This window comes from Microvirga roseola, assembly GCF_020866965.1.
In the GTDB taxonomy this organism is placed as follows: domain Bacteria; phylum Pseudomonadota; class Alphaproteobacteria; order Rhizobiales; family Beijerinckiaceae; genus Microvirga; species Microvirga roseola.
Genome location: NZ_JAJATX010000034.1, coordinates 1 through 40526, shown reverse-complemented (window position 1 = coordinate 40526; position 40526 = coordinate 1). Strand labels below are relative to the sequence as shown.

General features: G+C 61.4%; 27 protein-coding genes and 4 pseudogenes. 22 read left to right on the top strand and 9 right to left on the bottom strand.

Going from position 1 to position 40526, the window contains the following annotated elements:
• Window positions 1-228, top strand: a pseudogene (locus tag LG661_RS16990) (ATP-dependent zinc metalloprotease FtsH); the annotation flags it as partial.
• A 30-nt stretch (window positions 229-258) separates the two neighbouring features.
• Here LG661_RS16990 and LG661_RS16985 read toward each other — a convergent pair.
• Window positions 259-1191, bottom strand: a complete 933-nt coding sequence (locus LG661_RS16985) for a dihydrodipicolinate synthase family protein (RefSeq protein WP_230533067.1) — start codon at window positions 1189-1191, stop codon at window positions 259-261.
• Window positions 1192-1232: 41 nt separating this feature from the next.
• Window positions 1233-1670 (bottom strand): annotated as a pseudogene (locus LG661_RS16980) (dihydroxy-acid dehydratase); the annotation flags it as partial.
• 37 nt (window positions 1671-1707) lie between these two features.
• Between LG661_RS16980 and ytfQ the strand changes: the two are divergent.
• The 5 genes and pseudogenes from ytfQ to LG661_RS16955 all read left to right on the top strand — a co-directional run bounded on the left by ytfQ (window position 1708) and on the right by LG661_RS16955 (window position 7023).
• Window positions 1708-2670: a galactofuranose ABC transporter, galactofuranose-binding protein YtfQ gene (gene ytfQ, locus LG661_RS16975; protein ID WP_322098887.1), complete on the top strand. Its 963-nt coding sequence runs from the start codon at window positions 1708-1710 to the stop codon at window positions 2668-2670.
• Between the two features lie 92 nt (window positions 2671-2762).
• Window positions 2763-4271 carry a galactofuranose ABC transporter, ATP-binding protein YtfR gene (gene ytfR / locus LG661_RS16970; protein ID WP_230533064.1) on the top strand — a complete coding sequence of 503 codons (1509 nt, stop codon included), beginning with the start codon at window positions 2763-2765 and terminating at the stop codon, window positions 4269-4271.
• Window positions 4272-5276: pseudogene (locus tag LG661_RS16965) on the top strand (ABC transporter permease). It begins immediately after the preceding gene.
• A pseudogene (gene yjfF / locus LG661_RS16960) lies at window positions 5276-6239 on the top strand (galactofuranose ABC transporter, permease protein YjfF). Before LG661_RS16965 ends, yjfF begins: the two co-directional pseudogenes overlap by 1 nt.
• Window positions 6240-6273: 34 nt before the next feature.
• A complete protein-coding gene (locus LG661_RS16955) occupies window positions 6274-7023 on the top strand; it encodes a FadR/GntR family transcriptional regulator (RefSeq protein WP_230533063.1) in 750 nt (249 codons plus the stop codon).
• Window positions 7024-7060: 37 nt separating this feature from the next.
• Here LG661_RS16955 and LG661_RS16950 read toward each other — a convergent pair whose 3' ends face one another.
• Both LG661_RS16950 and LG661_RS16945 read right to left on the bottom strand, forming a co-directional pair.
• On the bottom strand, window positions 7061-8533 hold the full coding sequence (locus tag LG661_RS16950) for a Hint domain-containing protein (RefSeq protein WP_230533062.1): 1473 nt from the start codon (window positions 8531-8533) through the stop codon (window positions 7061-7063).
• A 218-nt stretch (window positions 8534-8751) separates the two neighbouring features.
• Complete coding sequence (locus LG661_RS16945) at window positions 8752-10962, bottom strand: CHASE2 domain-containing protein (protein WP_230533061.1); 2211 nt, start codon at window positions 10960-10962, stop codon at window positions 8752-8754.
• A 394-nt stretch (window positions 10963-11356) separates the two neighbouring features.
• Between LG661_RS16945 and LG661_RS16940 the strand changes: the two genes are divergently transcribed.
• Window positions 11357-12115 (top strand): SDR family NAD(P)-dependent oxidoreductase, encoded by a 759-nt coding sequence (locus LG661_RS16940; protein ID WP_230533060.1) that lies wholly within the window; start codon window positions 11357-11359, stop codon window positions 12113-12115.
• A gap of 10 nt (window positions 12116-12125) precedes the next feature.
• Here LG661_RS16940 and LG661_RS16935 read toward each other — a convergent pair whose 3' ends face one another.
• Window positions 12126-12965, bottom strand: coding sequence for an amidohydrolase family protein (locus LG661_RS16935; RefSeq protein WP_230533059.1), 840 nt, complete (start codon window positions 12963-12965; stop codon window positions 12126-12128).
• A gap of 233 nt (window positions 12966-13198) precedes the next feature.
• Here LG661_RS16935 and LG661_RS16930 point away from each other — a divergent pair, with 233 nt between their 5' ends.
• From LG661_RS16930 to LG661_RS25150, 4 genes are all read left to right on the top strand, one after another.
• Window positions 13199-13939, top strand: coding sequence for an ATP-binding cassette domain-containing protein (locus tag LG661_RS16930; RefSeq protein WP_230533058.1), 741 nt, complete (start codon window positions 13199-13201; stop codon window positions 13937-13939).
• 13 nt (window positions 13940-13952) lie between these two features.
• On the top strand, window positions 13953-14978 hold the full coding sequence (locus tag LG661_RS16925) for an ABC transporter permease (RefSeq protein WP_230533057.1): 1026 nt from the start codon (window positions 13953-13955) through the stop codon (window positions 14976-14978).
• 39 nt (window positions 14979-15017) lie between these two features.
• A complete protein-coding gene (locus LG661_RS25155) occupies window positions 15018-15716 on the top strand; it encodes a substrate-binding domain-containing protein (protein ID WP_268995483.1) in 699 nt (232 codons plus the stop codon).
• Window positions 15674-16150, top strand: coding sequence for a substrate-binding domain-containing protein (locus LG661_RS25150; protein WP_322098888.1), 477 nt, complete (start codon window positions 15674-15676; stop codon window positions 16148-16150). The genes LG661_RS25155 and LG661_RS25150 overlap by 43 nt, the downstream gene beginning before the upstream one ends.
• Before the next feature lie 57 nt (window positions 16151-16207).
• Here the strand turns inward: LG661_RS25150 and LG661_RS16915 are convergent, their stop codons facing one another.
• Together LG661_RS16915 and LG661_RS16910 are read right to left on the bottom strand one after the other, a co-directional pair.
• Window positions 16208-16642: an RbsD/FucU family protein gene (locus LG661_RS16915; RefSeq protein WP_230533056.1), complete on the bottom strand. Its 435-nt coding sequence runs from the start codon at window positions 16640-16642 to the stop codon at window positions 16208-16210.
• A gap of 20 nt (window positions 16643-16662) precedes the next feature.
• On the bottom strand, window positions 16663-17706 hold the full coding sequence (locus tag LG661_RS16910; RefSeq protein ID WP_230533055.1) for an aldo/keto reductase: 1044 nt from the start codon (window positions 17704-17706) through the stop codon (window positions 16663-16665).
• 320 nt (window positions 17707-18026) lie between these two features.
• Here LG661_RS16910 and LG661_RS16905 point away from each other — a divergent pair, with 320 nt between their 5' ends.
• The gene (locus LG661_RS16905) at window positions 18027-18299 is read left to right on the top strand and encodes a hypothetical protein (protein WP_230533054.1); all 273 of its coding nucleotides are present in this window, start codon (window positions 18027-18029) and stop codon (window positions 18297-18299) included.
• Between the two features lie 242 nt (window positions 18300-18541).
• Here LG661_RS16905 and LG661_RS16900 read toward each other — a convergent pair whose 3' ends face one another.
• Together LG661_RS16900 and LG661_RS16895 are read right to left on the bottom strand one after the other, a co-directional pair.
• Entirely contained in the window at window positions 18542-20992 is a 2451-nt protein-coding gene (locus tag LG661_RS16900) for a putative bifunctional diguanylate cyclase/phosphodiesterase (protein ID WP_230533053.1), read from the bottom strand.
• A gap of 488 nt (window positions 20993-21480) precedes the next feature.
• Window positions 21481-23970: a cellulase family glycosylhydrolase gene (locus LG661_RS16895; RefSeq protein ID WP_268995482.1), complete on the bottom strand. Its 2490-nt coding sequence runs from the start codon at window positions 23968-23970 to the stop codon at window positions 21481-21483.
• A gap of 296 nt (window positions 23971-24266) precedes the next feature.
• Here LG661_RS16895 and bcsA point away from each other — a divergent pair, with 296 nt between their 5' ends.
• From bcsA to LG661_RS16845, 10 genes are all read left to right on the top strand, one after another.
• Window positions 24267-26441: a UDP-forming cellulose synthase catalytic subunit gene (gene bcsA / locus LG661_RS16890; protein ID WP_268995481.1), complete on the top strand. Its 2175-nt coding sequence runs from the start codon at window positions 24267-24269 to the stop codon at window positions 26439-26441.
• 53 nt (window positions 26442-26494) lie between these two features.
• The gene (locus LG661_RS16885; protein ID WP_230533050.1) at window positions 26495-28909 is read left to right on the top strand and encodes a cellulose biosynthesis cyclic di-GMP-binding regulatory protein BcsB; all 2415 of its coding nucleotides are present in this window, start codon (window positions 26495-26497) and stop codon (window positions 28907-28909) included.
• The gene (locus tag LG661_RS16880) at window positions 28906-30003 is read left to right on the top strand and encodes a glycosyl hydrolase family 8 (protein WP_230533049.1); all 1098 of its coding nucleotides are present in this window, start codon (window positions 28906-28908) and stop codon (window positions 30001-30003) included. The genes LG661_RS16885 and LG661_RS16880 overlap by 4 nt, the downstream gene beginning before the upstream one ends.
• Complete coding sequence (locus LG661_RS16875; RefSeq protein WP_230533048.1) at window positions 29994-31847, top strand: hypothetical protein; 1854 nt, start codon at window positions 29994-29996, stop codon at window positions 31845-31847. Before LG661_RS16880 ends, LG661_RS16875 begins: the two co-directional genes overlap by 10 nt.
• A gap of 281 nt (window positions 31848-32128) precedes the next feature.
• The gene (locus LG661_RS16870; protein ID WP_230533047.1) at window positions 32129-32605 is read left to right on the top strand and encodes a formate dehydrogenase subunit gamma; all 477 of its coding nucleotides are present in this window, start codon (window positions 32129-32131) and stop codon (window positions 32603-32605) included.
• Window positions 32602-34158 (top strand): formate dehydrogenase beta subunit, encoded by a 1557-nt coding sequence (locus LG661_RS16865; protein ID WP_230533046.1) that lies wholly within the window; start codon window positions 32602-32604, stop codon window positions 34156-34158. The genes LG661_RS16870 and LG661_RS16865 overlap by 4 nt, the downstream gene beginning before the upstream one ends.
• 12 nt (window positions 34159-34170) lie before the next feature.
• Window positions 34171-37014, top strand: coding sequence for a formate dehydrogenase subunit alpha (gene fdhF / locus LG661_RS16860; RefSeq protein ID WP_230533045.1), 2844 nt, complete (start codon window positions 34171-34173; stop codon window positions 37012-37014).
• Entirely contained in the window at window positions 37001-37849 is an 849-nt protein-coding gene (gene fdhD / locus LG661_RS16855; protein WP_230533065.1) for a formate dehydrogenase accessory sulfurtransferase FdhD, read from the top strand. Before fdhF ends, fdhD begins: the two co-directional genes overlap by 14 nt.
• Window positions 37839-38117: a formate dehydrogenase subunit delta gene (locus LG661_RS16850; protein WP_230533044.1), complete on the top strand. Its 279-nt coding sequence runs from the start codon at window positions 37839-37841 to the stop codon at window positions 38115-38117. Before fdhD ends, LG661_RS16850 begins: the two co-directional genes overlap by 11 nt.
• 321 nt (window positions 38118-38438) lie before the next feature.
• A partial coding sequence (locus LG661_RS16845) for an FdhF/YdeP family oxidoreductase (RefSeq protein WP_230533043.1) occupies window positions 38439-40526 on the top strand: 2088 nt, incomplete at its 3' end.

The following is a 40526-nucleotide window of genomic DNA, read 5'->3' as shown; positions in this document are numbered from 1 at the left end:
AACGTGTCGGAAGCCACCGCCCAGAAGATCGACTCCGAGGTGCGGGACCTCGTCGAGCGAGGCCAGAAGGAGGCACGACAGATCCTCGAACAAAAGCGCCGGCAGCTGGAAGCCCTTGCTCAGGCCCTCATGGAACGCGAGACGCTAACCGGAACAGAAATCCGCACTCTCATTCTGGGGGAGGCGCCTGAACATGCCGGCGCCGCTAACAGCCAAAGAGCCGTTTGACGGGCACCCGATCTGCTCTTGCTGCGATCCTTAGCTGCCCCAGCGGAGCACAACCGGGTCGAGGCGGCGGGCGATTTCGACCAGGCCCTTGCGCGTCTCCGGATGTAGCGGTTGGAGGGGGTGACGGACGGCCTCCGACTTGATGACGCCACTTTCCTTCATCAGCGCCTTGGCCGCCAGAAGACCGCATTGCCGGTTTTCATAGTTGATGAGCGGCAGCCAGCGCTCATAGGCGGCGGCCGCCTCCTCCCGCCTGCCGGCCATGTACGGGTCGATGATCTGGCGGATGCCATCCGGGTAGCCACCTCCGGTCATGGACCCGGTTGCGCCTGCGTCGAGATCGGCCATCAGGGTGATCGCCTCCTCGCCGTCCCAAGGCCCCTCGACGGCATCTCCGCCCAGGGCAATGAGGTCACGCAGCTTGGATGCGGTGCCGGCGACCTCGATCTTGAAGTAGCTAACGTTGGGGATCTCCCGCGCCATGCGTGCGAGAAAGGCCGGCGACAGAGGCGTACCCGCCAAAGGAGCATCCTGAATCATAATCGGGATGCTGATGGCGTCCGAGACCGCCCGGAAGAAGTCGAAAATACCGGCCTCCGATACGCGCAGGGTCGCGCCGTAGAAGGGCGGCATGATCATCACCATCGCCGCGCCGCTCTCCTGCGCTCGTCGGCTGCGTTCTGCGCAGATGGCTGTCGAGAAATGGCTGGTGGTGACGATGATCGGGACTCGCCCGGCCACATGGTCGAGGACTGTGCGCATGACGGTCTCGCGCTCGTCGTCGCTCAGAAGGAACTGCTCGGAAAAGTTTGCGAGGATACAGATGCCATCCGAGCCCGCATCGATCATGAAGTCGATTGCGCGCTTCTGGCCTTCCAGATCGAGGCGCCCATCGTCACCGAAGATGGTCGGCGCAACGGGATACACGCCCCGATAAGGGCGGATGGAGGATCTTCCGGGCATGGTCATGGTCTCTCCCTTCAATGCTTCTCTTGAGGCTTGTTCTAATGGTTGTCCCGCGGGACAGGCGATCCTGTCCGCCCGACGAGGAAGTCCAGATCCGCCCCTTTGTCGGCCTGGAGCACATGGTCGATGTAGATCTTGGCGTAGCCACGCGTGGCGTGCGGCTCCGGTGGCGTCCAGGCAGCGCGCCTTCGGTCCAATTCTGCCGCATCGACATGAAGGTGCAGATTGCGGGCTGCCACGTCGAGGGTGATCAGGTCCCCGTTCTCCACCAGGGCCAGCGGTCCGCCGGCCGCCGCTTCCGGCGCGACGTGCAGGACGACGGTGCCATAGGCCGTGCCCGACATACGCGCATCGGAGATGCGGATCATGTCGCGGATCCCCTTCCTAAGCAGCTTCTGCGGAAGGGGCATGTTGCCCACCTCCGCCATGCCTGGATAACCCTTCGGGCCACAGTTCTTGAGCACCATTAAGGCCGCGATAGCCGAAAAGCAAAGATTTATAGGGAGAAGATGCATGAAGGCCCGTCAACTTCTGACGACGATCGGCATGGCTGCGCTGATGCTGACATCGGGCTCCGCCTACGCCCAAGACAAGATGGTGGTTGGCTTCTCGCAGGTCGGATCGGAATCCGGCTGGCGGGCCGCCGAGACCAAGGTTTCCAAGATCGAAGCTGAGAAGCGCGGGGTGGATCTGCGCATCTCCGATGCTCAGCAGAAGCAGGAAAACCAGATCCGCGCCGTTCGCTCTTTCATCGCGCAGGGCGTCGATGCCATTCTGCTCGCGCCCGTCGTGGCAACCGGCTGGGATGCCGTTCTGAAAGAGGCGAAGGCTGCCAAGATCCCGGTGGTTCTTCTCGACCGCTCCATCGAAACGAAAGATGACTCCCTTTATCTCACGGCTGTCACTTCGGACACGATCTCTGAGGGCAAGATAGCCGGCGAGTGGCTCGCCAAGGAAACGGGCAGCAAGTGCAATGTCGTCGAACTGCAGGGCACGGTCGGTTCCAGCCCGGCCACCAACCGTAAGAAGGGCTTCGACCAGGTCATTGCCGCCAATCCCGGCATGAAGATCATCCGCACCCAGTCCGGCGACTTCACTCGCACCAAGGGCAAAGAGGTGATGGAGAGCTTCATCAAGGCGGAAAACGGCGGAAAGAACATCTGCGCCGTCTATGCGCACAACGACGACATGGCGATCGGAGCGATCCAGGCCATCAAGGAAGCTGGCCTCAAGCCGGGCAAGGATATCAAGATCGTTTCCATCGATGCCGTGCCGGACATCTTCAAGGCCATGGCTGACGGGGAGGCCAACGTCACCGTCGAACTGACGCCGAATATGGCCGGACCGGCTCTCGACGCGCTCATCGCCTACAAGAAGGATGGCAAGCAGCCGCCGAAATGGATCCAGACGGAGTCGAAGGTCTATACGCCTGAAACGGCTGCGGCCGAGTACGAGCGGCGCAAGGACCTCTACTAAAATCTCTGCCATCGGGGCGGCGGGCGGACCAGCCTGCCGCCTTCCCAATCCCGCCGGATCCGGCGGCTTTGCTGAAGCTTGGCAGGAGACACATGGACGATCCGAGAGGACAGTCGCAGCTCCTTGAGATCAAGGGGCTAACGAAGAGATTTCCGGGCGTACTGGCGCTGGACCATGTCGATTTCACGCTTCGGGCGGGAGAGATCCATGGCCTGCTCGGAGAGAACGGCGCCGGAAAGTCGACGCTGATCAAGGTGCTCACCGGCGTCTTCCGGCGCGACGCGGGAACCATGGTGCTCGACGGGCAGGAAATCTCGCCGGGTGATCCAGCCGATGCGCTCTCCTTGGGAATTGGTACCGTCTATCAGGAAGTGAACCTGCTGCCCAATCTGTCGGTAGCCGAAAACCTCTTTATCGGCCGGCAGCCCCACCGTTTCGGTCTGGTCCGGACCGGCGAGATGCGCCGGAGGTCGGCAGAGATCCTGTCGGGGTACGGCCTCGACATCAACGTGGCCGATCCGTTGGGAGGTTTCTCCGTTGCCGTCCAGCAGATCATCGCAATCGCCCGCGCTGTCGATCTTTCGGCTAAGGTGCTCATCCTGGACGAACCAACCGCAAGCCTCGATGCCCATGAGGTCGAGACGCTTTTCGGTGTCCTGAACAATTTGAAAGGCCGTGGCATCGGCATCGTTTTCGTGACGCACTTCCTCGACCAGGTCTATGCAGTCTGCGACCGGATTACGGTCCTGTGCAACGGACGCCGCGTGGGCTCCCGACCGATCATCGATCTGCCGCGGATCGAGCTGGTCTCCATGATGCTGGGGCGTGAACTCTCCGAGGAAGCCCTGCACCGTACGCACCGCGGCTCCGTGACCGGAGATCCTGTCGTGGCGTTCCAGAATTGTGGGAAGCGCCATTTCATAGAGCCCTTCGACCTTTCCATCCGCCCCGGCGAGGTGGTGGGGGTGGCAGGGCTCCTCGGATCCGGCCGGACCGAGACGGCGAAACTGATCTTCGGGATCGAAAGAGCCGAGAGCGGCCAAGCCTTTGTCAATGGGCAGCCGGTCCGCATTGCCTCTCCTCGCGATGCCTCCCGGCTCGGCTTCGGGTTCTCTCCCGAGGATCGCAAGACCGAAGGCATCGTCGCAGAGCTTTCGATCCGCGAGAACATCATTCTGGCGCTCCAGGCGCAACGCGGCTGGCTCCACCAGCTGCCCAGGCGCAGTCAGGACGAGATCGCCGACAGGTTCATCAAGCTTCTCGACATCCGCACCCCCGATGCGGAAAAGCCGATCGGTCTCCTCTCCGGAGGCAACCAGCAGAAGGCCCTGCTGGCCCGCTGGCTGGCCACCGAGCCGCGCTTCCTGATCCTGGACGAGCCGACGAGAGGCATCGATGCCGGCGCTCATGCGGAGATCATCCGTCTGATCGAGCGCCTCTGCGACGACGGCCTCGCTCTTCTGGTCATTTCCTCGGAACTGGAGGAGATCGCCTCCTACAGTGACCGGGTCGTCGTGCTGCGCGACCGCCGGCATGTGCAGGAGCTGACCGGAGCGGAGGTGAATGCAGACACCATCATGAAAACCATCGCGAGCCACTGAATGAGCAGCGTAGTCCAGGCAGGTTCCTCCCGTACGCTTCCCAAAGGGTTGCCCCAGATTGCCGCCCTGTTGATCGTTTTCCTTGCCAACTGACTCGTCTTCCGCGACTTCTTTGCGGTGCGCCTGCAGGACGGGCGTCTGTTCGGCAGCCTCATCGATGTGCTGAACCGTGGTGCTCCGGTGGCGATCCTCGCATTGGGCATGACGCTTGTGATTGCAACGCGCGGCATCGACCTTTCCGTTGGCGCGGTCATGGCCATTGCCGGTGCAACAGCGGCCGCCCTTGTTGCTCAGGACTATCCGCTTCCCGTCGCGCTGGCTGCGGCCATCGGCGTAGGCCTAGCCTGCGGACTCTGGAACGGCATCCTTGTCGCCGTGCTGGAAATCCAGCCATTTGTCGCAACTCTCATTCTCATGGTGGCGGGGCGCGGCTTCGCACAGCTGATCACGGAAGGGCAGATCATCACGTTCGTCAGCGAGGGGTTTGCAGCCATCGGCAGTGGCTCCTTTCTGATGCTGCCGATGGCCGTGGTGATCGCGCTGGTGATGCTGGTCGTCACGCACCTCGTCGTCAGGCGTACCGCTCTCGGTCTCTTCATTGAGGCGATCGGCGCCAATGTTCGTTCGACGGCCTATGCAGGGGTCGGCACCAAGGCCGTGACAATTGCCGTTTACATGTGGTGCAGTCTTTGCGCCGCCATCGCAGGCCTGATCGTGACGGCCGACATTCGTGGAGCCGACGCCAACAATGCCGGGCTCTGGCTTGAACTCGATGCCATTCTGGCCGTGGTCATCGGCGGAACGTCCCTGTTCGGAGGGCGGTTCAGCCTGGGCCTTTCGATCATCGGCGCTCTCATCATTCAGGCGATGAATACCGGCATTTTGCTGAGCGGTTTCAGGCCCGAGTACAATCTTACCGTCAAGGCTGCCGTGGTGCTGGCGGTGCTTCTCGCCCAGTCGCCTGTCATCGCCGGCATTCGCGCCATCTGGAGAGGAAAGGCCTAATGCGTCGCCACCTGCCGGTTCTGATCACGCTTGCAGTCTTCGTCCTGGGGTACCTGATCTGCCTTGCCCAGTTTCCAAGCTTCGCCTCCACCCGGGTGATCGGCAACCTTCTCACGGATAATGCCTTCCTCGGCATCGCCGCGGTCGGCATGACCTTCGTGATTCTCTCGGGCGGGATCGATCTGTCGGTCGGATCAGTCATCGCATTTACCGGGGTCTTTCTTGCCGTCAGTATCGAGCAGTACGGCCTCAACCCCTACGTGGCCTTCGTCCTTATCCTCGGCATCGCGGCTTTGTTCGGGGCAGGCATGGGAGTCCTGATCCATGCCTTTCAGATTCCCGCCTTCATCGTGGCCCTAGCCGGAATGTTCCTGGCGCGCGGGATGTGCTTCGTGCTCACGGCGGACTCGATCCCCATCAACGCGCCGGTCTACAGCCAGATTGCGGAATTCGCGATACCTCTTCCCGGCGGGGGGCGTTTGACCCTCATCGCTCTGGCGATGCTGGCGACTTTTGGGATCGGGGTCGTAATGGCTCACTACACGCGCTTCGGAACCAATGTTTACGCCCTCGGCGGCAACAGAACCTCATCGGAGTTGATGGGCGTGCCAGTGGGGCGGACAACTGTCAGAATCTATATGCTGTCGAGCGTCCTGGCCGCGCTGGCCGGCATTGTCTTTTCCTTCTACACATCCGCCGGCTATTCATTGGCGGCCACCGGGGTCGAACTGGATACGATTGCGGCGGTAGTCATCGGAGGCACCCTTCTGACGGGGGGGCTACGGCACGATCATCGGCACCCTGATCGGGGTCCTGATCCAGGGATTGATCCAGACCTACATCATCTTCGATGGCACCTTGAGTTCCTGGTGGACCAAGATTGCCATTGGTGGGCTTCTTTTCGCATTTATAGTATTGCAGCGAGGCTTGGCCACGGCATCCCGCCGGCACGCCAGGGTTTGAAAATGTTATGATGGCTTCCGAAAATAGCTTCAAAATGGCCAGCAGGACGCGTTCGGCCCATGATCTGGTGACGCATGGGATCGGTCACAGCATCATGCAGGGGCGCTTCCCCATAGGAAGCATGCTGCCGGGCGATGCGGAGCTGATGGAATTCTTCGGCGTCTCGCGCACGGCTCTCCGTGAAGCTCTGAAGACCCTGGCCGCCAAGGGCCTGATCGAATCGAAGACGAAGGTCGGCACAAAGGTTCTGGAGCGGAACAACTGGAACATGTTCGATGCCGACATCATCGAGTGGCATCTCGAGCTGGGTGTCGACGCACAGTTCCTGGGTTGGCTCTTCGAGATCAGGCAGGCGCTCGAGCCCCTGGCCTGCGCCGCGGCTGCTATCCGACGGAGGCCCGAGCAACTCGATAGCATGAACAGAGCCCTGCGGGCCATGTACCAGTGCGAGACGAGCCGGCAGGGCTTTACCAAGGCCGACCTCGCGTTCCATCAAGCCATTCTGGAAGCTTCAGGAAACCCGTTCCTGCAGTCCATCGGATCTGTCATCGGCGCAGCCCTCGCAACCTCCTTCACGATCAGCTCTCCTGTTTCGAGCGATGAGCATTTCAATCGCGTGATGCGACAGCACCAAGCCGTTTTCGATGCAATCAGGGAAGGGGATTCTGCAGCTGCCAGCAATGCGATGTCGGAGCTGATCCTCCAGACCGCCGAGCGGGTTCGCATCAAGCCGGAACGAGGCGCCTTGGCGACAATGCAGGCCTATGCCGTCTCCCAGGCCTGATCCGGGACAAGAGGTCGAAATGCTTGGGTGATGTAGCCTATCGAAGCTGCTTGCCGGGCTGAGTGCCGACCTGCCGGAGTCTTGACTGCATAGCGATCCGGCTGCGAACAAGCTCCAATGTTTCGCGACGGTCAACAACAGCGCAAAGGATGTTTCGAACTTGTGCCTGAAGGATCCTTCGCCGCCCACCATGCAAAACCGGCGCAATCCGGCTAAAGGTACGGCGCTCTTCGCCAGGGTGCTTGCGGGAAAATTCCCAGAAGTTCGACCAATGCTCCCGCGCTCTCTCGTCTGGCGGATAGAACGTTTCGACGGCTGCTCCGTTCGCATAGATGATCTGGTGCTGCTCCAGCTCGATGTTGAAATACTCCAGCACCGTCCCCGAATAGTCGACACGGCGAATGCTCGTTCCATTCACCAGCAATCGTGCGGGAATAAGGATATTCTCAAGGAAGAGCGAGTGAGCTGGGGAGAGGATGAGCCTCCGGTTGGGGAAGCCTTCCCCAAGCGCGTCCTTCTCAATAGCGATTGGGGCAATCTCTGAACCCCATGCACGTCCGTGCTCTCGTCTGAAGACCTGCCTCGGAATCCATTTGATCCTCTGAAGGCCGGAGGACTTCGTAACGACCTGATCGCCGGGCTGCAGATCTTCTATTCTCTTCACTCCATCGGGGGTCAGAATAAGTGTGCCACGTACGAAGCAGATGGCGCCAACAGGGTTACGGCTGGATCCGGCTCCGATGCTGATGGAAGGAATGTCGGGAAGCACAGCACTTTGCAGCCCTCCAATCGGAACCTGTGTTTCTGGAGGCGCCGGCACGCCGGGCTGCGCAGACTCGATTCTTCTGACGCGGACCTTCTGGAGACGCTCTGCCGGGGAAAGGGATCCTCCACCGGAGGCCTGCCGCACACCAAGGTTGGGCGAGAACCGCCCCAGGTCGACCCTTCCATCATTCCAGAACTGCGCACCGTTATGTGCATCGGTAGCCTTCACAAGCCTGCAGATGTCGCTGATTCTGCTGCAGCCGCTGAAAGCTCCATGCAGCGCCTGCACGATGCTCGAGTTCTCGTCGGAGGAGACGTGGATAACGGTGCCGCGGATTCCGAAAATCACGTGAGGTGTTTGTAGCTTGTACTTCTCGGAAGTCCGCAGGCCGCCAGATGCCAGTCGGAACGCGCCTTGAAGCAGGCTGAATGCCACCTCTGAAACGGTCTTATCAGGGTTGTAGACGAAGCGATCAAGCGTGATGGACGAGTTCGGATAGACGGTAAGCGTCGTCTGGTCGAGGAAGCGTAAGCCCGCCGCACCGATCTTGTACGTTCTGATCGTGTCATCCTGGAAGATCACGGATCCCGGCTCGAGCTGGGACACCGTGCCGGCCGTGGCGCTGTCGACCGCCGGCACGACAGTCTCAGCATTTCCGATTTCCCTCGGCTGCGACAGGCAGGTCGTCGCTACGAGAGAGGCCGGCAGGCCAATCAAGCAGGCCAGGAAGGACTCGTGCTTCATGGCCATTCCTCCGCGGCCTGGCACCTCGCGCCCCCTAGCACTCCAGAAGCATACCAGAAGGCAGCCGAACTCAACAGATGCAGCTTAACGTGTGGGGAACCCCAATCACATGGATACGACCTATGAAAAGGTAGTACCCCATAGTATTTGCCGGCGCCCCGGCATGTGTATGCGATATCACCTTGGCGGCTGAAGTGCAGCGCGACTCTCGCATGGGGTCACGATGCCTTGGTGTCCTGCGCCCCGTGGTGGGCATCAGCTTCAGAGCCCGAGGCCAGCCTCTGCGCAACCCGCCTGAAATGCTCGAAGAGACCTCGAATGTGCGGATCTGCAGAGCGACAGCCCATCGCGGCAAGCATTTCGGCTTGCTCTGCGTTTCCGCTCTCAAGCGCCCCGAGCAGGCTTGCGTGGAGGTGAGCCGTCTCACGGAACTGCGGTGCACATGCAACAGCCTCGTCACCGGCGAGCGCGAACAGTTTCGTGGCTGTGGCCTTCCCCTTCAAACCGACCGTACCGATTTCAAGCAAGGCAAAGCCAACCACGGTCCGGGCGGTCTCCTCCGAGACTACTATGTCCACCGCATACTGCTTGGAGCAGGACTCGATGCGGGCTGCGACATTCACTGCATCGCCGACCGCAGAATAGTTGAAGCGGCTCTTCGAGCCCATGTTGCCGACGCAAGCCAGACCCGTATTGATCCCGATCCCGATCTTGACCTCGAGTCCGGAGCGCCCGGCCGCGCCGAAGCCGAAGGCATCCTTCATGTTGAGGTCATGAACGATGGCCTGCATCCGCAGCGCGGCCCGGCACGCCCGTTCCGCATGATCTGGAACGTCCAGCGGAGCATTCCAGAAAGCCATGATGGAGTCGCCGATATACTTGTCGATCGTCCCGCGTTCGGCATGAATAGCATCGGTGAGCGGCGATAGCAGAGTGTTCAGAAAGCGTACGAGATCGACCGCCGGCAAAGTCTCGGAAATCGGGGTGAAAGCTCGCACGTCCATGAACATGATGGTGAGCGGCCTGACCTCGCCTCCAAGCTGCATGCGGTGAGGCGCCTTCTCAAGCTCGTGGAGGAGTTGTGGGGCGAGATACTGCCCGAATGCGCGCCGCACGAACCGGCGCTCACGATCGGTAGTGGCATGCATGGCGCCGGTCACGACGAGATAGACAGCGAGCGCCCCAAGGGAGGGATAGACGGGATCGATCAGGTAACCGGTTCGGGAGAAGGCAAGCCAAGAGACTGCGATTGCCGTGGCTGCAATGGCGCCACCGGCGAGGAATGAGTACTGTGCCCCGAGGAGCATCAACAACACGACCATCAGGAGGCCCAGAAGAACCGTGGCGATCAGTTCCGCCCCGCTTGCCCAATCAGGCCGCGTGAGGAAGGTGCCGGCTAGGATCTGCTCTGCGATCTGAGCCTGAACAGATACGCCCGGAATGGTTTCGCCCAATGGGGTTGTACGATAGTCTGCCAGGCCCGGTGCCGTGGCGCCGATAAAGACGATATGCCCCTGGATCATCCGTCGAACGGCCTCTCGTCGCCCTGGTTCGAGGATGTCGGCCACGGAAACGTAGCTCTCGGGCCGGTCATGATCGAAATACACCCAGACTTCGCCGTTCCGGGTCAGCGGGATATAGAGCTGTCCCACCCGCATACCGGTCAGGGCCGAGGCGGCCTGCCCCTGGCTGGCGCCTTCGCTGCGAACGAGGATTGTAGAGGCCCCCTGTGCTACCCGGAACGCCTCAGTGATAAGGCTCGGGTAAATGCTGCTTCCGTCGCTGAAGAGAAGGGGCACGCGTCTCACGATCCCGGACACGTTCCCGTTGCCCAGGCTGAGACCGCCGATGCCCTGGGCCACTGCTTCAAGTCCCGGGAGGGAGGTTTGAGCGCCTTGGAAGGTCGGCAGAAACATCGCCGGATCCGCCCCCGTGAACGCAAAGCCGGACCGTATCTGCGGGCGGTCCGGACTTGCATCGGCAGTGCTCGCAAATCCCAGAACTGTCGGAACACGCTGGAGCGATGACGCGAAGATCTCGTCATGGTTCGGGAGGCCCGCAAGAGCATCCCTGATGATTGCCGCCCGCGCAGCGTCGCTATGGGCGAGCTGCTCGATGGCGCGGGCAGGGGATGTCCTGTCAGGTTCGGCAAAGAGCACGGAATAGGCAACAGTTGCCGCACCGAGTTCGGCAAGTCTCTCCGATAGTTCCGCCAGCCGTAGGCGCGGCCAGGGCCACTGCCCGAAGGCTGAAAGCGCGCGTTCGTCGATACTGACCACGCGGACCGGGTACTCTCCCGAGCGGCGCGGCGTCAGCCTTTGGTAGGAGTCGAACGTCTGGTCGCGAAGAGCCGCGATTATCACTGGGTCTGCAGCCCGCAGCGCTACGACGGCTGCCAGCGCCGCGACCGCCACGAGAAACAGGCCCAAGACCCGTCCATGTGCGCTACGTCTTCCCACAGGCGACATCCCGGAACAACGGAGATGACCGGATCCGTCGAGGGGATCACAGGCGGAGCCATCCTGCAAGCAGGTCTGTACGAATGGATTTTGTCTGCGCCCGCAGGTCAGCTCGCCAACCAGTTCGCATCTACCGATGGAGGGCCGGCAGGAAGTTCCCGGAACAATGTAGCGTATATTGCATAGAAAGCAGACATTGGGGGCGGTCGGACCGGGTGTCGGCCGGTCCTTCACTCCACATTCCTTGCTTGCAAGAATGCCCGTTTGGGCAAGGTCAATGATGGCTATGCTTGCTTGAACGGCTGGGAAACTCCGTCACAATGAGTGTCTGTCAAGGCATTGCTCAACGATAGGGAGGGAGAAGATGGCGGCAACGTACAGTGATTTGGAGGGGAAGGTAATTCTGGTCACGGGTGGCGGCTCTGGGATCGGCGAGGCCATCGTCCGCCGCTTCGCCGAGCAGAGATCCCGAGTTGCCTTCATCGACATTGCGCGTGAACCGTCGGAGGCTCTGGTGCATGAGCTGACCGGGCGCGGCTTCGACGTCCGCTTCGAGCACGCTGACCTGACCGAAATTTCTGCTCTGCGTGATGCCATTGCAAGGATCCGGGAGGCCCTCGGGCCGGTCCAGGTTCTCGTCAACAATGCCGCCCATGACGAGCGCCATCCCACACCCGAAGTCACGCCGGAATACTGGGATGACCGTATCGCCGTGAACTTAAAGCACCAGTTCTTCTCAGCCCAGGCCGTTCTGCCCGACATGCAGGCGGCGAAGGCGGGCGTGATCATCAATTTCGGCTCGGTCTCCTGGATGGTCGGCCAAGGTGGGATGGCTGCCTACACGGCCGCCAAATCGGCCGTTCTAGGCCTCACCCGCTCGCTCGCCCGCGATTACGGACCGGACAACATCCGTGTGAACGCCATTGCACCGGGCTGGATCATGACCCAGCGACAGATCGAGAAGTGGCTGACGCCCGAGGGCGAGCAGGAGCTCATGCAGCGCCAGTGCCTGAAGCGGAAGCTCGTACCGGACGAGATCGCGAACTTCACGGTTTTTCTGGCATCCGACGAGGCCTCGGCCTGCACCAATCAGCAGTACATTGTCGACGGGGGCTGGGTCTGACGGTCACTGATCAAAGCCGTCCTCGTTCCGAAAGGTAGATTCGAGCCGCATTGCCGCCAAGCACTGCGGCTTGCTCCGCCTCAGACAGGGATTCAAGCAGTTCAAGCGTCGTCGCCCTCCACCGGTCGTAGCCGCCGGAGAGGTTCACCACCGGCCAGTCGCTCCCCCACAGGAGGCGCTGTGGTCCAAAGGAATCCAGGAGATGCTCGACATAGGGGCGCAGGTCGTCCACCGTCCAATCCGGTCGCGCCTCCGTGACAAGGCCCGACAGCTTGCACACCGTGTTGGGACGAGCAGAAAGTGCAGCCATATCCGATCGCCACGGGTCGAGAGCACCGTCCCGGATCAGAGGTTTTGCCCCATGATCGACGACGATGGTGAGATCAGGGTGACGGTCCGCCACGATGAGCAGGTGCGACAGGTGCCGCGGGAGGACGAGTGCATCGAATACGAGCCGCCGTTCAACGACGGTGTGAAAAGCCGCCGCGAGCTCGGGACGCACGAGCCACGCGTCATCGGGGATGTCCTGAACCATCGGGCGGAAGCCGACGATGAGGGAGTTGGCCGCAAGGCTCCTCATGACATGCGGTGCAGCGGGATCCGTGAACTCGACCCAGCCCACCACTCCGGCCACGAATGGAGTAGTCTCAGCAATCCGCAGCATGAACTCGGTCTCGGCCACAGTTGGCGCTGCCTGGACGAGGATTGTCCGTTCGATGCCGTGATGTGAGAGCAGAGGCCGGAGGTCGTCGGGTCCGTAGTCGCGGTAAAGCGGTACAAGTTCGGGGCTCATCCAGAAATAATCGCCGCGATCCACGCGCCAGAAGTGCTGATGAGAGTCGATCAGCATTGAAGCTCCCTGAGACGACTGTGCAAAAGGATAACTTTCACGCAACCACGAAAACACACCTCAACGCGCCTCAGATTGGGAAAAAGGTATTAGAGTCCCAAAGATGCGTAGCGCAGGGCCATTTTCCGTAGAGAAAAGCACTTTACCGTCACCATTCGACCTGTAATTCTCTGCGCAAGAGATGCCCAACAAGGGCACTTCGGCTCGAGCCGAGAGCCGGTCAGGGAGGATGCATGGCGCTCCTGGAGCTTCAGGGCATAGCCAAGCATTTCGGCGCCATCGAGGCGCTGAAAGGCGTCGACCTGTCTATCGATGCCGGTGAGGTGGTAGGCCTCATGGGCGATAACGGTGCGGGCAAATCCACGCTGGTCCGCGTCATCGCCGGCAACTTCCGCCCCTCCGAGGGGCAGATCCGGATCGCGGGCAAGGCCAAGCATTTCCACAATCCCGTGGACGCCCGCAGCGAGGGAATCGAAGTCGTCTATCAGGACCTCGCCCTTTGCGACAATCTGACCGCCGCTGCCAATGTTTTCCTCGGCCGCGAGATCAAGCGCCAGGTCGGGCCGTTCAGAGTTCTCGACTATCCGGCCATGTACAGCCGCGTCGCCGAACTGTTCAACGAGCTGAAATCGGAAACACGCCCCCGCGATCTCGTCAAGCAGATGTCCGGCGGTCAGCGTCAGGCCGTCGCCATTGCCCGCACGCGCCTCTCGAACGCACGGATCGTTCTCATGGACGAGCCGACGGCGGCGATCAGCGTGCGACAGGTCGCCGAAGTGCTCGACCTTATCCGGCGGCTGAGGGACCAAGGCATCGCGGTGATGCTCATCAGCCACCGCATGCCTGATGTCTTCTCCGTCTGCGACAGGGTCGTTGTGATGCGCCGCGGCACGAAGGTCGCGGACAAGAATGTTCATGAAACCTCCCCTGAAGAGGTCACTGGCCTCATCACAGGAGCAATCCACACCGCTTAGCACACGAGGACCCATGACGACCGTTCCATCTCGCCCCCTCCAGAGCAGTGTCGCGATTGAGGATGTGACGAGCCTCAAGGAACGGAGTTTCGGGCAGAGACTCCTGTCGAGCCAGCCCTTCTGGGTCACGGTCGCTCTTCTGATCATCTGCGTGGTCATGGCTTGGGATCAGCCCGAAGCCTTCGCCACAGCCGACAATTTCTACAACATCACCCGTAATTTCGCCTTCATCGGCATCATGGCGGTTGGCATGACGGCCGTCATTCTGACCGGCGGAATCGATCTTTCGGTCGGGTCGATAATGGGCCTCGTCGGCGTAGTCTGCGGTCTCGTCCTGCACGCGGAGCATTATTGGGCCGTTGCGATCGCGGCAGGGCTTCTCGCGGGCGCAGCCGCCGGGGCGGTGAACGGGTTTCTCATCGCCTATGTGGGGCTTCCCGCCTTCGTGGTGACGCTCGGCATGCTGTCGGTCGCCCGCTCGCTCGCCGTCGTTCTCTCCGAGAACAGGATGATCTACGAGTTCGGCCCCTGGGGGGAAACCTTCAACGCCATCGGAGGTGGCTCGATCTTAGGCGTGGCCAATCCGGCTTGGGCGCTGCTGGTTCTTGCCCTTATCTTCGGGTTCATCTTTAATTTCACGGCCTGGGGCAATTATCTCTATGCCATCGGCAGCAATGAGACAGCCGCCCGTCTCACCGGCGTGCCGGTCCGGCGCATCAAGATGCAGGCCTATATCGTCTCCGGCCTGACGGCGGCTCTCGCCTCTGTCTTGACCGTCGGCTGGCAAGGTTCGGCCATCAATGCACTCGGACAGGGTTACGAACTGCGCGTCATTGCATCGACCGTCATCGGCGGCGCCGATCTCATGGGCGGCCAGGGTGGTGCCTACGGCGCCGTGGTCGGTGCGGCGCTGATCGAAGTTATTCGCAATTCCCTTCTCATGGCGGGTGTCGATGCCAACTGGCAGGGCGCCTTCGTCGGTCTCTTCATCGTGTTGGCGGTTCTGCTCCAGCGGATCCGCGGCAAACGTTCGGCCTGATGGAATGCCGGGCGGTTATAAAGCAACGGAGGAACACCAATGAGAGCACTACATTTGGGAGTCGCGGCGGTTGCGCTCCTTGCACTGGGAACCAGCGCTCAGGCTCAGGGCAAGAAATACACCTTTGCGCTCGTTCCGAAGAACATGAACAACCCGTTCTTCGACCAGGCTCGCGACGGCTGCAAGAAAGCCGAGAAGGAATCGAACGGCACGATTGAATGCGTCTATATCGGTCCCGGCGAGCACGGCGGCGGCGACGAGCAGGTCCAGGTTGTGAACGACCTCATTACGAAGCGTGTTGACGGAATTGCGGTCTCTCCTTCGAACGCAGCGGCAATGGGACGGGCGCTTGAAGGTGCAAAGAAGGCTGGCATCCCCGTCCTGACATGGGATTCCGACCTGCTCGAGAAGGACAAGGCGTTGCGCATCGCCTATGTCGGCACCCACAACTACGATATCGGCGTCAACCTTGCGAAGCTCGCCCAGCAGATCAAGCCTCAGGGCGAGACGATCTGTATTCAGTCCGGCGGCGCTGCGGCAGCCAACCACAACGAGCGCATGCAGGGCATCAGGGATACTCTGGCCGGGGCGAAGTCCGACGCGGCTCCGGGCGCTCGGCTGACAGGCCAGAACGGCTGGCAGGAAATCGACGGCTGCCCGCTCTACACGGACGATGACTTCCCNTCAGGGATACTCTGGCCGGGGCGAAGTCCGACGCGGCTCCGGGCGCTCGGCTGACAGGCCAGAACGGCTGGCAGGAAATCGACGGCTGCCCGCTCTACACGGACGATGACTTCCCGCGCGCGGTGCAGCAGATGGAGGACATCCTCGGCAAAAACCCGCAGCTTGACGCGTTCATCCCGACGGGTGGCTTTCCGCAGTTCATCCCGCAGGCCTACCGCAACGTTGCCGAGAAATACAAGGACAGGATCCAGAGCGGGGATCTCGCCCTGGTCGTCGCGGACACGCTGCCCGTGCAGATGGACCTCATGAAGGCTGGCCTTTCGAAGGGGCAGGTTGGTCAGCGTCCCTTCGAGATGGGCTACAAGACAATGCTTTTCCTGAGAGATATCAAGGAAGGGAAGCCTGCTCCTAAGGATCCGACCTATACGGGCCTGGATGTCTGCACGCCCGAGAACGTCGCTACCTGCATTGGAGGTTCCGGCAGCTGACACTACGCCATTCGAAAGCGCCTCCGCGCCTCGGCTCGGAGGCGTTTTTCTGCAGTCTCATACGGGGCGTACGACGCCTTTCTTGAGGATGATGTTGCCGTAGAGCCTATCCTCGCCCGTCGCTACGATGGCATAGGCAGCCTTGGCACGTTCATAGAAGGCGAAGCGCTCCAGCGAGGCGAGGCTGCAATCTGGTCCTTCGTGGCGCGCGAGGATGGTCCGGAACTCGTCGAAAATCGGCTGCTCTGCCTGCGGATTGCCCACCACCTCCATTCGCCAGGCGGCCTCCGGCACGAAATCGTCCAGGGGCATCACCGAGAGAATTGCATCTGTGACGGCGGTGACCGTCAGACCGTCGAGCCGGACAAGGCGCTGCGCCATGGAGTGCGCCGGGAAGTTGGCGTCGACCACGACGATCTCGTCACCATGGCCCATGGAGCGCAGCGTCATCAGCAGATCGGGAGACAGAATAGGGTTGATGTTCTTCAGCATGGCGGATTCCGTCTAAGGCTTTAGGTGGGAACGGGAGCATCGGGGTGCAGCAATCCCTCGCTCTTGAGGTCGGACCAGAGGGAGCTCGGGATACGGGCTCGGATGATCTCTGCATTCCGATACACCTCCTGTGACGTCTGTGCCCCGGGAATGACGGAGACGACCGCCGGATGACCGAGCGGGAATCGCAACGCAGCCTCGATCAGCTTCACGCCATGAGCGCTACAGACCCGCTCAATGCTAGCGACGCGCTCAAGGATTTCCGGCAGAGCGGGATCGTAGTTGTAGTAAGCTCCCGGCTTTGGCCCCGTCGCCAGGATGCCGGAGTTGTAAGGGCCGCCAAGCACAATGCCGATCCCATGCTCGAGGCAGTAGGGCAGGAAGGTCTCAAGCGCCTCCTGCTCCAGCAGCGTATAACGGCCGGCAAGCAGGAATAGGTCGAAGTCACCTTCACGGGCCATCCTCTCACAGACCTGCCACTCGTTCACGCCGGCGCCGATGGCGGCGATGACGCCCTGATCGCGCAACGAGACGAGCGCTTGGTAGCCGCTGTCCATGAATTCCCTGATCCGACGGTCAGAAGCCTCCTGCGAGCCATGGGTGAACACGTCCACGTCGTGGCAGTACAGGATGTCGATTCGGTCGATCCCGAGACGTTCGAAGGAATCCTCAACCGAGCGCATCACGCCGTCATAGGAGTAGTCGTAGACCTCCTGCCTGGCGGGCGTGTCGAAGAACTTTCCAATTCCCGTACGGCGTTCTGGCGGGCAGACGCGGAGGAGACGGCCGACCTTGGTCGACAGAACGTATTCGCTGCGGGGGCGCCCGCGCAGGAAATGGTTCAGCCGAGTTTCAGACAGGCCGAGGCCATAGAGCGGCGCCGTATCATAGTAGCGGGAGCCTATCTCCCATGCCGCCTGCAGGGTGTCCTGCGCCGTCTTCTCGTCGACAGGTCGATACAGATTTCCAAGCGGCGCCGTCCCAAAGCCGAGTTCAGTAAAGAACAGGTCCTGGCCAGATCGCGTCGTGAACCGTCGTGCGACTTGAGTATCTGCTCCGCTCATTGCTCCGCCTGCTCCATTCTTGCATCGACTGTAGCGTAGCAGAAGGACCCGATCAGCGCACTCGCCCCAAGGAGACCGGTGGGCTCCCGCCTTCTCTGAAGAGATTGGCGGGGTACTCCTTAGCACTGGTTGCACCAGCCCAGCCGTTTTGGGGCTGTCGCGGCTCCAATGAGCGGACAATCATCGAAACAATTACATCTCGCGCTGCATTGTCTGACTAAGGAGGTCCCCTCGGAATCTGAGAGGACGCCTCAAATTTCCCTGGGATGGAAGCACCGATACAGGGAATAGCCACCACATTTTTCAATAGGATCCTGATCATGGCAGACGACCGGTCCTCGAAATCTGATCAGAAGCATCCTCCCGATGTTACAAAGTCCACGTCGGAGGTGCCGGCGAGCCAGCGGTCCAAACTGTTGCCCGGTCAGGATAATGATCCAGAACGCAGCGGCTATCATCACGCCGATACGGCAATGGGAACCAGGAGTTCCGAGATGATGACGGATCTCGAGGAAGCCATTACTGGCCGGACTGATCGACCATCAGCGAACAGTGAAAGCGGTGTGGAAAATTCACCGCCCGAAAAGGTGTAGCCGGCCAAGAAAGCATGCAATGAACGGTTCTGTCGCCGGATGTCGCGACGGAATATGTCTGCGCACTGTTCGGCCCCAGTCAAGTCTTCAATGACATGCAGTTGGCCGCAGGACGGGTACTCGCCTCCGGCTCTCGGACGGATTCTGCGTCCTAGAGGTTGCTGGCCTTGGGGGCAGGGGAGATCACGATCAAACTCGCGGAGATCACGATCAAACTCGCTCTGACCTTTTAGCGTCGGGTCTCAATTCCACTCCGGCTTCCAGGTCGCGAACTTGTCCTTCAGTTCGGCCGCGGGAACCGGCTTGCTCAGCAGGAATCCCTGAACCTCGTCGCACCCGTCAGCGCGAAGGTAATCGAGTTGCTCGATGGTTTCGATGCCTTCCGCGACGGTCGTGTTGCCGAGGCTTTTTCCCAGACCAGTTATAGCACGAATGATCGCCGTCGAATGCTTGTTGTTTCCAAGCTCATGAACGAAGGAGCGGTCGATCTTTATCTTATCGAATGGGAACGCCCGCAGGTAGCTCAAGGAGGAGTACCCGGTGCCGAAGTCGTCCATGGCAATACGCACCCCGAGATCCCGTAGCTGGTGGAGGGCGGACATGGTCGAGTCGTTCTTGAGGAGAAGAACGGACTCCGTAATCTCCAGCTCAAGTCGGCTGGGATCAAGTGTGGCGCGGGAGAGCGCCGATCTGACGTAGTCGACCAGAAAGCCGCTGTTGAACTGGGCGGGGGACAGGTTGATGGCGACCCTGATGTTCTCGGGCCAGGTGGCGGCCTCGCGGCAGGCCTGGTGGAGAACCCACTCTCCAATGGGTTCGATCAGGCCGATATCTTCGGCAAGCGGCACGAACTCTGCCGGAGAAACATACCCATGCTTCGGGTGAAGCCAGCGCAGGAGCGCTTCGCATGCGGTAATGGTACCGGCGTGCAGGCTGACAATAGGCTGGTAGTGAATATCGAGGCGCCCTTCAGAAAAGGCCTGCCTAAGATCCTGCTCCAGGACCTGCCTGGCCTGCAGGCGGTTGTCCATCTCGATATCGAAAAGCCGGTAGGTCCGCCCGCCTTCCGCCTTTGCGGAGTAGAGCGCCATGTCGGCGTTCCGCAGCAGATAATCCGTCGTTCCGCCGTCCCCGGGAGCGACCGCAATTCCGATGCTTGCGCCGCTGAGGATCTTTTGGCCATGGATCAGGAAAGGCTTGTTGAAGGCGTTGACGATACGAACGGCAAGAGCCGCAACGTCCTGAAGACCCTTCGACGGACGGTGCAGAATGGCGAATTCGTCGCCGCCCAAGCGAGCCACAAGGTTGTCATTCTCGAGGCATGATCGCAGACGGGTTGCTGACTGGCGCAGGAACTCATCTCCAGCGGGGTGACCCAGAGTGTCGTTGACCAGTTTGAGATTGTCGAGGTCGATGCAAAGCAGCGCAAGTTCGCCCCCATGTCGATGGATGTCGGAAAGCCCCGCCTCGAGGCGCTCACGGAACAGCACCCGGTTCGGGAGATCCGTCAGGGCGTCATGATGGGCCATATAGGCGATTCGGGCCTCAGCCTGACGTCTCTCCGTCACATCCACGGCCGCCGTCAGCACAGCCGAATACCCCTCGAAGGTGATCGTGCGAGCGAAGCTGTTGACCTCGATGATGCTGCCATCAGCCCTGAGATGACAGGATGAACTATTCTGGTCTTCCAGATCGTATGCTCTTCCAATGGTCGGGTGCGCGGCCTCTCGCTCGCCTGGTGGCCGAAGGTCGAGCAGTGTCATGCCCTCGAACTGCCCGCGCGAGTATCCATAATGGGCGACTGCGGCGTCATTCACGCGGAGGATGCGCAGGCTCTCCGGATCTGACAGCCACATCGGGACCGGATTGCTCTCGAACAGGAGACGGGCTGATGTCTCGCTCGCCTTCACGTCGCTGATATCGGCCAGGGTGATTGCGAGAAGATCGCCGATGCAGCCGACCTCCAGCTTGAAATGGATCTGCTTGCCGCTCGATGTCCGATAGGCGAACTCGAACGAATCCGTTCCTCCGCGTCCAAGAACCTGGGACAGGCGCTTCAGGCCGTCCGTTCCGGCCAGATTGGGAACGACGCTCGACAGGCGCTTCAGGCAGACCTCAGCCACTGGCTTCTGCAGCAGCCGCGCGGCGCCCTCGTTAAGTGCGAGGATCGTAAAATCGAAGACCTCCCCAAGGTGATCACGGACAGCGCTCAGAGCGAGCATGCCCTGGTTGGTGGCACGGAAGATGGCATCGACCAGATCGAGCCGCGAGGTGACACCCTCTATAAAGAGAAGGACCAGAGGAGTGCCCTGCCGGTTGGCTAGGGGAAGTGCGAGGAGGCCTGTGCTCTCGATTGTACCTTGCCGGGCTCGGATGCAATGAGTTGTCGCCGGCGCCAGCGACTGAAGGGCATCCTGGGTGACCTCACGAAAGCCATGCACGACATCGGCAGGAAGACCGCCAATGTCGAGGCTCTGGATTTCCTGGCCGAGCCAGCGCTCGAAACGAGCGCCGCCCCAGAGAAATGCCAGAGGCAACTGACCATTGGTTGCGACGAGGGCTGTATTGTCGGCATGGCGTCCGAGGCCGCCGAGGACCATATCCTCGTAGGATGGCAGGCATCCGGGCGATGTCTGCAGGGCCTGCCAGCGCTGCTGGAGGGCCGATGCACCATCGAAAGCATCCGTATCCAACGGGACTGCATGCTGAGAGGGGCGGCCCGAGCCGCTCCTGGACTGTGACACGGAGTCCTGAAGGTCGCCCAACAAGCCGAAAGGATCTTTGCTGTTACTCAACCCAAACAAGATCGCTGTCCTTCGGGGCGCGCCCGCCTGTGCTAGAGGGCACGGAGCACATATCCGCGTCCTCTATGAGCGCCTAGGCCCTTTGCTTGTCAGTTCCATGACAGTTGTCGCTTCAAGGCCGCAAATGGTTAACGTCCATTCCCTCGGTGCTGCGTCCTGTAGCCAAGTACGCCTGCACTTGCACTGCCCGCCTTTTGCATGTCCAACTTGGAACATGGCGGAAGTGAGGGGATTTCGGCCTCGTTTACGCTCGCCGACATTAGAAAGGCTACTCACATACGATGACAGTAGGCCTTGCGGGCTAAGATGAAGCCTGGCGAGCAGGCGCCTGCTTTCTCCCGCGTGCCGTCTCGTATATGACTGCCGACGAAATCCAGTCAGATGATGTGGAAATCGCGGTGGGTGATCCGCAGGTCCGTCTGCAGGACGGCAAACCTGACAGCGGATGTGGGCCCTGTCCCATCCTGATCGAACAGGAGCGCTCCGGTCGATGGATTGTAGACGATCCTGTCCGAGGCATCCTGTGCTCTCGTTCCAACGCTGAAGGCACTCTCGTTCAGCGATCCTTTGTCTCCGACCGTCTTGAAGACCTTGCGCGCGAGGCGGATCGTATCATCGGCGGCATTGAAGTCCTTGATCTTGTCGAAATTCCTTGAACTCGGTCGTGTATCGAAGGTGTCTCGGCCGTGGCCCCCGTAAAGCGTGTCGTTGCCGCTTTCGCCATATAGGCTGTCATGGCCGGCATCTCCTCTTATGGCATCCCTGCCGGTGCCGCCGTAGAGGCGGTCGGCATGGGAGCCCCCATAGATTTTGTCGTTGCCGCTGTCGCCGTCGAGCTTGTTTTTTCCCGTTCCGCCGTAGAGCCGGTCGCTGCCTGAGCCCCCGTAGAGAGTATCCCGGCCGGTATCGCCATAGAGCCTGTCATTCCCGCTGGATCCATAGGCTTTGTCGTGACCGGTGCCTCCGTAATGCAAGTCGTTTCCGGTTCCGCCTTTCAGGGTATCGTTCCCTGTATCCCCATAAAGCCTGTCGTTGGCGGATCCCCCGTCGAGAGAGTCACGGCCGAGGCCCCCATACTGCGTGTCCCGGCCGTTCCCGCCGTAGAGCTTGTCGTTGCCTCCATCGCCGTAGAGGGTGTCGCTTCCATCTTTGCCGAAGATCGTATTGGCCCTGACATTGCCAGCAATCTCATTGGCGAGGGAGTTGCCGCGCAGTTGCAGACCCCAGATGCCGGCGACCGCCTTCAGCGTCTCCACATTGCTGCCCAGAGTGAAGGAGGATCGGGCCAGGACGGTGTCGTTGCCGCTATTCGCAGCCTCAAGAACACGATCCGATAGGTTGTCGACAATGTAGACGTCGCCTCCCGAGCCGCCTGCCAGGGTATCGGCTCCGGCGCCACCATTGAGGGTATCGCCGGCTGTCGTTCCCACAACCCAGTTGGCGAAGGCATTGCCCGTGAGGGAAACCGCCAGCGTCTTTCCAGACGCCCGCAACTCCTCAACTGCCGAACCTGCCGCCAAGGCAAAACTGACGTCAGCCCAGACGACGTCGTGACCTTCGCCAGCAGCTTCCAGGATCAGAGTGTCCTTGCTGTCTGCCAGGAACGTATCGTTGCCCGTTCCTCCGGACATTGTGTCGACGCCGGAACCGCCGTCGATCGAATCGTCGCCGCTTCCGCCAATGAGCTTATCGCTGCCGTGAAGCCCGCGCATGATGTCAGATTGCGCTGTTCCGCTCAGTTCATCGCTGCCGGAGGTGCCGACGAAGACCGGCGGAAATCGGCCGGACCACAGGAGAGGCTGCAGCTGGTCGACCTTTTCCTGCTCGATGCTGCTCCAGTCCTCTTTCAGAATGCCGCCGGTGTCGCCTGAATTCGGGTTCCAGGACCACCAGGTCCAACCGATTCCTTCATGGCCGGTAGGGATGTCCCTCGTGCCGTTCGCGTCGAAGTCGCCTCCAAGATAGGCCTTGATCTGGGCCAGCCAGGCGAGATCCTTAGGATCGGTCAGCTTGCTCCCGAATTCGCCCAGATAGACGGGAGCGATGCCGTCCCGATAGATGTAGCCCCACATCTGCTCGAATTTGGCCGGCAGGTTGTTCGGAAAGGCCGGATCGCTGAACCAGGGCTGGGCGAAAAGCGAGTTGGGGTAATCGTGTGCGGAGTAGACGAGCTTGTTGGCGGTGTTGAGCTGGATGGGCCTGTCTCGGACACCCATCAGGTTTCCGCCCCACCAGTAATGCTCGCCGTTATAGGTATCGACGCCTTCCACGAAGATCAGCCAGTTGGGATTGACGCCGTGAATGGCATTGCCTGCACGTTCCGCGGCTGATGCCCAGTCGAGGGTGCCCCCGCCGCCCCATGTTGCGGGTCCGTGCGGCTCGTTGTGCAAATCGGCGCCGATGACGGCTGGATTGTCGGCATAGCGCTGGGCCAGCATCGTCCAGTCGGCGATCCAGCGCTGCTCGCTGTACTGGTCGTTGTACCAGAGTCCGTTCTCTGAGGATCCGGCACCGGTGCTGCTTCGATGATGATCGAGTATGATCCGCATCCCGATCCGACCTGCATACTCGACGATCTTGTCCAGGATCTGCAGGCCATCGAGCCCGGCGAGGTCGGGGTTCATCGAGTAGTCGATGCCGCTGGGTCTGCTGGCCGGGTCGAACAGTTGGTTCGAGAAGGGAAGGCGGATCGTATTGAAGCCAAGCTCGGCCATCTGGTCGATCATGGCTTTGTAGTTACGCGCGTGCAGGCCATCGGGTGCATAGCGATCCGATTCGAGCCCGAACCAGTTGACGCCGGAAATCTTCACCGGCCTCCCGGCGCCGTCTACGATCTGATTGCCGCTTGTGCTGAGAGAGCCGATCATATTGCCTTGCCGGTTCGCATGATACTGCGGAGGGCCTATGCAAGTCTCGGCTGCGACCGATCGCAGTCCCGGTGCACTGCTGCCCTGCAGGCTCCCGCGGGTGGATTCCGCCCAACGTTAGCTCGGCCGGAACGGCCTCCGCTGCATGACCTTTTGTGTAGGAATTTACTCATAGGTATTACGACCTATGCTGCGCCGCATCATACCTTCGCTGCAGTAGCTAAGTTGCCCCGACCTCGCCCAATCTGCGCCGGAAAGCCGCCTTGTTTGCGGCTGCTGACACGTTGGGGGCGCGAATGTTGCAAGCACTGTCGCTTGGGTTTCTAGTCATGGCCACCTGTTCGGCACTGTTTCTGGTGCTGCAGCCGGTTGGAATGGAAGCGCAGTGGGTTCTTGCGCAAGCCTGTCTTCTGGCGATGCTCGCCATTAAGCTCCTCGGCTTGAGGGGCTATTGGCGCCACCTCTTTTATGCGCTCGGTGCCTTGCTCGTTCTCCGCTATCTCTACTGGCGCACGACGGCAACTCTACCCAGCGTCAGTGACCTTCAGGACTTCGTGCCGGGCCTGATCGTCTATACCGCAGAGGTGTTCTGCATCGTGATGCTGGGCTTGAGCCTCTTCGTCATAGCACGCCCGATCAACAGGAGCCGCGCTCCTGCGGTTTCGCCGGCGGAGGCGCCGACCGTCGACGTATTCGTCCCATCCTACAACGAGGATGCCGGGCTGCTTGCGATCACGCTGTCTGCCGCTAAGGCCATGGACTACCCCCGTGACAAGCTGACCATCTATCTTCTCGACGACGGCGGAACGGATGGGAAAGTCGAATCGCACAATCCCGCGATATCCCAGGCTGCCTTGCGGCGCCGCGAGGAGTTGCAGAGGCTCTGCCACGATCTTGGCGTAAGATATCTGACGCGAGAGCGAAATGTTCATGCCAAAGCCGGCAATCTGTCGAACGGACTGCTCTATTCCCAAGGCGAACTAGTCGTTGTCTTCGACGCTGACCATGCTCCGGAAAAGGGCTTCTTGCGGGAAACGGTGGGCTTCTTCCAGGAGGACCCAAAGCTCTTCCTCGTTCAGACACCGCACTTCTTCATAAATCCCGATCCCATTGAAAAGAATCTCTCGACATTCGAGCGCATGCCGTCTGAGAACGAGATGTTCTACCACATGATCCAAAAGGGTCTCGATAAGTGGAACGCGGCGTTTTTTTGCGGCTCTGCTGCCGTTCTCCGTCGTATGGCGCTTGAGCAGGCGGGCGGGTTTGCAGGCACATCCATTACGGAGGATTGCGAGACGGCCCTGGAGCTCCATGCGCGCGGCTGGAGAAGTCTTTACGTCGACAAGCCTCTGATTGCCGGTCTTCAGCCTGAGACATTCTCGTCCTTCATCGGCCAGCGTACCCGTTGGTGTACCGGAATGCTCCAGATCCTGCTGATGAAGAACCCGGCCTTTAAGAGGGGGCTGAGCGTCGCGCAGCGCATTTGCTACATATCCACCTGCATGTTCTGGCTCTTCCCGATCCCGCGCATGGTGTTCATTTTCGCCCCTCTCCTCTACATCTTCCTCGACCTCAAGATCTACAACGCGACCGTCGAGGAGTTCGGTGCCTACACGCTGACGTATCTTTTCGCGGCGCTCCTGCTTCAGAGCTATTCCTATAATCGCTTCCGGTGGCCGTGGGTCTCCGAGATTTACGAGTACGTCCAGTCGGTCTACCTGCTTCCGGCCATTATGGGCGTCATCAAGAACCCGCGCCGTCCGACCTTCAATGTAACGGCGAAAGGCGGCGCAACGGATGAGGATCACCTGTCGGGCCTCGCGTGGCCCTATTTCCTGATCTTTGCCATCCTTTTTGCCGGCGCAGTCATCGTGATCTACCGGCTCCAGTATGAACCGCATGCGGTCGGCCTGCTCGTGATCGTAGGCTTGTGGAACCTCCTCAACCTGATCATGGCGGGGCTTGCCCTGGGGGCCGTGTCGGAGCGCCGCGAGCGTCGCAAAGCTCATCGGGTTCCGATTGGAGGAAGCGGGATCTTACAGGTCCAGGATACGGTCTTCCCGGTCCGACTCGCAGATATTTCGCAGAGCGGACTGCTCGTCCAGGCTCACGGGCCCGGCACGATCCGGCCTCAGGCCGCCGCAACGCTGACGATCACCGCGATCGGCCAGAGGAAGGATTGCATATCTCTTCCCGTGGTTGTCGCCAATTTGCGCCCTGAGGGCGAAAACAGGTTGGTAGGACTGGGCTTCGCCAGACTCAGCGCTGTCGAGTATGGCGCGGTGGCGGAACTCATGTATGGGGACCTGAGCGCGCTCCTCCGCGGTCGGCAGGCCAGGCAGCGGGGCAAGAGCCTGATTCTCGGCACCGCCCAGGTCCTGATGTGGGGGCTGCGGCAAACTCTGCGCGGCATCTATTTCGGGCTTTTCCGCCGCGGCCAGACCCTCAGACCGTCTGCTGCAACGAGTTGAGATTCCCGCTGCCATTCCGAGTTCGCCGCCATTCCTCCGAGCAGGAGTTCACAATGCGCCTTATTCCGACCGCGGCCATAGCCGCAAGTCTTTTTCTGTTTTCTGCCGCGGCAGCGGAAACGCCATCGCGCCCTGCGGGGCCGATCACTTCCCTCGACTTCGCGATGCCCGAGTGGAAACGTCCCCTTCCGATTTCCCTGGACGAGGCCCGCCTGGTGGGCGAGGCGGTCAGCCGTGAATTCCCCCTGTTCATCACAACCGCCGAGGCGACCAGGCCTGCCATGCTGCGGTTGGCTTATCTCAACGCCATCTCCGTGATGCCGGAGACCTTCAAGCTCACTGTCCGCGTGAACGATGTCGTAGTCGGCGACACGGTTGTGCAGAACGCGAGCGAGCCCGAAACCCTGAGCCTCGCCATTCCGCCCGGTCTCCTGGAGCCGGGCTTCAATGCAGTCCGCGTCAGCGTGCGCCAGACGCATCGTGTCGACTGCTCGGTGGAATCGACCTACGAGCTATGGACCCGCGTCCTCACCGAGCAGAGCGATCTCGTCTTCACAGGAGCCCGCGGGGAGATCCGCCAGTTGCGGGATCTGCCTGCCGTGAAGCCTGATCGGAACGGCCTAACTCCGATCCGGATACGCATACCCGGCGGACTTGAAAGCGCCAGCATCGAGCGAGCTTCACGGGCAGCCCAGGCGGTCGTTCTCCTCGGCCGCTACTCCAACCCTGTCGTCGAGATCGACCCGGACCAGGCAATGGATGCGGGGCTCGATGTCGTAATCGGCACTCTTCCAGTCGTAGAGCGCGCGCTGGGTATTCGTATCCCCGGGAGCGGACCGCAGTCTATTCTCATACACGACCAGCAAAGCGGCCGTGTAACTCTCGTCGTAACCGGGGCAACGGAGACCGAGATCGATGCTGCTCTCGAAGCCCTCACCCGGGAGGCCTCGGGTGCAGCGCTCCATGGCTCGGCAGCTGGCCTGCGGGCGCTGAAGAATGTGAACGGCCGCCTCTTCGGAGGAGGTGAAACCGTGAATCTTGCCGAACTCGGATTGGAATCGGAGCCCTTCCGAGGCCGCCTATACCGGCAAACGTTTCGGCTGCAACTTCCATCCGATCTTCTTGTTGCCGATTACGATCGCCTGACGCTGGCCATTGATGCGGCCTATGCATCGGCCCTGTCTCCAGAGAGCAAGATGGTCGTGAGGGTGAACGGCGCACCGATCGCCGATATTGCCATGGCGAACCCGGCGGGCGACGTCCTCAGCCGGCGCATGCTCTACCTCCCGGTTCGCGCCTTCAAGCCGGGGCTGAATACCGTCGATATCGAGGCGGAGACGCGGACGCAGGTCGATGAAACCTGCGAGATTGCATCCCTGGCTGATCAACGCGAGCGGTACCTGCTTTTGGGCACCAGTGAAATCACCGTTCCGGCGCTGGCCAGGATCGGGACGCTGCCGAACATCTCTTCCATCGTTCCAGGTGGGCTCACGCACCTGTCCGCATCGAAAGAGTTGCATGTCTTCGTGCCGAAGGCACGGCGCGAGGCGATTGCGGCGTCTTTGACCATGCTGGCCAAGATAGCGAGCGTATCGCGCATTCCCACAAAGGCTAAGTTCACTTTCGACCGCATGCCTGAGGGTGCAGACCATGTTCTGGCGTTCGGCGCCTATGATGACATGCCGGAGGCGACGGTCCGGGCAGCCGGTCTCGATCCTGCCAAACTCGGAAAGATAGGGCCGCGACTATCTCCGGATGCGCCACGTATCGGTGTGGTTGCAAAGCCGATCCAGGTCGCATTCATCGGGGATGAAATCCATCTGTCACCGTCCGATGCGGAGCCGAAGGATGTTCAACGCAGTCTACCAAGCTCTTCGCTGATCCAACTGGCAGAAGCAGCCAGAGAGGGATCAGGACTTCTCGGCGCAGTGAAGTCGGTCGATGGATCCGACCTGATGGGACATGCCAGAAGTGCAGTGGATTGGATCAGGAATGCGACCGCAGGTTCGCTGCATCGCGCAGGCATACTCGGCTCTCAGACAACAAAGGGCATCGATGTGACCGAGGACGTTGCACTCGTCGTCGCGCAGGGGGCGAGGACGAAGGAGCTGGAGGCTGGGCTGATGGCAAGGCTGCTGCCAAGCGTCGAGACGACAACCGTCATCCTGGCGCCGACTGCCGACCGCCTGAAGAGCAGTCTGTCCGATATCCTGGCGAGCTCGCATTGGCAGCAGTTTGTCGGCCAAGCCGCAGTTTACAAGTCGCAGGACGCGGCGGTGGAGACGCAGGTATCGGAGCGAATTCTGCTCGTTCCGACCGCTCCTTTGGACATCCAGAACGTACGTCTCATCATTGCGGGCTGGCTTTCCCGTAACAGCGCCGTCCATATTACGGGACTTCTCGGTATTCTTTTGGTCCTGACATTTGCGCTGCATCGGGTGCTGCGCCTATCGGGAGTGAGAGAGTGATAACGCGGCGATTGGCTAGCCTGGCTCTTGTCCTGCTTCTCGCAGCCGTCATTCCGGCTTTTGGAGCGCCTGCCCAAAGGCGCGACGGCCCGATGCCGCCGGCCATGCCGCAGGGATTGCCGGCCGGGTGGCTTGAGGCAGCCTGGGAAGCCTACAAGAAGCACTTCGTCCGTTCGGGACGGGTCGTCGACGATGTCAACCGGATCAGCCACAGCGAGGGGCAGGGCTATGCGATGCTGATCGCCGTCAAGGCCGGCGATCGCACAGGGTTCGACGAGATCTGGCGCTGGACGAAGCAGGAACTCTTCATCGACCCCAGCGGACTTGCCGCATGGCAGTGGAAGGAGCAGGCCTCGCCTCATGTCACGGACAAGAACAATGCGACGGATGGAGACATCCTCATCGCCTGGGCTCTGATCGAGGCCGGGGAAAAGTGGAAGAGCGCAGAGTATGTCGACGCTGCACGGAGCATCCTGTCGGCCCTGGGGCGCACGGTGATCGCCCCGAACGAAGCCGGGCCGGTGCTGCTGCCCGGCCGTTTGGGATTTTCCGTAGAGGATCATTCCGACGGCCAGGTGCTGAACCTGTCCTACTGGGTATTTCCCGCCTTCGAGCGGCTCAGAGGGTTGGCGCCGGAAATCGACTGGGCTGGCGTGCAGGCGAGCGGTCTGCGCCTGCTGCGGGAGAGCCGGTTCGGCCCCATGCGGCTTCCATCGGACTGGATCGCCGTCGGATCGGCGCCTCCGGCGCCGGCCAAGTCCTTTCCTCCACGCTTCAGCTACAACGCGATCCGCATTCCGCTGTATCTCGCTTGGGCGAAGATCGAGCAGCCGGATCTGCTTCGCCCCTTCGCAGGCCTGTGGAACGAGAAGCTCAACCTGGGTCCGTTCGAGATCGAGCTGCCGTCGGGGAGCGCGCTGGACACCCTCGGCGGCGTCGGCTTCAAGGCCGTCGTCGCAACGGCCAAATGTGCGCTCGCCCGCCAGAAGCTCCATGCCTCGCTACGCATTATCGAACCCGGTGCCTATTACCCGACCACCTTGCACATCCTCTCCCTTATCGCGCTCCAGGAAAGGTATCCGGAATGTCTGTGAAACGCATGATCCTTTTCCTCGGCTGCGTGGCTCCCGTGGCGTTGCTCGCCACCGGCAGCTCTTCGGCGGAGACCTTGAGGCGTCCGTCCCTGCTCCAGGGGCAGGCCAGTGGAGCCGCTCAAGAAACTCCCTTCAATCTCCGCGCCGCCCTGCCGGCGGATCCCACGACGACACAGGGAATTCCGCGTTCGCCCCTTCTATCGGGTACAGGCTCCCTGACCAACGCTCAGCCGCAACCGCGGGCGCCGGCGAATATCAATGTGGCTCCGGCGAAGGTCGATGAGAGCGCATTGCGCTTCTATGCCTCGCAGAACGACGCTGCGCGTGTCTCGATGGAAATCCGGCGTCTCAAGGCGCTCCATCCCACCTGGGAGCCGCCGAGCAACCTGTTCGAGGAGGCGCGCGATCCCACCATCGAGCAGGGGCTCTGGGACCTGTTCGCCGCGGGACGGTTCGATGAAATTCGCACCGCCGTGGCCGAGATCCGGGCGCAGGATCCCACCTGGCGGCCTTCCGACGATTTCATCACGAAGTTCGAGCGGGCTGAGCTTCGCGTGCAGCTCGTCGCCGCATCGGATGCCAAGGATGCGGCAGGCGTCCTGACCCTGGCCGAGTTCGATCCGGGAATGCTGGCCTGCTCGGATATCGATGTCATGTGGCGTGTCGCCGAGGCTCTGATCCAGACCGGCGATCAGGCGCGCGCGCAGGAACTCTACCGGTATATCCTGTCCAATTGTGCGGATCCGGCCGCGAGGCTCGCGACCGTCCAGAAGGCTTCGGAACTGCTTCCGCCGGAGATCGTCAAGACCCTGATTGCGATGGGGCGACGTCAGCCGGGCGGCATGAGCGAGTTCGAGGCGGTGCAACTGGATCTGCTGCGCAGGCAGATCGGATCCTCCATCTCGGATCCGACCTCTCAGCCGGTTCCGGTGGCCGAGCTGCGCAAGTTCGAGGCGCTCGTGACTCAGAAAAAGTTTGCCAACGACGCGGTTCTGCTGGGGTGGCTGCGCTATTCGCAGAAGGACTGGCCGGGCGCGGCGCAATGGTTCAAGCAGGCCATGTCCTGGGAGCGGGTACCGAAGGCGGCTGAGGGATATGCGCTGGCGCTGCGCCAGCAGGGTCAGCTTCAGGAGGCCGAGGAGCTCGCCTACGAGTGGCGCGATGCTGACCCTCTCATCGCGAAGCTCTACGTCGAAATCGTCGCCATGGCGCTGACCGAGCCCAATCCAGGGACGGTCGAAGCGGGCCGGTTGAGCAGGACCGCAGGCGTTGTCGAGACGGTAAAGTCGGCAATGGGTGCACAGGCGCTCGGTTGGTACTACTACAACACGAGCGCCTATCAGGAGGCCCAGTCCTGGTTCTCAAAGGCTGTCGCCTGGGAGGCCAACGAAACGAATGCCCTCGGCCTAGCTCTTGCCGCTCACCAGGTAAAGGATCAGGCGCTGTTCCGGAAGACCATTGCGCAATACGGTGAACGTTTCCCTGCCGTCGCTGCCTTGGAGGCATACAACCAGAAAGTTGCCGCGAAAACGGCGCGCAGAGGTACCCGCCGAGGCGGCGGACAGGGCGGAGGACGCGCCGGGCAGATGGCCCGGGAGGCGGTGGCGCAGTTCAAAGACGGAAAGTACCGGGAGGCTCTGGCAACCCTGGAGCAGCGAGCCGCCATCGCACGGGAGGACCACGGCCTGAGTGTCCTCCGCGGGTGGTCGCTTTACCACCTGAGCCAGTATGACAAGGCACGTACGCTCTTTGCGGAACTCGATAAGAAGCGATCGACGCGCGATACGCAGTACGGGCTCTATTATTCCTCTTCGAAGCTCGACCCCACCCATCTCGGCGACTGAGACTGCCGGAAAGCCCTCCGTCAAAGGTGCGGGTCACCGTTAGGCGTCTGCTGATTCGGCATCTTTGTGCTAGACGCCGGAGGGGGCGACCTGCTCGGTACCCGCACCGCACGAGCCGAAAGCAGAGATCCAGCCGAAAGGACTGCTCTCCTTCAAGACATATCAGGCTGGGCCATGGGGGTCCGTTCCGGGAATATCTTAATTGCATGGACGGCGCAAGTTCGCCGCCTATAGTATCAAGTTCGCCGCCTATAGTATGTTGAGATGTTCCAGGTATGCAGATGATCGGACCTGATCGATGGAATAGGGCTCGCGGATGCCAGATCATTGCTGGCTATGCATCGCTCGATGGGGCTGCCCTCCCGATCCTCCACGCCTTGCAGGAGGAGTTCGGGTACATCCATGAGGAGGCTGCGACGCTGGTCGCGCAGGCCTTGAACCTGTCCCAAGCCGAAGTTCACGGCATCATCACCTTCTATCATGATTTCCGCCGTGCGCCGCCAGGGCGGCACGTGCTCAAGCTTTGCCGCGCCGAGGCCTGCCAGGCCATGAACGGTGCCCGTTTGGCCGAGGCGCTCCTGCAGACGCTCGGTATCGAGTGGGGCGAAACGACTCCGGACGGAGCCCTGACGGTGGAGGGCGTTCATTGTCTGGGGCTCTGTGCCTGTGCTCCCTCCGTCCTCTACGATGGAAAGCCCCTGGGACGAGTCGATCAGGAGGTGCTTGGGACCATTGTTCAGCAGGCGAGAGGCGCATGACGAGGGTGTTCATCTCCTGTGATGCGGCTTCGCTGTCTCTTGGGTCCGCCCGAATGGCCCAGATGCTCGGCGAGGAGGCCGCTGCACGCGGCCTGCCGTTGGAGGTTGTTTTCACCGGCTCCCGAGGGATGTACTGGCTCGAGCCCCTGATCGAGGTCGAGGCTCCTGAGGGGCGGATAGCCTATAGACCCCTCAAACCGTCCGATGTTGCTAGTTTGTTTGAGGCCGGTTTTCTCTCCGGTGAGGCACATCCTCTCCGGCTCGGGCGCCTGGAGGATCAGCCTTATCTCGCCCGGCAGACACGCCTGACCTTCGCCCGCTGCGGTATCGTCGATTCCCGGTCAGTCGAGGATTACCGGGCCCATGGCGGCTATGCCGGTCTTGAACGTGCGCTCTCTCTCGAGCCGCAGGCCATTGTGGACGAGGTCAAGCTCTCCGGATTGCGGGGACGGGGCGGGGCCGGCTTTCCGACAGGTATCAAATGGGACACGGTCCTCCATGCCGAGGCCGCCCAAAAGTACATCGTCTGCAATGCGGATGAGGGTGACAGCGGTACCTTCGCCGACCGCATGCTCATGGAGGGCGATCCCTTCTCCCTGATCGAAGGTATGACGATTGCAGGTCTGGCCGTGGGAGCTACCAAGGGCTTCATCTATATCCGGTCCGAGTACCCGCATGCATACCGGGCCATGTCCGACGCGATCGAGATCGCCACCGAGGCTGGTTATCTCGGCTCGTCGGTCCTGGGCTCAGGCCGCGCCTTCACGATCGAGGCGCGCCTGGGCGCTGGCGCTTACATCTGCGGCGAGGAAACCTCCCTGCTGGAAAGCCTCGCGGGCAGGCGAGGGATGGTGCAGGCCAAGCCGCCCCTGCCGGCTCTCGTGGGACTGTTCGGAAAACCGACTGCCGTCAACAATGTCCTGTCCCTGGCCGCCGTGCCTTGGATCCTGGCGCATGGAGCGCAGGCCTATGCCGCTTTCGGCATGGGACGTTCGCGGGGAACTCAGCCGATCCAGCTCGCGGGCAACATCAAACGCGGGGGGCTGATCGAATTGGCGTTCGGCACGACCCTGCGCGAAGTCATCGAGGATTTCGGTGGTGGAACGGCCACGGGACGGCCGGTAAAGGCAGTTCAGGTCGGCGGGCCTCTCGGGGCCTACTTTCCAGCATCCATGCTGGACATCTCGCTGGATTATGAGGCGTTCGCCGCCGCTAAGGGCATGCTCGGGCATGGCGGCATCGTCGTGTTCGACGATACCGTCGACCTGTCGCGGCAAGCGCGCTTCGCCTTCGAATTCTGCGCGGCCGAGAGCTGCGGCAAGTGCACGCCCTGCCGGGTCGGTGCCGTGCGCGGAGTTGAGGTTATGGACCGGATCATTGCTGGGATTGAGCCTGAGAAGAACTTCGAGGTACTCGACGATCTCTGTATTCTTATGACCGACGCCTCGCTCTGCGCGATGGGTGGGCTGACTCCCGTGCCGGTGAGAAGTGCATTGACCCATTTCCCGGAAGACTTCGCGAAGGCGCCGCGTATTCACCCCGCTGCCGAGTAAGGGAGCTTGTTCATGCCCCTGATTCAAGAAATTGACTATGGCACGCCAGTCCCTGCCACGGGCAAGACGGTGTCTCTGACGATCGACGGCTTTCCAGTGACCGTGCCGGTGGGCACGTCCGTCATGGCGGCGGCCATGACGATGGGGACTGCGATACCGAAGCTGTGCGCAACGGACTCTCTGGAAGCTTTTGGCTCCTGCCGCCTCTGCCTAGTCGAGATCGAAGGACGGCGCGGGACGCCGGCCTCCTGTACGATGCCTGCCGAAGAGGGCATGATCGTTCACACCCAGACGCAGCGCCTTGCCGATCTGCGCCGCGGCGTGATGGAACTCTACATTTCCGATCATCCCCTGGATTGCCTGACCTGTTCGGCGAATGGCGATTGCGAACTGCAAGACATGGCTGGGGCTGTCGGCCTGCGTGACGTCCGCTACGGCTATGCGGGCGAGAGCCATCTCGACGCGCCGACGGATACGTCCAATCCCTATTTCACCTTCGAGGATTCCAAGTGCATCGTCTGCTCGCGTTGCGTGCGGGCCTGCGAAGAGGTGCAAGGTACCTTCGCCTTGACCATCGAGGGCAGGGGATTCGACGCCCGCGTTTCGCCGGGCGGGCTGGATTTCTTCGGCTCGGAATGCGTTTCCTGCGGCGCCTGCGTGCAGGCCTGCCCGACGGCTGCCTTGAACGAGAACAGCGTTATCGCGCTGGGGCAACCGGAGCACTCGGTGGTCACGACCTGCGCCTATTGCGGCGTCGGCTGCTCCTTCAAGGCTGAAATGAAGGGCAACACGGTCGTGCGCATGGTGCCCTACAAGCATGGCATGGCCAACGAGGGTCATTCCTGCGTCAAGGGGCGGTTCGCCTGGGGCTATGCCACACATGGGGACCGCATCACAAAGCCCATGATCCGCGAGGCGATCACGGATCCATGGCGAGAGGTATCGTGGGAGGAAGCGCTTGAATATGCCGCGAGCGAGTTCAAGCGCATTCAGGCGAAATACGGCCGTGACGCCATCGGCGGCATCACGTCGTCCCGCTGCACCAATGAAGAGACGTTCCTGGTCCAGAAGCTGGTCCGCGCCGGTTTCGGCAACAACAACGTGGACACCTGCGCGCGCGTTTGCCATTCGCCGACCGGCTACGGCCTGAAGACGACGCTCGGAACCTCGGCCGGCACGCAGGACTTCGCCTCCGTCGATGAGGCCGATGTGATCGTCGTCATCGGGGCAAACCCGACCGACGGACATCCGGTCTTTGCCTCCCGTATGAAGAGGCGATTACGCGAAGGTGCAGGACTCGTCGTTGTCGATCCACGCCGGATTGATCTCGTGAACTCGCCCCATGTCAAAGCGGACTACCATCTGCCTTTGAAGCCCGGCACGAACGTGGCCATGATCAACGCCATCGCCCATGTCATCGTAACGGAGGGGCTCGTGGACGAGGCTTACGTTCGCGAGCGCTGCGATCTCGGAGACTTCGACAGTTGGGCGCGGTTCATTGCCGACGAGCGTCATTCACCGGAGGCGGTGGAGGAGATGACCGGCGTTCCGGCCCCGGATGTGCGTGGCGCGGCCAGGCTTTATGCCACCGGCGGAAATGCGGCGATTTATTATGGGCTCGGCGTTACCGAGCACAGCCAGGGTTCGACCATGGTTATGGGCATGGCCAATCTCGCCATGGCGACCGGCAATATCGGAAAGCCTGGAGCCGGCGTGAATCCGCTGCGCGGGCAGAACAATGTGCAGGGATCCTGCGACATGGGCTCCTTCCCGCACGAGTTTTCCGGCTACCGGCACGTCTCCGACGATGCCACCCGTCAGATGTTCGAAGCCTTCTGGGATGTTAGCCTCCAGAGCGAACCCGGCTTGCGTATTCCCAACATGCTTGACGAGGCTGTGGAAGGTACCTTCAAGGGCCTCTACATCCAGGGCGAGGATATCGCTCAATCCGATCCGGACACACAGCATGTGACGGCCGGCCTGAGGGCAATGGAGTGCGTGGTCGTTCAGGACATCTTCCTGAACGAAACCGCCAAATACGCCCACGTCTTCCTGCCGGGCTCTTCGTTCCTGGAAAAGGACGGCACCTTCACCAATGCCGAGCGGCGCATCAATCGTGTGCGCAAGGTGATGCCGCCGCTGGGTGGTATGGCGGACTGGGAAGTCACTATCGCCTTCTCGAACGCTCTCGGCTTCCCGATGAACTATTCGCATCCTGGCGAGATCATGGATGAGATCGCCCGCCTCACGCCCACCTTCGCCGGCGTGTCCTATGAGAAGCTGGACCAGTTGGGGTCAATTCAGTGGCCCTGCAACGAGGCTGCTCCTCTCGGCACGCCGATGATGCACGTGGACCGGTTCGTGCGCGGCAAGGGCAAGTTCATGATCACGGAGTTCGTGCCGACCGAGGAACGCACCGGGCCACGCTTCCCGCTCATCCTCACGACGGGTCGAATCCTGTCGCAGTACAACGTCGGGGCACAGACAAGGCGCACGCAGAACACCCGCTGGCATGAGGAGGATGTCCTTGAAATCCATCCCTTCGATGCCGAAAGCCGGGGTATTCGGGATGGCGATCTGGTGTCCCTGGAGAGCCGGTCGGGCGATATCGCCCTGAGGGCAAGCATCAGTGAGCGCATGCAGCCGGGCGTCGTCTACACGACCTTCCACCATGCCAAGACCGGCGCGAACGTGATCACCACAGACTATTCCGACTGGGCGACGAACTGTCCGGAATACAAGGTGACAGCGGTGCAGGTACGCCGCACGAACCGCCCCTCCGACTGGCAGGCCCGGTTCTTCGAAGAGGACCAGGCTCTCAAGCGTATCAGTGCCCGTGTCGATGCCGCCGACTAAGGGAGAACCAAAAATTCCGGAAATCGAGGAGGCTACGACCCTGATCATGGCCTTCGATGGAAGCGAGCCGGCCTCAGCGAGGCGGGTCATTCCAACCGAGGTGCCGGTCAACCTCATCTATGGCGGCATTCCCTTCGCCGTCATGATGACGACACCCTCCGACCTGGAGGATTTCGCGGTCGGTTTCAGCCTGACCGAAGGCATCATCCAAAGCTCCGATGATATTCGCGGGATGCGTCTCGAGGCGGAGGAGGAGGGTTTGAAACTGGCTATCGACCTGACGCCGGGAAAGCTTCACGAGCATTTGGCTCGCAAGCGGATATTGTCCGGCCGCACGGGTTGTGGGGTATGCGGGATCGATGATCTCAAGGCGTTGCGGCAGGTGCGCGAAATCCGGGGCGTTCCACCACAGATCTCCTTGGCAGCTATCCGCAAGGCGCTGATTGCGCTCGAAAGTGAGCAGTCGCTTAACATGCTAACGCATGCGGTTCATGCTGCTGCTTGGGCAGATCTCGACGGAACCATCCGCTGCGTTCGCGAGGATGTAGGGCGCCATAATGCGCTCGATAAGCTTATCGGCGCCCTTTGCCGCGCAGGTATCGAGCCGGACAGCGGCTTTACTGTCGTGACCAGCCGCTGTTCGTTCGAGCTGGTCGAGAAGGTCGCCGCCTTCGGGGCAAGGACCTTGATTGCGATCTCGGCTCCTACGTCCTTGGCTCTTGAGAGAGCCAGACGCCTTGACATCACGTTGGTCGGCGTTGCGCGAGCGGATACCGTGACGGTTTTTTATGGGATGGAGCGTCTTCGCGAGGAAGGTACTCGGCATGAGCGTTGAAAAGCTGAACCGCATGGCCAATCAGATTGCCGGTTTCTTCCGGTCCTATCCGGAAAGTCAAGCCATCAATGGGATCCATGACCACCTCACCGCATTCTGGACTCCAGGCATGCGTCAGACGCTTGTTGCCTGTGCCAAGCAGGAGCCAGCTCGATTGGATCCGCTCGTGATGAAGGCGCTACTTGCATTTCAGGCGGGGAAGAGCCCGATCGAGAAGGAAATCGCAGGTCCTGAAGTTGTGGGCGAACTAGGCAGCGACGCTGGATAGTGGAGACAGGGAGCCCGCGCCGTAACCGGCGGAATGATAAGCGGACACTCTGAACGAAAGGCGGGCCTCCGAACCTGACCACTGGGGGTCCAGTATCGGGACGCTATCGCCCGGGCAGCGTTCAGAGGCCCAATGAGCAGAGCTTTGGCGCGGCACATCTGCTTTTCCTTCCGCAGTTAGAGCGACGCCGTACAGATCAGGCTGGTTCTTTCCGACAGGAGGGCGGACCGCTCGGGCGAATGGAACTTCTGGCTTCCGGGCCTGTTCCGAGAACAGCCACGTCTGTCCATGGCATGACCGCCGACGTCCAAGGAGGACCAGATGAGCAAGCCCGACAAAACCGGTCAGCGCCCCGACACGCCCCACTACGAGAACGCCACAGGCGGCTGGGGGTCGCTCAAAGGAGTCAGCCGCATCCTTGCCGACCAGAGGCCTACCTTAGGCGCCCTCCGCACGCTGATGCGCCAGAACAAGCCGGGCGGGCACATGTGCACCTCCTGCGCCTGGACCAAGCCTGCGCAGCCGCACCTCTTCGAGTTCTGCGAGAATGGCGCCAAGGCGACCATGTGGGACCTCACACGTGACCGCTGCACACCCGAATTCTTCGCTGAGCACACCGTAGCCGAGCTGCGCAATCTGCCGGACTATGAGTTGGAGAGGGCCGGGCGGCTCACTCATCCGATGCGCTACGACGCCGCCTCGGATCGCTATGTCGAGACGACCTGGGACGAGGCCTTCGAGGGGATCGGCGCAAAGCTCAGAGAGCTCGAGCCAAAATCCACCGTTTTCTACATGTCAGGCAAGGCCACCCTGGAGACCGCCTACCTCTACGCGCTCTTCGCGCGGCTCTACGGGCACAACAACCTGCCCGACAGTTCCAACATGTGCCATGAGACCACGAGCGTGGGTCTCAAGAAGGTGATCGGGGTCGGGGTGGGCACCTGCGTGCTGTCGGACTTCGATCATTGCGACCTGATCCTATTCTTCGGGCAGAATACCGGGACCAGCTCGCCCCGCTTCCTACACACGCTCAAGGACGCCAGGGAGCGGGGCTGCAGGATCGTCACCTTCAACCCGATCCGCGAGAGGGGCCTCGTCGAGTTCACGGATCCTCAGAATCCCGCCCAGATGACCGTGAAGCCCGCAACACAGATTTCGGACCTCTACCTCCAAGTCCGCCCCGGGGGCGATATCGCGGCGCTGGCAGGGCTGTGCAAGCGCGTGCTGGAACTTGACTCCGAGAGGGGAGGGCAGGTTCTCGATCAGGCCTTCATCGATGAGCACACGACGGGGCTCGATGATCTCAAGGCGCGGCTGCGCGAAGTGTCTTGGGAGGAGATCGAGGGGGAATCCGGCCTGCGCCGTGAGGAGCTTGAGGAGGTGGCCGAGATCTATGCCACGTCGCAGAACACCATCGGCATCTACGGGATGGGCCTGACGCAGCACGTCAGGGGCTGGCTCAATCTCGCCATGCTCGTAAACCTGCTCCTGCTGCGCGGCAACATGGGGCGGGAGGGAGCCGGCATCTCGCCCGTGCGTGGGCATTCCAACGTGCAGGGACAGCGCACCGTAGGGATCACCGAAAAGCCCAAGAACGTGCCGATGGACAAGCTCAGGGAGCTCTTCGGCTTCGAGCCCCCGCAGGAGGAGGGGCGCTCCACAGTGGATCTGGTCGAGGGATTGCTCGACGGCTCGGTGCGGGGCCTCATCTCCATGGGCGGCAATCTTGCTCGTGCGATCCCGGACCGCGGCCGCGCCGAGGAGAGCTGGCGCGGTCTCGACCTCAACGTGCAGATTGCGACCAAGCTCAACTGCTCGCACCTGCTGCCTGGACGGGCCACCTGGCTGCTGCCCTGCCTCGTACGATCCGAGCAGGACATGCAGGCGACGGGGCCACAGGCAGTGTCGATGGAGGACAGCCTGAGCATGATCCACGGCTCGCTGGGCAAGCGCAAGCCCGCCTCGCCGCATCTGAAGTCCGAGGTCGCCATTGTCGCGGGGATCGCCAAGGCGACATTGCCGCCCAATCCCAAGGTGAGGTGGGATGAGTGGACGGGAGACTACGGGCTGATCCGCGACCTGATCGAGGCAACCTATCCCGACAAGTTCGGCGACTTCAACGGGCGGCTCTTTACGCCGGGCGGATTCCACCGGGGTAACCCGGCGCGCGAGCGCGAGTGGAAGACCGAGAGCGGGAAGGCCCAGTTCACTGCGCCCGAGACGCTGACCGCCCTTGGCGAGCCGCCCCAAGAGGAGGAATTTACGCTGATCACCTTGCGTTCGAACGACCAGTTCAACACCACGATCTACGGCTTTTCCGATCGGCTGCGGGGCCTTTCAGGGTCGCGCGACATCCTTCTCATCAATCCCGAGGAGATGGGGCGGCGGGGGCTCTCGGAAGGGCAGGTG

What these genes read in the sequence shown, in the direction of transcription:
- LG661_RS16985 (WP_230533067.1), bottom strand. Translation starts at nt 1,191, where the DNA reads ATGCCCGGAAGATCCTCCATCCGCCCTTATCGGGGCGTGTATCCCGTT.
- ytfQ (WP_322098887.1), top strand. Translation starts at nt 1,708, where the DNA reads ATGAAGGCCCGTCAACTTCTGACGACGATCGGCATGGCTGCGCTGATG.
- ytfR (WP_230533064.1), top strand. Translation starts at nt 2,763, where the DNA reads ATGGACGATCCGAGAGGACAGTCGCAGCTCCTTGAGATCAAGGGGCTA.
- LG661_RS16955 (WP_230533063.1), top strand. Translation starts at nt 6,274, where the DNA reads ATGGCCAGCAGGACGCGTTCGGCCCATGATCTGGTGACGCATGGGATC.
- LG661_RS16950 (WP_230533062.1), bottom strand. Translation starts at nt 8,533, where the DNA reads ATGAAGCACGAGTCCTTCCTGGCCTGCTTGATTGGCCTGCCGGCCTCT.
- LG661_RS16940 (WP_230533060.1), top strand. Translation starts at nt 11,357, where the DNA reads ATGGCGGCAACGTACAGTGATTTGGAGGGGAAGGTAATTCTGGTCACG.
- LG661_RS16935 (WP_230533059.1), bottom strand. Translation starts at nt 12,965, where the DNA reads ATGCTGATCGACTCTCATCAGCACTTCTGGCGCGTGGATCGCGGCGAT.
- LG661_RS16930 (WP_230533058.1), top strand. Translation starts at nt 13,199, where the DNA reads ATGGCGCTCCTGGAGCTTCAGGGCATAGCCAAGCATTTCGGCGCCATC.
- LG661_RS16925 (WP_230533057.1), top strand. Translation starts at nt 13,953, where the DNA reads ATGACGACCGTTCCATCTCGCCCCCTCCAGAGCAGTGTCGCGATTGAG.
- LG661_RS16915 (WP_230533056.1), bottom strand. Translation starts at nt 16,642, where the DNA reads ATGCTGAAGAACATCAACCCTATTCTGTCTCCCGATCTGCTGATGACG.
- LG661_RS16910 (WP_230533055.1), bottom strand. Translation starts at nt 17,706, where the DNA reads ATGAGCGGAGCAGATACTCAAGTCGCACGACGGTTCACGACGCGATCT.
- LG661_RS16905 (WP_230533054.1), top strand. Translation starts at nt 18,027, where the DNA reads ATGGCAGACGACCGGTCCTCGAAATCTGATCAGAAGCATCCTCCCGAT.
- LG661_RS16895 (WP_268995482.1), bottom strand. Translation starts at nt 23,970, where the DNA reads ATGATCGGCTCTCTCAGCACAAGCGGCAATCAGATCGTAGACGGCGCC.
- bcsA (WP_268995481.1), top strand. Translation starts at nt 24,267, where the DNA reads ATGTTGCAAGCACTGTCGCTTGGGTTTCTAGTCATGGCCACCTGTTCG.
- LG661_RS16885 (WP_230533050.1), top strand. Translation starts at nt 26,495, where the DNA reads ATGCGCCTTATTCCGACCGCGGCCATAGCCGCAAGTCTTTTTCTGTTT.
- LG661_RS16875 (WP_230533048.1), top strand. Translation starts at nt 29,994, where the DNA reads ATGTCTGTGAAACGCATGATCCTTTTCCTCGGCTGCGTGGCTCCCGTG.
- LG661_RS16870 (WP_230533047.1), top strand. Translation starts at nt 32,129, where the DNA reads ATGATCGGACCTGATCGATGGAATAGGGCTCGCGGATGCCAGATCATT.
- LG661_RS16865 (WP_230533046.1), top strand. Translation starts at nt 32,602, where the DNA reads ATGACGAGGGTGTTCATCTCCTGTGATGCGGCTTCGCTGTCTCTTGGG.
- fdhF (WP_230533045.1), top strand. Translation starts at nt 34,171, where the DNA reads ATGCCCCTGATTCAAGAAATTGACTATGGCACGCCAGTCCCTGCCACG.
- fdhD (WP_230533065.1), top strand. Translation starts at nt 37,001, where the DNA reads ATGCCGCCGACTAAGGGAGAACCAAAAATTCCGGAAATCGAGGAGGCT.
- LG661_RS16850 (WP_230533044.1), top strand. Translation starts at nt 37,839, where the DNA reads ATGAGCGTTGAAAAGCTGAACCGCATGGCCAATCAGATTGCCGGTTTC.